This window comes from Dyadobacter sp. AC419 (assembly GCF_979253085.1).
This window is the reverse complement of record NZ_CEEDCD010000027.1, coordinates 114,777-171,449: the sequence shown is the minus strand read 5'-3', so window position 1 is coordinate 171,449 and position 56,673 is coordinate 114,777. Positions and strand designations below refer to the sequence as shown.

The window sequence follows — 56,673 nt, the reverse complement described above, 5'->3', positions numbered from 1 at the left end:
CACCAGAATTTTCTTCATAATTTGGGGTAGTTAATGGTTAGCAGCATCCGGATCCAGGTTTGCAAACTGAGCTGTCAGTCGCAACCATTTCAAGTTCTTTTTCAGGCACTGGGCCGCAGCAAGATCCGTCTGTCGCACTCGTTGTTCCGCAGGATTGATTTCGGGATAATGCCTTGCATTGCGTGAAGTCAGGCACCAAATTCACGGTCAAATTATCTAGGTCAGCAATCAATTCGCCGGGATACATTTGGCGCGTGTCAAATCTTGAATTGCCAAACTCAATTTTTACAACAGCATTGGGATTAAGCGGCAGTGATTTCTCAACAAGGCTAACAATTTTCAGCGCCTTATTAACCTGCATCGATCGTTCATTCTCGGCAAATGGCGGCTCCCAAAGCTGCACAATCACCTCCGTCCAGGCATTCATGACGCCGCCACAGTCAACCGAAACGATCGGCGCCTGCTTGATTTCCGTAATGTGAAATGATCGATCCACCAACTTGCCAGCCTCGTATTCAAATTGCAAATGCAAATCAGGGTTTTGTTCAAGCGTATTTTTGAACATTTGCCACGTCATCGGGTTCATTTGGCTCATTATATAGATAGTTAAATGTAATATTACGATTGATTTACTCAAAAAAATAGCTGCTTAATTGCAGCATGAAACGCTCGTGAAAGATTTCAGCATATCGCCAAATGCCTGCGACGCTTCTTCCCAAACCTCCGGATTAATGCAATAGCATACGCGTGGCGGATTAATTTCACCCTGAATAATGCCAATGCGTTTGAGCTCTTTCAAATGTTGGGATACGGTTGCCTGCGCAAGTTCCAGCTCATCCACAAGGTCGCCGCAAACGCATTCCTTACGCGCGATCAGCAATTGCAAAATGGCCACCCTCGCTGGATGCGCAAATGCTTTCGCCAGGTCCGCCATGCGATTCTGTTGCTCAGTGAATATTTCAGTTTTCGTCAATCCCATATTGCAAACATAGGGAAAAGATTTTGAATCGTAATATTGCGATAGGTAAAAGTGGCTTGATTTTTTTTCACAAACCGTCTGAAATTCCTTTATTATTGCATCTTCTTTATTCAAGACGCTTAAATTATGTCAAATAACGTATTCGATTTTGGAATGATCGGACTTGGGGTGATGGGTAGGAACCTGTTGCTCAACATGGCCGATCACGGCTTTTCTGTTATCGGTTTCGATAAAGATGGAGCCAAGAACACAGCTTTGGAATCTGCTGCGACGCCCGGAACCACTGTTAAGGGAGTTTCTGAACTTGCGGAAATGATCCAGCTTTTGCAGCGTCCTCGCAAAGTGATGATGCTCGTTCCCGCGGGACAGCCTGTGGACGATGTAATCGCTTCTTTGCTTCCTTTATTGGAAAAAGGGGATGTGATCATCGACGGTGGAAACTCACATTATACTGATACATTGAGACGCGTAAAATATCTGCGCGAAAAGGAAATTCACTTCATGGGCATCGGTGTTTCCGGAGGCGAGCAGGGCGCGCGCACGGGCCCGAGCATTATGCCAGGCGGAGATCAGGCTGCTTATGAAAACGTTAGGCCCATGCTGGAAGCGATCGCCGCCAAAGTGGGCGGAACTCCTTGCGTTGCCTATCTTGGAAAAGAAGGCGCTGGTCACTACGTGAAAATGGTGCATAACGGCATAGAATACGCAATTATGCAGTTGATCAGTGAGTCTTACGCGATTTTAAAACATGCCGGTCTGACTAATCAGCAGCTTCATGAAGTTTTTAAAACATGGAATGAAGGCAAGCTGCAATCATTTTTGGTTGAAATCACTGCTGATATTTTCTTGCAAAAGGATGATCAGAGCGAGGCACATTTGGTTGATGTGATTTCTGACAAAGCGGGTTCAAAAGGAACTGGTAAATGGACTTCACAGGATTCAATGGAACTGCCTGTTGCTGTGCCGGTTATCGATACAGCTGTGGCGATGCGCACATTGTCTGGTTACAAAGATGAGCGTGTGCAGGCTGCTGAAATTTATGCGGCGGAAGGTTACGGTTCGTCTGCCCCATCTGACGAGTTTATTCAGGAAGTGCACGATGCATTGTATTTTGCAACCATTATCAGTTATGCGCAAGGACTTGCTATGTTGTTCCAAGCGTCCAAAGATCTGGCTATGGACATTCCGCTTCCCAAAGTTGTGAGTGTGTGGAGAGGCGGTTGCATTATCCGCTCTTCATTATTGGAAATTTTCACGAATGCATATACGCAAACACCGGAATTATCCAACATTTTGCTGAACCAAGAGGTGGCTGCGGTCGTTAAGTCGGTAGAAGAGAATACACGTTCGCTTGTTGCGTTTGCGGCCAAAGCAGGAGTGCCTGCGGCTGGGTTAATGTCGTCGTTAGCATATTTTGACGCCTATAAATCCAAGCGCATGCCGACCAACCTGATCCAGGCACAGCGCGATTATTTTGGGGCGCATACTTATCAACGTATCGATATCCCCGGTACTTTTCATACAGAGTGGGGTCAACAATAAATTAGAAATTTTATGCAAACCACCAAACGTCCACCTGCCTCCATCGTATTCATTTTTGGAGGAAGCGGGGACTTAAATTACAGAAAACTTACTCCGGCGCTTTATAATCTGTTTTTGGATAACTGGATGCCCGAGAAGTTTGCCATAGCGGGCATTGGCCGCAGCCCTTATTCCAATGAAAAATACCACGAGCATTTGTTGGATGGTGTGACGAAATTCTCGCGCCGTAAAGGGAAGCAGAATGGTCACTGGACTGAGTTTGCTGAGCACGTTTCTTATCTGCAAATGGATGGTGATGATGCAGCTGCTTACCATTTGATCACCGATTTGGTAAAACAAAAAGAGGAAGAGTGGGGCATACACCCTAATGTTATATTTTACCTTGCCGTTGCACCCCAGCTTGTTCCTTCCATTGCGCAAAAGTTAGGCGCATTGAAAATCTGTTCGGAAAAAGGCACAACACGGATTGTTGTTGAAAAGCCATTCGGGCATGATTTAGAGAGCGCACATGAATTGAACGAGTTGTTATCCAGCATGTTCGCTGAGGAGCAGATTTTCCGTATTGACCATTATTTAGGAAAAGAAACGGTTCAAAACATTCTTGCATTGCGATTTGCCAATGCACTTTTTGAGCCACTTTGGAACCGCCATTACATCGACCACATTCAAATCACGGCTGCGGAAAGTGTTGGCTTAGAAGGCCGCGGAGGTTATTTTGAACATGCAGGCGCATTGCGCGATATGGTCCAAAACCACATTTTGCAGATCCTTTGTATGATCGCAATGGAGCCACCTGTTTCTTTTGATGCGAATGAAATCCGTAACAAGAAAGTGGATGTGCTTAATGCAATTCGCCGCATTACCAAGGACCAGGTTCATGATTTTGCCGTTCGCGGTCAATATTCAGGTGGTTGGAAAAAAGGTGAAAAAGTGGTTGGATATCGTCAGGAAGAAGGTGTTAATCCGCAATCGAACATTGACACATTCGCAGCTGCGAAATTCTATATCGATAACTGGCGCTGGCAGGGCGTTCCTTTCTATGTAAGAACAGGCAAGTTCCTGAACCAGAAAGCGACGCACATTACATTGCAGTTTAAGCCGGCTCCGCATTATGCGTTCCCGTCGGAAGCTGCCGAAACCTGGCGTTCTAACCGGTTAACCATCAGCATTCAGCCTAATATGGACATCAGCATTCGTTTCCAAGCGAAGCGTCCGGGCCAGACAATGACGCTTGATCCGGTTGATATGACCTTCGATTACGATGCAGTTGCTGGCGATCATGCACCGGAAGCATATGAAACATTGCTTTTGGATGTCATGGAAGGCGATGCAACATTGTTCATGCGCAATGATCAGGTGGATGCTGCCTGGAAAGTGATTATGCCGATCCTGGAAACGTGGGAAAGCAGAACACCACAGGATTTCCCGAACTATGCGCCGGATTCATGGGGGCCGGATGGTGCTGATGCGCTGCTCGCTCGTGACGGACATACGTGGATCAATCTTCCACCAACGCCTTAACACATGGAACTTCACATTGCAACCGACACCGGGCGGCTGAGCCACGATTTGGCCGCCTGGTTAAGTGATTATATCAAAGAAGTGCTGTCTAAGCAGGACCGTTTTACATTCGTCCTTTCCGGCGGCAGCACGCCTAAGCAGCTTTATTCATTACTCGCAGAATCACCTTATAAAGAGGCGATTGAATGGCAGAAAATCCATTTTTTCTGGGGCGATGAGCGCGCGGTTCCGTTTGAGGACTCGCGTAATAATGCGAAGGTGTGTTATGATGAATTATTGAATAAAGTGCCTGTTAACCCGGCAAACATTCACATCATGCGTACGGACATTGAGCCAGAAGCATCGACGGTTGAGTATGAAAAGATCTTGAAACAGTATTTTGCAGACTCAGCAACAACATTTGATTTTGTGTTGCTGGGCATGGGTGATGATGGTCATACGCTTTCGCTATTCCCTGGCACTGAGGTCATTCATGAGGAAAATGCCTGGGTTAAGGCATTCTATCTTCCGGCTCAGGAAATGTTCAGAATTACATTAACTGCTCCAATCGTAAATAATGCGGCTTGTGTTGCATTTTTGGCAGCAGGCGCTGGAAAAGCGGAAACGCTGAAATACGTTTTGAAAGGGGAGACTAATGTTGATCTTTACCCCTCGCAAATCATCAATCCTTCTAAAGGAGCATTGCATTGGTTTGTCGACGAGGCTGCGGCTGCGTCGCTTTAATGCGGTAACCAACTTATTTATACAGAAAAACGCATCCGAAAGGGTGCGTTTTTCTTTTGTAAGGCATTTCGATACGTTTAAACTTTTAAAGATGCCGTTGGATAAAATAATTATGTGAGCGGTTTTGATCCTATTTAAATTTACTTCAAACAAACCTCACAGACATGAAATACTTTCTGAAAATCGTGGCGGTCATCATCGTCATCACTTATTCGCTGAAATTGGTCAACGCACAATCTGACCTGCTCGTTTTCGGTGGTTTGGCCATTATTGCAAGTGCCGTCTATTTGCTAGCAATTGATCTTAATCAGTTTTTCAGTTCTTTTAAATCTAAAATATGATGACCCTCGGTAGAAAAATTATTATCGGTTCAGTGAGTTTTTCGTGGCTGTGATTCTGCTTTTCGTTCAGCCATTCACATTTGAAAACATCGACGCGGGCAACGTCGGCATCCGCATTAACCTTTACGGCACGGACAAGGGAGTTGACAACATTACATTGGTTACCGGTCGTGTTTGGTATAACACCTGGACTACGAAGATCATTGAGTTTCCAACTTTCACGCAAAGTGTCGATTATGATTCTTTTGTCATTACAACAAAAGATGCTGCGGAATTCAAGGTGGATCCCAAGTTGAATTACCATATTAATCCGGATAAAGTGCCTCAGATTTACCGCCAATACAGACGACCGTTAGGGGAAATTCAGCAAGGCTTTATGAAAAATACAATTTATGATGCTTACCGGATCGTTGCCAATTCATTCAGTTCGGATAGTGTTATGTCAAATCGCGAGGCATTTGAAGATCGTGTGCAGAATGTGCTGACGAAGACATTGGGTAAAGATGGATTTATTTACGACCAGCTTACTTCCGCCATTACGCCCCCACCATCATTGCGACAAATGATCGATGAGAAAAACACTTCTATCCAGGCCAGGCTGAAAGCTGAAAATATGGCAAAGCAGGCCGAGGCAGAAGCCAAAGTGATTATCGCCCGCGCCGAAGGTCAGGCAAAGGCAACATTGATCAAGGCCAGAGCCGAGGCCGAAGCCAATCAACTGCGCCAGAAAACCCTGACTCCATTATTAATTCAGCAAGAATGGGTTTCTAAATGGAATGGGGTTCTCCCAACCACCAATGCCGGCGGCAGCACTAGTTTGATGCTTGGGATAAAATAAAAATTTCTACTCTTTAAAACTTCTTTCTCTTAATTGAGAATCTTTCTTCTTCCCAGATTAAAATCTGGGGCGAGGGAGTCGTTCGTGCCTGACGGCACTTGTGGCGGCGAAATGCCGTCAGGCATGGTTGATTTTGTTGCCCTGGATTTTAATCCAGGGGTTTTGAATGATGCTGATTTTTGTTCTGGATTTTGATTTAGGGATTTTTGAATGATGCTGATTTTTGATCTGGCTCTTGATATAGGGATTTTGAATGATTCTAATATTTTGCTCTGGATTTTGATTTAGGGATTATAAAATAAAAATTTCACTCTTTAAAACTTCTTTCTCTTAATTGAAGATCTTTCTTCTATCCCCAGATTAAAATCTGGGGCCGAGGAATCGTTCGTGCCTGACGGCACTTGTGTCGGCGAAATGCCGTCAGGCATGACTGATTTGTTGCTCTGGATTTTAATCCAGAGATTTTAAAGATGTAAATATTGTTGCTCTAGTTTTTTAGATAGATCTCTAGATGATATCTTCCCCTCTTCATTCTACTCGAAACTAATCCAAAGATTCAGACAAAGCAGCCTTTTTCAACAAACTCCCTGGCATGCTGACTTGCGCTGAGTTATCTATTTGGGCGCTGATTGTCTTGATGTCGCTCTTTTCCATAATCAAGCTGCTGCTGTCGGCAACTTCTAATTTTATCTTGCCAAATACATTGCTTGCTTCGATTTTGGCGAGGTTTCCGGCATATAGTTTAAGATTGACATTGGTTATCTGATTATCTGACAACACGAATAGACTGCCTTTTTGGTCAATGGTAAGGACATCGCTCTTCCAGCCTTTGACTCTGCAAAAAGCGTTGTCGGAGTTGACATAAGATAATTGCGGCGTAAAAATGTAAATGTTTGCCACAGAGTTAAGCATTTCTTCCCGGCGCGACCAGCCTTCAATCCAATCCTTTTTATATGTGACAATCAATGTGTCCTGCTTCACTTCCCATGAAAGATATTTCGGATCAACATTTAGGTTAATCTCGGATTTTGTACCCTGACGTATTTCGGTAACTCCAAACGTCTTTCCTTGAAGCTTTACATATTTAAAAGGACTCAGAACTTCTTTTTTGTAGCCGGCAAGCGGATCTTCTTTCCGGAGTTTCTCGTATTCGGCTTTCAGGACAATGTTTGACCCGAGTATGCCGAGAAAAATCAGCGCCAAAACGCATATCACCAATACATTGCTTGCTTTCATAGCTGGTTATCAGTTTGTAACGGGAAAATTTTCAGTTATAAATTTGTCATAATACACTTTCAATTCTGCTATACTAATGTTCAGTAAATACATGGTGCGGAAAAAATCAGGTGATTCGACATCAAGAAATCGTTCTTTACGATAGGCCAGTATCCGATCATTTGCATGATCACTTGCAGAATATCCAATGCCCCTTTTATTAAAAATGATCTCTTTATTTTGTAAAAATTCATAGGTCCGCATGACCGTGTTAGGATTAACTTCCATCATGCTTGCGAGATCCCGCACTGATGGTATGCGCTCTCCGGGAGGCCATTTTCCCAGGATGATTTGCTCACAGATATAGTCTGCGATTTGAAGATATATGGATTGTTTGTCTTTAAATTCCATTTGTAGTGTGCAGTTAGATTTGTCTCTCTTTCAATTTTAAATACGCAGCGTACCAGAAAGCAAACGTTACAAATACTGCGAAAACCTGTACCAGAACATAGATATTAGATGGGAACATCACATGATAAGACTTCGTATTTTCACGTATGACAGTGTTGCCGCGTATGTCAAATGTTGCAATTTGCCAGCCGGCAAACGGCAAAGTGTTGTTTTTGGTAGGGTAGGAAGCAAATGTATTGGCCAGGTAAACGTGCAGTATAAATCCTACCAAACAAATTACGACGACAATGATGGCTGTTTTAATGTAAGACGATTTGGCAAAATGAATCGATCCCAGTATGAAGAAGCTGTGCATTGCAAAATAGAAATACACGAAATAACGGAGATAATCAAGATTGATATAACTGTATTTATAAGCTGTGTCAGGCGATTTTCCGTTGGCAATGTCAACCGTTAAATAATGCAGCTGCACGTAAAAGATCAGGAAAGGAACGATGAAAAGCAGGTTAGCCAAAAGTGAAGTCAGAAATTTTTCAGTTCTGGAAGCCGGGATCATTAATGCAGCCATTCCCGTTGAAGGCGCCGTATATTGGGTCAAAGCGCTGCCGGTGTAAAGGCTGCTTCCAAAAAGCATGATCATAAATAGTGCCATGTAATGCAAAGCCTCGCGAAATCCGTGCGGTTCATCGTAAAGTGCGATCGGCACCATCATCATGAGCAGCAATACAACCAGCAAAGATGCCATTAGCAAGTAATTTTTCCCTTTTTCAGCAAGTTCCAGTTTCATCGTCAGGACGAAACGGTGCAGGTTAAATGTTTGATTCATGATATCAGTTTTGAGCGAAAAAGATTGATGTGATGAATGGGAGGTCGTTTTTCAGGGCTAACACGATGAGTGCTAGCAGTGATAGGATGATCGTTTTCATGGCTTTTCGGAGAAGATTTTGCGTATACGTTCCGGATTTTCCATCACCGCATTGAACAACTGTTCGAGATCAACGCGCGTTTCTTCCTGTGCCGAATTTTCAAAAACAGCCTTATAACCTCGCATCGACGGTTCTGAATACAAAACGCGCTGATCATACTCTATACTTGGCAGCGTACCAAAGCAAAGGCGCTCGGACACGAGGTCCAAACTATGCCGGATCAAAATCTTGCTGTCCTCCAGAATAATGATGGAATCGATAAGATTGTCCAAATCGCGCACCTGGTGCGTGGAGATCAGAATGAGGCGGTCTTTATCTAATGCAGCAGACACAATTTTGCGAAACTGGCTTTTGGATGGAATGTCCAGACCATTCGTAGGCTCATCCATGATCAGGACTTTGGTATTTGTAGCCAGTGCAAATGCGATTAAAACCTTCTTTTTCTGTCCGTATGACATGCCGGTAAGCGTGTTACCCACGGGAATGTCGAATTCTGAAATGTATTTTTGAAACTGCACACCGTCGAATCTTGGATAGAATGGCGCGACAAGTTCCAGGTATTTCTCCACAGTTACGGAGGGGAGATATATTTCTTCGGCAATGAAAAAGACGTCCTGCAAGAAAGCAGGCTGCCGCATTTTCGGCTCAAACCCGGAAACATTTATTGTGCCATTGGTTGGATAAAGCAAGCCGACCATATTTCGCAGCAGACTTGATTTGCCGGCACCGTTCTTGCCCAGCAAACCATAAATATGCCCTGCTTCCAGGTCGAGCGACAAATCTTCAAACAGCTTTTTCTTCTTGCTGTATCCAAAGGTTACGCGGTCAAGGTGGATCATGTTTACCGATCGTTTAGTGTTCTAGTTAAGTAGTACACTGTAAAGGTAAATGTCTGAAACGAAATAGCAACTCTTTGCTAAAAATTATTTGAAAATTAATGAAGTTGGAATTACCGTTTGAGAAGCCTTTGGTAATCTTCGGGCGTATCAATGTCAATGTTTCCTTCTGGAAAGGAAACTGATGTCACATCGTCAGCAAATTTTTTGACAAGCTTTTTGGCGCCCTCGGCTCCGTAAAGTGCCAGGAGGTCGGGGAAATATTTTTTTTGAAATAAAACAGGGGTTCCCAATGTGTCACCGTAGGCAGACGCAATTATTCCAAAGTCAGTGTCAGTTGCTTTATCCGTTAGTTCATTGAACAGCTGTGATTTAACAAAAGGCTGATCACTTACTGCGAAAATGGCGCCCTCGATTTCTGGGTAAATGTTTAAAAGCTCATTAACACCCGCAACAATGGAAGATGCCATCCCGGATTCCCAGATTTGATTTTGAACTGAATGATAAGGCAAATCTGCGAGCTCTTCTTCAATTAATGCGGCATTGGAACCGGTTACAACAATCACAGCCGCACTTTTTGCTTCCAAAGCAGCCTCAGCAACGTGTCGGATCAGCGTCTTGCCGTTATGCTGCAGCAACTGCTTCGGCTCGCCGAGCCGTGAGGAGTTACCAGCCGCTAAAATGATGATTACGTAAGGATTTTGCAGCATTGTTCAGGGTTGTGCCGTTTGTATTTCGCACAAAAAATCTTCCCGGGTTGCCTTGTGATAATCCACTTTCTGGTCGGAGCGGCTGTGGATTGGTTCTGCTTTTTCACGCAACGAAATTCCTGTTCGGCCATTCAAAACCGCCTTTATTTCTGCTAACACGGACAATGCGATTTCTTCCGAAGTTTCGGCGCCCACATCCAATCCCACGGGTCCAAATATTTTGGCTTTTTGCGCTTCAGTAACGGCTATGCCATCATTAAGCAAATCGCCAAACATTCTTTCCAGCTTCTTTTTAGGCCCCAATGCGCCGATATAAATGCATTCGTCTAACAATATCAGCTCTTTAAGTAAAGCCAGATCGTAGTTGTAATTATGCGTCATCAGCACAAAAAATGTTCTTGCATCCGCATTAACGACATTCAAAACTTCCGAGGCTTTTACTACAAACACATGCTTGGCTTTCGGGAATCGGCGTTGGGTGGCGTGACCATTGCGGCCGTCAACGACTGTAACGTCCCAACCCAATATATGCGCCATTTCAGACAGCGGAATGGTGTCGTTGCCAGCGCCCGCAATCACCAAAGCCGGTGCAGGTTGGAAATATTCTACAAAGCCGGTCAATTTTTGGTTGTTCCAAACAAACTCTTTGAAGAATGAATCTGCTCTTTCTTTTGCCAATTCCGCTTCTGCCGATAAATCTGCTGTTAATGTTTGATCCGCGAGTGTGGCAATGGTCAAATCGTCCGTTTGAAGATTTAGAAAGCAGGTTCCCGGTTGCTCGCTCGTGCGTGAGCCGAGTGAAAACAATGTTACCAGAACTGCATTCTGCCGTTTTTCCAAAACCCGTTTCAGTAATGTGATGGGATTTTGGGGATCTGAGGCATGAATCGGCTCGAAAAGAATGTGCACGATGCCGTTGCAACCCAGCTGAACGCCCAATGTGGTGTCGTTATCGTCGGTGGTGTCGTAAGTAACGAGTTTGTTTTTCTGCTGTGATATGGCCAGAAGTGCCTTTCTCAATGCATCGCCTTCCAGACATCCGCCGCTGATCGCACCCGTAAGTTGCCCATCGTCTGTTACGAGCATGCGGGCGCCCGGCCGTCTGTAAGAAGAACCTTCCACATGCACAACGGTCGCCAAAGCGGTTCTTTTTCCTGCTTCAAGCGCTGATTCATACGACTTTATGATGTCCGTAATTTCTTTCACTCCTGTGTTCTTTTACTATTTTAGAAATTACCTTAACGGCGTGATCTACTTGCTCTTCCGTCGAAAACCTGCCCAGGCTAAACCTGAATGTGTTATGGATCAATTCATCCGAAAGGCCCATTGCTTTCAATACATAACTCGGCTCCAATGTGGCCGATGTACAAGCGGAACTTCTTGAAAAAGCAATGTCATTGGAGGCCTCGAAAATCATCTTTTCGCCATCAATATCTTGAAATGAAATGTTTGTCGCGTGCGGAAGTCGCGGCACATTGTTTCCATTGATGACCACATTCTGCAAGTCTAGCAATTGATTTTCAAAGCGATCGCGCAAAGCGGAAAGTCGCTCGCTTTCTCTCAACAGCTTTTCACTGCTGATCTCACAAGCCTTTCCAAAAGCCACAATACCAGGCACATTCAATGTTCCGCTGCGCATATTTCGTTCATGACCGCCGCCATCGATTTGTGCTGCAATGGTCACAGTAGGATTCTTTTTCCTGACATAAAGTGCTCCGACACCCTTAGGTCCGTAAAGCTTATGCGCGCTGCATGCCAGCAAGTCTATTTCGTCAGCCTGCACGTTAATCGCGATTTTGCCCAACGCCTGAGATGCGTCGGTTAAAAACAAAATTCCATGATCCTTGGCAATGTTTCCGATTTCCCTGACCGGCTGGATGACGCCCGTTTCATTATTGGCATACATCACCGAAATTAGCAGCGTATCAGCCCTTATGGCGTCTTTCAGGTCTTGCAAATTGATTACTCCGTCCGAACCAACGGGGAGATAGGTGACCGAGCCGCCCATTTTTTCAATGTGCTTGCAGGTGTCCAGCACAGCCTTGTGTTCGGTTGACACGGTAATGACGTGGCCTTTATTGCTGGTGTTGCTTTCCCAAACGCCTTTTATGGCCAGGTTAACGGCCTCCGTCGCTCCGGAAGTAAATACAATTTCCTGCGGGTGCGCACCGATCAATGCGGCAATGTTTTCTCTGGCGGCATCAACGGCTTCTTCGGCCTCCCAGCCAAACGAATGCGTGCGGCTTGCAGCATTGCCGAATTTCTCTGAAAAGTAAGGCAGCATTTCTTCCAGAACCATCGGGTCCATGGGCGTAGTGGCATTATTATCCAGATAAACAGGCAATTTCAAACTCATAGCAGCTTCCTTCACGGTTTATTCAAGAAAACAAAAACCGCTTTTATAGTTCAATTTAACAAAAAACCATCTCATTTTAAACATGAGATGGTTTAGATAACTTAAACGAACAGGCAATTAAAATTAAGATGATCGATCCGTCATTCGTCAGCTGCCTTGGTGTGCGGACCAGGAAACTTGCTCATAAAATATTGTTTTAAGGAAGAAGGAATAGATCGCCACAACTCAGTCTTAATTGTTACCAAAAGAGCATTAATGCAATTAAAACGCAATTAAATGCGACTTAAAATGCAGTTAAAATGAATTAAACCTAACATTAGCAAGGCGTTGAGAACACTTCGATCGACATTCTCCACATAATCATTTATTAGCTTCCGGGCGAGCGGTTTTTGAAACTATTTATTTAATTTTGCGTTAACTCTATAATATCAGTAGATTATTATTCTTCACTTAAATATTTAATCATTATGTCACTTCGACTAGGAGATATTGCCCCTGATTTTGAGGCAAATACCACACAAGGCCACATCAAATTTCACGAATGGTTAGGAGATAGCTGGGGAATGTTGTTTTCACACCCAGGTGACTTTACGCCAGTTTGCACCACTGAGCTGGGCAAAACGGCTCTTTTAAAAGGAGAATTCGAAAAACGGAACGTTAAAGTGCTGGCAGTGAGCGTGGATGATATTGATTCACACAACAACTGGATTCCAGATATTAATGAAGTAAGTTCGACGGAAGTTAACTTTCCGCTGATCGCAGACGAAGGCCGCAAGGTGGCTGAACTTTACGACATGATCCACCCGAATGCAAGCGAAAAGGCGACTGTGCGTTCCGTATTCATTATCGGACCTGACAAAAAGATCAAACTTACATTGACATATCCAGCTTCAACTGGCCGTAATTTTAACGAAATTCTACGTGTTGTTGATTCACTTCAACTGACTGCCAACTATTCCGTAGCGACGCCTGCTGACTGGGAAGATGGAGACGATGTGATTGTTGTTCCGGCTGTAAGCACGGCTGATGCTGAGAAGAAATTTACAAAAGGCCTTAACATTGTAAAGCCTTATTTGAGATACACGCCTCAACCTAACAAGTAATCCAGACATTTCTGGTTTAATGTTAAAAAAATAAGGGTGCCTGTTGAGGCATCCTTATTTTTTTATGTCGTTTTCTGAAACTCAACCTTCACTTTCGCTTTCAAGAACTTCCTCGGGTTTGATCATTTCTTCGCCATAATAAATCATATGTCGTGCGCCTTGATAGTAGAACCAAATAGATAGGCCCATGCTAATGTGGCTGATATCATTATAATTAAACCACGGGCCAAAGCTGAATTTTAATGCGTGTAAGCCAGCAGAAACCGCTCCTAATCCCGTCGCAATGAATATATTAACGCTCCCCGGGTCTTTTCTTTTCTTATAAACATAAATCTCAATCAGGAAAAGCATCAGGAATAATCCGTAAAACGCGTGTATTTCGACGACTACGAAATTTAATGTTACAAATGTCAGCACGAAGAATATGGCGAGCTCGACGTAATTAAGCCAGCCTAAAAATAAGCCGCCTTTCCGCGGGAGCAACGGCTTGATATGCCATATAGCGGCGCGTTCGAATAATGCGACTGCAATCATGCTGGCAAACCAGCCTGGAATTTTTCCGCGCATGCCTGTCAAATACAAAAATCCGTGTCCTAAAACACCTCCGATTGCGGTGGCAATGGCCATGAACAGGAAAAAATATTGGATTTGCATGTACATCCGGTGCGCCCGGCCTAACTTATTGAGATGAATAAATGCATAAATGCAAACAACGGTCATCATCAGACTGGTGATAACAGTGGAAGGTTCCAAAATCGTGACGCCAAAAATCTGAATCTGATGGACCTTACTGAAATCAATTGCAACGTCATTCATGGAAAGAAGAGTATTTTGATACATTACTAGTGGTTAACAAAATTATACCACAATTTTGACTATCAATTGAAATCCGGTAAAGTCTTGCAAATTTGCCTATCTTGAGAACATTTTAAAGCGAATAAAACGTTATTATCCGGAGTTATCTTTGTATTTTTTTAACAGCTATTTCATGAAATGGTCTTTTGTAATCCAGCAAAAACTGAAAGCTGCACTGCTTCTCGGAGGCATCATGGGATTTATTATATTGGCTACATTGCTGTCCAGGCATAATATGGAGGGGATTGACAAATCTTTTTCTTCTATTTATAAGGATAGGCTCGTGCCAGCAACAACGATTATTTATCTGACTGAAAATTTATACGGGAAGCGATTGTCACTTGAAGAATATCTGATGTCCAACCAGGCGGCAGAAAGAAGTGAAATCAAATCCCAATTAGCATTGCATAACAAGAACATTGATTCACTGATCAGTGCATTTGAAAAGACATATCTTGTTCATGAAGAGGCTGTAAGTCTGGTCAATTTCAAGAATGAAGTGTCACAATATGCAGCTTTGGAGAAATCAGTGCTTAGTTTATCCAGCATTGGACAACAGGACGACGCAAAAAAGCTTTTTGCAGAAGCCGGCGCAAGCACATTCAAAAATACAATCGCCAATTTGAATGAGCTGACAAATATTCAATCGAGCATTGGAAAGGATTTGATGAAGGAATCGAAAAGTGATATTGCAAGTTTCTGGATTATTTCATTTCTGCAAATTGCGCTTGCAATGATTACAGGTTTGTTACTGCTTGTTTTGATACAAAGCTCGGCGATCGTTAATAAGCCGAAGATTACAGGCGAAAAATCTGGCTATTTCAATTTAAACTAGCCGCAACAAAAAAAGGTCAGCATTTGCTGACCTTTTTTTGTTTTATCGTTTCGGTTACTGACCTACTTTCCGTCCTTTCAGTGTTTCTCTTGAATTTTTAACTTGCTTCAAAAGATCCTTTTTAACGAAAAGTCGTGCGCCGTTTCCACCTTGTAAATCGAATGTTCTTTCCTTATACTCAAACTTGTTGTTAGGCAGCACGTCCAGAAAGTAATTCTGGCCGCTCAGGTTGAATTTCATCCCTTTTGTATCCTGCTGCGTATCGTCCCAAGACACAAAAATCACACCGTTGTCAGAGTTCAATGCAACACCTGGCGTAAATGGAAGCACATTAATTGTCTGAATGCTCTTTCCATTACTCATCGTGATCTGACCTTCCGGGTTCACCTTAATGTCGTTAGGATCAGAAACTTCGCGACGAATGTTGATAGCCTTGTCATTGAAAAACTGCACCTTGGCGATCTCAATGTTTGCGGATTCCAGATCCCGGCGCAGATCCTCAGTAAAAACTGTATAATTGGAGAGGGGCACAGAGTTCATCGTGGTGCAAGCTGATATTCCGCTCAATAAAACGACGCCTGCAAAAAGTTTCTTAATAAGATTCATGTTACTAATTGGTGTTCTGAATGAACTGTTTTGATGATTTTAGTTGAGTTGTTTACCGATCGCAATATTAAGAAAAAAGCCAGTCAGTTACCAACCAATTGATTTTTGTGATATCGGTTTGTAATCCTGACAATCTGTCAGCCAACCCGCTTTTTAGCTGTATTTGGAACGCATATTTGTATTGCGTATTGCAACGCAGAAAAAACAATTCTTTAATAATATAAACAAAACGGCATAATTATGGAATCAGTGATTCAGGAAAAAGGAAACCTAAGCATTCATACCGAGAACATATTTCCGATTATCAAAAAATTCCTTTATTCGGACCACGAAATCTTTTTACGTGAATTAGTATCCAATGCTGTCGATGCTTCCCAGAAGATCAAAAAGCTTGCTTCTTACGGCGACTTTAACGGCGAGCTGGGCGAGCTGAAAGTTGTCGTAAAGCTTGATAAAGAGGCCAAAACCATCACAATCAGTGATAATGGGATTGGTATGACGGCTGAGGAAATTAAGAAATATATCAACCAGATTGCCTTCTCAGGAGCGACTGAATTTGTTGAGAAATATAAAGACAAAGGCGAAGACGGAAAAGGTGATAAAGGCATTATCGGTCACTTCGGACTTGGTTTTTATTCGGCTTACATGGTGGCTGAGAATGTTGAGATCATTACGAAATCATACAAAGAGGGTTCTGAGGCCGTTCGCTGGGAATGTGATGGTTCTACTGAATTCGAACTGGGACCAATTGAGAAAGCAACGCGCGGTTCTGACATTATCCTGCACATTGCGGCTGATTCTGAAGAATTTTTGGATGAGCACCGTTTGCGCGGCATTCTTGAAAAATACGGCAAGTTCCTGCCGATTGAAATTGAATTCGAGGACAAGATCATTAATAATCCAAATCCAATCTGGACCAAAAACCCGGCGGATTTGACAGACCAGGATTACCTGGCCTTTTACAAAGAACTTCATCCATTTAGCGAAGATCCATTATTCTGGATTCATTTGAATGTGGATTACCCTTTCAATTTGACGGGCGTTTTGTATTTCCCGAAACTGAAAAACGATTTCCAGGGCCAACGCGAGAAAATTCAGCTTTATAGCCGCCAGGTGTTCATTACGGATGAAGTAAAGGACATTGTTCCTGATTTCCTTCAATTGCTTCACGGTGTGATTGACTCGCCGGATATTCCTTTGAACGTGTCGAGAAGTTATTTGCAGGCAGATGGAAATGTGAAGAAGATCAATGGATACATTACACGCAAAGTTGGAGACAAGCTTTCTGAAATTTTCAAAAATGACCGCGAAGGATTCGAGAAAAAATTCGATGACATTGGTCTTTTCGTTAAATACGGCATTATCAGTGATGATAAGTTTTATGAGAAAGCGAAGGATTTCTGTTTGCTAAAAAACACAGAAGGCAAATTTTTCACTTTCGAAGAATATCGCGAGCATGTGAAAGACAACCAGACGGACAAAAACGATACGCAGGTTTGGCTTTACACAACTGACGATAAAAAGCAGGATGCATTTATTCAGTCTGCCAAAAAACGGAGCTATGACGTGCTTTCATTGACGACTGTGATTGATTCACATTTTATCAATGCTTTGGAACAAAAGCTTGAAAAAATCAACATCAAGCGTGTGGATGCGGACACATTGGACAAGCTCGTTGAAAAGGATGTGCAATTAGAAAGTATTTTGTCTGACGACGATAAGGAAAAGGTTAAGAAGATTTTTGAAGAAGTGGCAGGAAGCAAAAGCGCCAATGTGCAAGTAGAAGCAATGCCTGTTGACGAACTTCCGGTTGTGATTACATTCCCTGAATTCATGCGCCGCATGACAGATATGCAAGCCACGTCGGGACAGCGCTCGATGTTTGGTGATATGCCGCTGATGTACACCGTTTCTCTTAATGCTAACCACCCTGTGATCAGCCGCTTGCTGCAAACAGAAAGTGAAGAGGGTCAAAAATCACTTGCTAAGCAGGTTTATGATCTGGCTTTACTTTCACAAGGATTACTTTCGGGAAGCGATCTGACGCAATTTATCCAGCGCACGGTTTCAGGCTTGTAACATTCGCTTTTAGAGCATTTTAATAGAGAAAGCCCGCTAATTTCGAGTTAGCGGGCTTTTCTTATGTGTAAGGACTAAATTTCTTTGCCTGAAATGATCAATGTTTTCAATGCATTCAGCTCATCCCACTTTTGCTCTCTTGCCAATGCTGCTTGCTTGGGCCAGGAGGTTGGGTTTTGGATTTGAAACCGGGGCCCTGCTTTTTTTAATATGGCAGAGATCCTGATGGTCGAAGTTTCTGCCAGCCGTTCAAAAGAATTGATTCCTTCGCGGTTAAGAAATTCTTCAATCTTCGGCCCGATTCCTTCAACGATTTTCAAATCGTCCGGCGCCTGTTGGCTGTTGTCCGGCTGACTTGTCATCGGTTCATAGAGATCAAGAATTCTTCATTGCTGCGGGTGCCTTTCATGTGTTCAAGCAGGAAGTCCATCGATTCCATCGCATTCATGTCAGACATGTGCTTTCTGAGTATCCATACTTTTTTCAAAGTCTCTTTGTCAAGCAGCAGATCTTCACGGCGCGTTCCGGAAGCCATAACGTCGATAGCCGGGAACACCCTTTTATTGGACAATTTACGGTCAAGCTGCAATTCCATGTTACCAGTTCCTTTGAATTCTTCAAAGATCACTTCGTCCATTTTAGAACCTGTATCAATCAGCGCAGTTGCGATAATGGTAAGCGATCCGCCATGTTCTACATTTCTTGCTGCTCCGAAGAATCTTTTTGGCTTATGCAATGCATTTGCATCCACACCACCGGAAAGGATTTTACCGGATGAAGGAACAACTGTGTTATATGCCCGTGCAAGACGCGTGATCGAATCGAGCAGAATCACGACATCGTGACCGCATTCAACCATTCTTTTTGCTTTTTCTAAAACAATGCTGGCAACTTTCACGTGGCGATCCGCCTGCTCATCAAATGTAGAAGCAATAACTTCTGCTCTTACACTGCGTTGCATATCAGTAACCTCCTCAGGACGTTCGTCAATCAGCAAAATCAGAAGGAAAACTTCCGGGTGGTTACGCGTAATAGCGTTGGCAATTTCTTTAAGCAAAACAGTTTTACCCGTTTTTGGCTGTGCCACGATCATTCCGCGTTGTCCTTTACCAATCGGTGCAAACAAATCCAGGATACGCGTCGAATATTGATCCGGACGAGAGCTTAGTTTCAGACATTCATCAGGAAACAATGGTGTCAGATATTCAAAAGGGATACGGTCCCTGATTTCTTCTGTGGTTTTACCATTAACCGTTTCAACACGAAGCAAAGCAAAATATTTTTCACCTTCTTTCGGCGGGCGAATCTGGCCTCTAACCGTGTCGCCGGTTTTCAAACCAAAAAGTTTGATTTGCGATGGAGAAACGTATATATCGTCCGGGCTAGCCAGATAATTGTAATCGGCTGAGCGAAGGAACCCATATCCGCCGTCCTGCATGATTTCCAGCACACCTTCGTTGACGATCAAGCCATCAAATTCTCTTACATAATTGTTGTAATTGCGCTTGATTTTCGAAGATGGATCTTCGCGGTGCGCAGGCTGCTGTGCTTGCTGTGGCTGACGATCGTTTACCTCATTAGGCTGGCGAAATGGCTTTTCTTCTTTTGTGCCGGTTGCAGTTTCTTCTGCTGGTGCCTCGTTTTTTTCTTCGGCAACCACCTCAGCCGCAGGCGCTGTATTTTCAGGAAGTGCAACAGCTTCTTCTTTTCCTAAATCATTCAATGTATCGCTGTCAGAATCAGATTCTTCGCGGATATCAAAGTTTTTAGGTTTTTCATTAATTGGTTCAGGGCGATTCCTGAACGATGTATCAAAAAGTGGAGCAGGAGAGGGCGTTTGTGAATTGTCCTTTTTAGGTCTGGACGATCTGTTGTTAGCAGGTTTCATGTTGTCTGCCGGAGCAGTTTCTGAGGGCCTGCGTGCTCTTTTTTTCTTCTGGCCGTCGGAATCCTGGCTAAAACCATCCGCGCCGTTTGCTGCTACCGTTTCGGGTGTATTTATGGTCGGAGCCGGAGCAGCAGGTGCTTCGGTTACCGTTGCAGAGTCCTGTTTTGTCAGGATCCGGTTTATAAGTTCTTTCTTGGGGAGTTTAGCATAATCTGCAACACCAAGGTTGCCAGCTATTTCTTTAAGCTCTGACAGGAGCTTAATGTTCAATTCATCAATTGTAGGCATACAGACAAGGGAAAGTAAAGTAACACTTTACCGAATGGATATTATGGTTGTGAATTTTTTTGGACTGAGCCGAGAAGCATATCTCGAAGTGACGTGATGTCATTAATATTGAAAAAAACAATGTATAAGCCCGGGTGTGACTTTACAAACTGAAAAACTTCGTTGGATTTACTCTGAAACTTTGCAATTAAGTAAATGAAGTAAAGACAATAAATCGGCAAGATTTTTAAAACCTCGATAACGTTGAGAGTTACCGCGAGATGGAATTTGGATTTAGAAGTCGATACTGGACTTATAACGACGAAGGTAAAAAATTACTTTCTCAGTTCAAAATAAAAATTAGCGAAAAATGGTTCCAGGAAGCTAATATTTCCTATTGATCACTAATTAAGGCAGTTACGGATGATCTTATACTATTCTACAACAAACTTAGCCTTATAAAAGTGCTAGTTTATATGCCTCAAATGTAGGACTTTTGCAAAATTATGAACGTCGTTATTGATTCGGGAAATACGTATTCTAAAATTGGATGGTTTAACGGACCGCAACTGATACGCTATACGACGCGGCTAACATTTGATGAATTAATCAAAAATGTGCGCGCTGACCTGCCTGAAAACATTCTTTTTTCTTCTGTAAGTTATTCCGTTGAAGACTTCAAAGCGGCTCTTGGCATTGAGTGCAATGTGTTTGATCTGTCTGCTGAGACGCTTTTACCTATTCAAAAGAATTATGATACGCCGCAAACGCTTGGTGCTGATCGCATAGCGGCTTCCGTAGGAGCCAATTTTCTTTATCCTAATGAAGATCTGGTTGTCATTGATATGGGAACTTGCATTACATACGATTTAATTGATAGAAATGCGACTTTTCAAGGTGGGTTGATTTCTCCCGGGGTGAAGATGCGATTCAATGCCATGCATTCGTTCACTAAAAGGCTTCCGCTCGTTGACCCCGAACCAGCTCCCGAATTGATTGGAAAAAGCACTCGTGCGGCCATGCAAAGCGGCGTTATGAATGGAGTTCTTGCAGAAATGCAGGGAATTATTGAAATGTATCGTCACAAATCGCCTGATTTGCGCGTACTATTATGTGGTGGAGATGCTGCTTTTTTTGAAAGTAGCCTGAAACCACCCATCTTTGCGGTGCCGGAACTGGTTTTAATAGGATTGAACAGAATTTTAACATATAATGTCTCGTTACAGTAGATTCAGAATACTCACTTTTGCAATTGCACTCATTTGGAATTGTACTTACCTCAACACGGCGCTAAAGGCACAGGGCTTGGGCAATTCTCCTTACTCATCATTGGGTATGGGCGAGTTTTATGGAGATGCTTATTCTGACAATATAGGAATGGGACAATCTGGTGTAAGCACAGGCACCGGCTTTCAAATCAACAATCTTAACCCTGCTTTGTGGAGCCGTAACCGCTTTACCACATTAGACATTGGTGTAATCGGACAATATAAAGACGTTGTTTCCGGTAATAAGAAGCAAACCAATGCCGGTGGAAATCTTGCCTATTTATCGCTTGCATTCCCCATAAGCCCGCGCTGGGTGGTGGGTATGAGCCTTAAACCTTACACATTTGTAGATTATACCAACGAGTCTATCCGCGATGTGCAAGGAACTCCTTTTGTCGGCATTTACGAGACAACAGGAAAAGGCGGCATTAACAAGGCCTCTATTACAGCTGCTTACCAAATTACAAGATATTTCAGCCTCGGTCTGGAAAGCTCATATTTCTTTGGAAACGTTCGTAAAGCTACGGAAGTGGCTTTGGTGGACAGAGTAAGCGCGCAAAATCCGGATCTGGACCTGAGCGGCGAATATTTGGTTAGCTTGAATGAGCGTACAACTTATTCAGACATCGCTTTTCGTGCAGGAGCAGCTTTGCGCGTTCCTATCAAAAAGGATAATAAGCTGAACTTAAATTTAGGAGCATCATACAGCTTCGGAACCACGATCAATGCTGATCAGACTACGACTTACGAAGTTGCCCGTGACACGTTCGTTATCAATTCGGATACGCTTACGAATGTTGTTGGCGGCGGTTTGAAAACGCCGAATCAGTTTCAGGCAGGTGCGAGTTTAGAGTGGCCATTCAAACTGATCCTATCTGCGGATTTCAGTTATCAGCAATGGTCGAAATACAGAAATTTTGCCAATTCAAATGACGGTTTAAATGATGTAGGGCGGATCAATGTCGGTGCTGAATATTTACCGCGTTTTACTTCGCTTAATTACTTTGATCTGGTTCGTTACCGCGTTGGTTTCAGTTATGGTAAAACGCCTTATTCGATCGGCAACAATGATGTAAATGATACGAATGTAAGCTTAGGCTTTACATTCCCGATGGGTCGTGGATATCAGAACTTTCTGTCCGTTGCTGTCGTTGCAGGGCAAAGAGGAAACACGGGCAATGGAATGATTAGAGAACGTTACGGACGTGTTGTGCTGGGAATTACGCTGCTGGAAAGGTGGTTTGTTAAACAAAAAATCGATTAAGAAATATATGCGTATCGCATTGACTTTCAAGAAAATACTAAAAGGAGATAATTTTTTATCTCCTTTTTATCTTATAATGCCAATCGTGTTGCTTTTCGCAGCTTGTGAGGAAAAGCAAAAGAAAGAAGGCGCGTTGTACACCGGTCCGTTGGAGCTGGTTAACAATGTCGAAGTGAAATACAGCGAGCAGGGAAAGCTGAAAGTGGTGATGAAAACGCCCAAAAGATTGCGTTTTCAGAATGAAACGGAAGTTTTTCCAGACACGATCAATATCAATTTCTACGATACAACCGGCACCATTGTCACGCGGTTGCGCTCAGATTCCGGCCGATATGATAAGGCAGCGGATGTTTACATTGTGAAAGGAAATGTTCGCGTTGTGAAATCGCAAACCGAGGAGCTTTTAAAAACAACCGAATTGAGCTGGAAGTCCGAGAACAAGAAAGGTGTTTACCGATAAGCCGCTTTCCGTCATTAATAAGCGCACGGCCGAAGTTACAAATGCGATTGGAATGGATGCGGAGCAAGACTTTACCCGCATTAAATTCAGAAAAGCGACCGGCATTTATAAATTCACAGGTCCTCAATAAGATTTGCAGCCCGCAAGCGCTTGTTGCACCGTCTCTATTGGTGTGTATAAGCTGTCTTTTCCCCATTTCATACTGACAAAGCTGACGATCTCAGCAATCTCAATTCCGGTCAACTTTGGATTGGCCGGCATCGGACGATTGAATTCTTTGCCGTTCACGAGGATTGTCCCCTTCATTCCATTTTTGATAATGCAGGCCACTGCTGACTTATCTTTTAAAATATCCGAACCGGCCAGCGGCGGATAGAGGTTGGACATTCCCTTGCCGTCGGCCTGATGGCAATTGGCGCAATATGTTGTGTAAAGCTGATAACCTTCGACAAAATATTGCTCGCTTTTAAGCTCTGAGGCACTTTGGCAAGAGACAATGCTGCAAGCTGAGAATAAGACAATGAATGATTTGAGCATAATGTCCACCCGGCTACTTACTTTTGTATTCGTCGAGCAGAACTTTCATATCAGCGATTAACTTCGCAGTTCCTTCTTCAGTTGTGCCGTCATACATGCCCCTGACGTGCTTTTCTTTGTCAACCAGGATAAATGCGCCGCTGTGAATGTAGCCGCCATCTGCTGTTTTATCTTCCTTTGCAGTTGATAAATAATTCTTCTGACCGATCTCGTAGATCTTCTCTTTCTTACCCGTCAAAAATTGCCATTGTGTGCCTTCAACACCCAAATCGCTTGCAAATTTTTTCAAAACCTGCGGTGTATCATGATCCGGATCGATGGAGTGAGAGAGGATCATCACTTCCGGATTGCCTTTGTATTCATTGAAAACCTTGATCATTTGCCGCTTCATAATCGGACAAATCGTTGGGCAGGTTGTAAAAAAGAAGTCCGCTACGTAGATTTTTCCTTCAACAATTTTCTCAGAAACCGTGTCACCTTCCTGATTTACAAAGGAAAATGCAGGAATTGCATTGTAAATCGTATCCACGACCTCTTTGCCATCAACTGTTTTCTTAACCCAATCGCGCTCACCCAAAATCGGCAGTTTTTTTTCCTCTTTACAGCCGATGAATGCAGCTGCAAAAAACACTATCATTAAAACATATTTATGCATGACTTTTTCACTTGTTTTCATGAGAGGCTATTCCAAAAATGTCTTTGCCTCCTGTATTGATTTTAATGTTGTATGCTTAACCTCCAGAATTTTCTCCTTCTCTTTTTCAAAGTAGGCAACCGCATTTTCAGGTTTTAATTTTTTAGCGGAATCGCCACGATAAGTGTGCATCCAGTTCATCATCAGCTTGTCCGATTCATTCAGCTTTTGATTCAGATCTACGGCCTTAATGCGTTCCTCTGCAATGGTGTTGCTGCTGATTCCTTCGTTTTGCAAACTGTCCATGCTCTGGATCTTCTTCGACAACTGCGATTTTAATGTCATAATCGCGTCCATTTGAGGCATTACTTCATCATGGATCGTCATCACTTCCGCTTCCAGTTCGGAAACCTTATCTTTTTTTGCTTCCTTATCGCAGCTGAATAATGCAAGCGAGAGCAGGAGAGCGGGCACTGAATATTTCATGATTGAGGAGTTAATGTATGGTAATTTATATTGGATTATGCCTGTTCCTTCAGAATCATTTCGCGGGCGTTCAAGAGCACAGATTCAGATGGATTATGTCCGCCGATCATTTGCGCAATTTCCTGCACACGCTCATCAACTGACAATTTTTTGATCTTGCTCACCGTCTTGTCCGAAGAATGATCTTTATAAACAAAGTAATGTGCGTTGCCGCTGCTTGCGATCTGATGTAAATGTGTGATGGCGATAATCTGGTGGTTATGAGCCATATTCAGCATCATTTTGCCCATTTTCCTTGCAATTTCACCGGAAACGCCCGTGTCAATCTCGTCAAAGATAATGGTGGGAAGCTTCCGTTTGTCTGCCAGGATGTATTTTATAACCATCATCAATCTGGAAAATTCTCCTCCCGAAGCAACTTGTTTCAACTCCTGCGGAACGATCCCCTTGTTGCCGCTAAATAAAAAAGCAACGGAATCAATTCCATTCAAGCTTGGCAAAGTCTCTGTAATCTGAATAGATAAACTTGCGTTTGGAATTCCCAGTTCCGAGAGCCTTTCCAAAATCAGCGATTCAATGGCTTTCGTAACTTTTTTGCGTTTCTCAGAAAGCACATTAGCGCTTTTTAACATGGTTTCCCGTGCTTGCGTCGCCAGTTTTTCAGCTTTGATAAGGTCTTCATCAAGGTTTAAAACAATGCTTAACTTACGCTGCAATTCCGCTTCAATGCTCAGTAATTGAGCCACATCAGTCGCCTGATGTTTTTTAAGCAACGTATAAATCAAGTCGAGTCTTTCCTGGACAATTTCAGTCCTGCCCTGATCAACTTCAACACCACCATTGGCCTGATCAATCTCGTCAGCCACATCGCGCAACTCGATCAATGCACTTTGCACACGGGCACGGATGGAGTCATAAACCGGCACAAGTCTGGCTGCCTGGCCAAGCGTATTGACCGTATTTTTTAAAAGTTCAAGAACCGAATTTTCAGGATTATCAAGCAACACATGCGCCAATTGCAGTTTTTCTCGGATCTCGACGGCGTTTTCCAGAATGTTAAGCTCTTGTTCCAACTTTTCCTGTTCACCCGCTTCGAGCTTCGCATTGTCCAGCTCCTGAAACATAAACTGATCATAATCGAACTCTTTGCGCAGCTTCACAGCCTGTTGCTGCAAGTTCTCAAATGCCTTCGCAGCCTCTCGATAAGCATTGAAATCGCGCTGATAAGATTTCAGCAAAGGACCATTATCAGCAAAAGAATCAACGACTTGCAGCTGAAACTCATTATTTCCCAACATTACAGAATCATGCTGGGAATGGATGTCCAACAGCTGACTGCCAATGCGCTTAAGGAATTCCAGATTAACGGGCGTATCATTCACAAATGCACGTGACTTCCCGGCGACCGAAATTTCCCGCCTTACAATGCATTCATCCGCATAGTCCAGATTTTCGTCTTCGAAATTGGGAGCAAGGTCATAACCAGAGAGGTTGAAACTCCCTTCTATGACACATTTTTCGCTGGAATCGTAAAGCGATTTTACGTCAGCACGGTTGCCGAGCAGCAATCCTATGGCGCCAAGCATGATCGACTTTCCAGCGCCTGTTTCACCGGTTATTATATTCAGCCCTGGATCTGGTGACATTTCCAGCTGCTTAATGAGCGCGTAATTCTTTATCAGTAAATTCGAAAGCATATCTATACGAATATAGTTATCAGATCAACAATTAGAAAATATAACCCGTTCGTATCCTGTTTTAGTTGCTTAAGGCTGCTGTGCATCGTAGACAATTTCATAAAGTCCGCTCAAAACGATGTTATGCATGTGATTGCGCGTATCACGAAGCAATAAATGCTCCTTAGTGAAGGACTCTAATTTTCCAAAATGCGTGTTTCCATTGTCCAAAACAACATTAATTTCCCTTCGCAATAAGCTTTCCAATGTGGCTAAAATGTCTTGGGAAGATATGCGGATCAATCTTTTACTCATATTAAGGAAATTTCGAACGAATTGGACTAAGGTTTATAGAGAGAGCCGTTGGTAGAGTTGCGTTTTTGTTGGGTCAAGATTTACAAGAAGACTGTATGCTTTCGCTCGGTCCTCCGGTTGTGCCTCGATCAGAATGCGATAAAGTTCGTCTGATTTGGAATCAAAAAATGAATTGATAACCACACTTGCCGGGCGCAGCTGATTCACTTCTTTGGCTGTATTGAGCACTTCCATCACTTTGGCGCGTGTTTCTGCAGGATTTTGTGTTGCTACATCCAGCCCAAGGCGGTAATATTTGTACATGCCTTCCCGGAACGGCGTAAACTGCTGGCTCATCAAATTTTCGATTAGCCAATAACGATTTCGAGAATCACCATTTGAATCCCAGCCCCGCTTATTTGGCGAAGCATTCCGCGCCTGGTTAATCAGGTTAAAAGCTTTTTGCACATAAGGCGAACCGCCCAGTTTGCTGAAAGAATCATAATCGAAGATCAGTGCAACATTAGCGTAAAACGCCAGAATGTAAGGCAGCTCTTCAGTGTAACTGTTCTCGTTGAAGTAAAGCGGTGTGTTGGGAAGATATGTAAATGTGAAGTTTTTATCGACGTAAGTGAATAAAACCGTTTCGTAATTAGAATTATAAACCGGCCTTGAAACCACCAGCTGGGCATTTCCTTCATAATTGCCCTGGTTAAGCGAGCGGGTAAGGTTCACATTTAACTTACATTTGATCTTCTCCTCTTTTCCAAATTCGTCGTTTGTCCAGCGCGTGTTATTGAGGAAATCATTCATATAAGTCTGCAACTGAGCCATGGACTGCGGATCAGTTTTCTGCTGCGCAATAAGCTGCTCATAATTCAGGTTAACCGAAAACTGAAATTCCTGCGCAAACGACTTTGCAGTGAAATTTCCGACAACCAGTAAGAGCACCAACGCAAATATTTTTTTCATGCTTCACTCCATTTGTTTAAGACAATTTCCAGAATGTCCTGAGCCACTTCATCTTTGCTTTTCAGCTCAAAATGCTTCACATTCTTTTCCTTGTCAATAACGGTTATTTTGTTCGTATCGTGTGCAAAGCCAGCGCCCGGATCATTCAGTGAATTGAGAATGATAATGTCGAAATTTTTGCGGAACAGCTTATCCATCGCATATTCAATCTCTTTTTCAGTTTCCAACGCGAAGCCAATAAGCAGCTGCTTATCTGATTTTTGCTTGCCCAAAGTTCCTGCAATATCCCGCGTCCGAACCAGATCCAATGCCATTTCCTGACCTTGCTTTTTGATTTTGTGCGGTGCAATTGTTCTGGCCGTATAATCTGCAACGGCCGCTGAAAATATGACCACGTCGTTGGATTCGAAATGGTTTTTTGTCTGCTCAAACATTTGTTCAGCACTCTCTACATTCAGGCGTCGAATGGTCGGTTCAGGCGTAGGCAAATTTGTAGGACCGCTAATGAGTGTGACCGAAGATCCCGCAGCAGCAAAAGCACCGGCAATTGCGTAACCCATTTTACCAGATGATCGGTTGCTAATGTATCGCACAGGATCAATGGCTTCCACAGTTGGCCCTGCTGTTATCAGGATTCTTTTCCCGATCGCAACGGATCTTTTTGCAAAAAAACTTGATAAGGAAGCTACAATGGATTCCGGCTCAGCCATACGGCCGTCGCCAATCAGTCCGCTTGCCAGCTCGCCGTGTCCGGGCTCTATAAAATGATTGCCAAAGCGTGTTAGCGAGGCAATGTTCTCTTTTGTGGAAGGATGCAAATACATATCCACGTCCATTGCAGGTGCAAAGAAAACCGGACAACGTGCGGATAAATAGACGGCTGTAAGTAAATCGTCACAATTGCCGGTCGCACATTTGGATAATGTTCTGGCAGTTGCCGGAGCGACAATCATGGCGTCAGCCCAAAGGCCTAGTTCAACGTGATTGTTCCAGCTGCCATTTTCATCAGCGATAAATGTGCTTAATGCAGGATTTTTGGATAAAACGGAAAGTGTGAGCGGCGTTATAAAATCCTTGGCAGATTCGGTCATTACAACCTGAACCTCAGCCTGTGCTTTGACTAATAACCGCACCAAAAATGCGGATTTGTACGCGGCAATGCTGCCTGAGACGGCAACCAGTATTTTTTTACCTTTTAAATTCAATCTTTATGGCTTTGGGTGGTCAAAACCGGAAGGGTTCCGGTCAGCCATAAAGTTACAGAGATAAGTCCAACATTGTGAAATCTTGAAGCTTATAAATGAAAAGCCAGCCGCAAAACGATTTTTGCGGCTGGCTTTCTGCTGATACAATATTATTCTTCTGTTGTATCGCGATATGCGTGATATGTTTTTCCTTCGATAAATTCATCGATTGAAATGCTTCCAGCCTTAGGCATACGCTCGTAAAACTTAGAAATTTCAATTTGTTCCCTGTTTTCAAACACTTCTTCAAGGTTGTCAACACCTGATGCAAATTCGGCAAGCTTGTTGTTAAGCTCTTCCTTCATTTTGCTGGAAATCTGGCGCGCTCTTTTAGAGATTACAGAAACCGACTCGTATAAGTTACCAGTTACGTCTGCGATCTTGTCCGTATCCCGGGTAATGATTGATGGATTGGTTGCCATGCTTATGGTGATATTAGTTGAAATTAAAATCTAACTTATAATCGGACTATTGTCCTTTTGGTTCCGACGCTGTCGGCGTTGTTACTTTCGTTGGCTGATTAGCAGGCGCTGGTTGTGACTCGATCTGCTTTTGTCTGTCCACCTCAGCTTTTGCAATGACTTCAATCTGCTTCTGGCTGTCGTCAAACATCTTTTCCGCGTCTCTGTTGTATTTTCCAGTTGGATATTTGTCGATCAGCTCCTGATAGAACTTCAAAACGTCCTGATATCTTTCCTTTTGCTTAATGCTGAAACTGTTGGCTGCAAGATTATATTGAGATTCCACTTTCAGGAAAGCCAGTTCCTCATTGTATTTTGAATCCGGAAAATCCTTTCGAAAATTTTCAATTGAGATAACCGCTGACTTCATCGACATCGGATTGAAATCGCTGATCTTATGATAAAGACGTGCTCTTTCGTAAGCCTTTCTTTCCAATTTCGATCGCAGTTCCAGAATGTATCGTGTACATTCCTCACGAAAAGCACTTTCAGGATATGTGTTGATGAAATCCTGCATGGCAGAAATTGCCGTGAATGTGCTGCTTTGATCGAGATTATAAGGAGAAGAATCTTTATACAATGAAAAAGCATGCATATAAAGTGCTTCCTGCGCATAATCACTGCGCGCATATGTATCGTAGAACTTCTTGAACAGGAACTGACTTGTATTGTATTGTCCCTGCTGATACTGGGTGTAAGCGTAATAGAACTGCGCAAGCTCAGATTCTGTGCTTCCTTTCAGCAAAGGGATGAGCTCTTCAAAAAGTAATCCCGACCGGTAAAAATCCCCTTTCTTGTAATAAGACATCGCGGCATCATACTTTTCCTGATCCGTGCCCGTCTTTTGTAACTTTAGAATTTGCTACAGGAAGTGATTACAAGGACTGTAATAAAAAGCAAGAAATAGCTTGCTGGACTGTTTTTTCGCATATTAGGTGCAAAGGTAATAAAAAAAGCTACACCATTCATAACGAATGCGTAGCTGATATAGTGTTAAAAATTAGCCTATTGCTGATGACGAACGAGCATTTTTTTTGTGGCTACTTTTTGGCCGTCAAGGGATAACTGATAGAAATAAAGTCCTGTTGGCATATCCTTTGTGTTCACACGCAGCTTTCTATCGTTTTTGCTTAGGGGCAGTTCGGCCATCTGAGAACCGAGTACATTGTAGATAATTAATTTGGCGTCGCGAATGCTGGCCGTAAAGTTGTAATCAAGCTCGGCATATTCGCTGGCCGGATTTTGGGTAAATATTTGAAACTGAAATTTTCTCGTTGCTATAAAGTTGCTCTTCTGCTTTCAGCTGCGCTTCCATGGCAGGCTGTCTTCTCTCGGTGTTTTTCTCAACGATTTCTGTTGTTGCTACACCGGTGCTCTCGGAAGCATTAGGCGTTGAAAAAAGGAATGAGCGGTAAAAACTATTAAGCGCTTTTGGATTTTGCAAAGACAATGGTTTATAACTAGAACCCGTTGCCAAACCAGCAAATTTTATGTTTTCTCCGGAAGCTGGTTTCTTCTTGCTGACCAGGTTCAAGCGGCTCCCATTCGAGACCGATTCGGGCGTTTAAACCTTGCAGGGCCAGTGTTAGTGATAACAATAAGTAAAGTATATTTCTTTTCATAGCGTCATTTTGAGATACTTTTTGACCAATAATTTTTAGGCTATTTTAGTTAAAAAGTACATTACAAAAATATAGAGAAATAATTGTATATTCAAAATATATTGTGTGAATGGGCTCTTTTATTTTAAGAAACTAAAAAACCATGCCTATCTCAAATATTTTCAGTCAGTTTTAAATAATTCGTTATAATTCCTTCCAGATCGTTTTATTCTTGGTTGGTTTCTCTGAAATTCTCACACTAAAACCATCAAGTTGCCGCTCCGCAGTTTTGATTTTTGTAGGCGGGATAAGCTTGCCGTCCGGTTTCCCCACAAATGAGATTTTTTGTACCCGGTTGTCTGTAAAAAGCAAGTTCATTCTTCCACACTCCACACGATTCAGCCCTATGTTTTTCTGCTTATCATCAATTGCATAATAAGCACTTTCGCCGTTTCCATCCACGAGAACCTGTTTTAGCTTGTTTCCAGTTTCGAAATAAGCATTGATAACGCGGCCCTTAACCTGGTTAAATTGTCTCACCAGCGTGTCTTCGGTAATCACAAAAGATTTGCCCTTTAAAAGCATTCGATTGATCTCATTATTTACCAGAAATGCGGTGATTGAATCGGCTTCCATTTGGTAATGCTGGTCACTCCACAAAATGGGCTTTCTGAAAAACCGGATCACCGAATCTGCCGTGTTATATGTGATCGAATCGCACTTGCCCTGGAAGTCAGATTTGTATATGAACACATTCTTGTTTCCTATAAGCTTTCGTGTGCTATCTCTCTGGTTTTCATAGGAATATAATGTGTCGAGCTCTTATATATAATGTATCGTCTGACACTACATTCCGCACATAAGCGTGGCCGAAAATCTTGGAGAAGCCTTCCTTTTCCAGTAGTAACCCTCATCTCCATTCAAGACCGTTTTATCTTTTTTAGCGACGATCACAACGTTGCCTTTTCCCCGGCCATTATTTGTTTTTCCGTCCACTTCCAATGAGTCTGCGGTAAGTGTATACGTTTCATTGTCAACCATAGTCCTTTTCTGAAAAGCCGACTGGGTTGTCTCTGTGTTGTACCGACCTCTCGTGCCTCTTACCGTGCCATCCTTATTCGTAATCTTGGTGTCCCCGTTAAAGTCGGACCACTTTGTAATTGAATTATAGAGAAGGGTATCCGTGGTCAAAACGTATTTCTTATTAACCAGCTTTACGTTTTTATAATAGGTAAACTCTTTGGTCCGCGTGTTATAAAAACCTTCCTTGCTGGTCAAAATATTTTCTTCATCAACTGTGCGGCCAGGCGTTTTGTAATTTGCAATTCCGTTGGCCATATCGTATTCAATTTTTCGGGTAGTCAGCGTTCGTTTGCTGTCTTTAAGAACCGTCTTTTTTCCGCTCACAATGGCCATGCGGGTGTTTCCATAATAGAAGAGCGTGTCGCCCGTAACGGTCACCGTATCACCCTGCACGATCTTGACATTTCCAAAGGCTTCAATCACATTGGTATTAATGTTTTGAATCGCCAGATTGCTATACAAAAGTGCCCCCTTATGCTTGAAAATGCCATTTGTAACACGTCGTGCGTCGACACCATTCTCATTTATAATTTCCAGCTCATCAGACTTAATAATCTCAACGCGATCTTCGCTTTCAGCGGGTTTTTGTTGAGGTAAAGCCTTCTGTGCCAGCAGATAGGGTGAAAAAATCATTAAAGCAAAGAACGTTAATCGGAATATATTGTCTTTGATAAGGATGACGCGTAAAAGTTTAAAAGGGTTGCAGTTTGCGATGTATTTATTTTTCTTCATGTTGCCGTTCTTTCTTTTACCTTTGAAATAAGCGCTGTTTGTCGGCCTGGATAAAAGACATTTATCTATATATACGCCAAAACTACATCAAATACGTTTCTTCGGTTCATGTTAGCTCCTTTTTTAACTTTTATTAACCAACAAAAACTGGATCTGAAATCGCAATCAAGCCTACTGACTGTCAGCGGTGGCGTAGACTCGGTTGTCATGATGCATTTGTTCTATAAAATGGGCTTTCCGGCAGCCGTAGCGCATTGTAATTTTGGATTAAGGGGGAGGAGTCGGATGGGGATGAGTTGTTTGTAAAAGCATTATGTGCACGATATGGCTTTGATTTTTACTCCAAAAAGTTTGATGTAAAAGCTTTTACCAAACAAAACACAGTTTCCACGCAGATGGCCGCGAGAACGCTTCGTTACGGATGGTTTGAAACTTTGAGGACCGAGCAGCATCGCGACTGGATAGTGACTGCTCATCATGCAAATGATTCCCTGGAAACAACCTTGCTTAATGTCGCGCGCGGAACCGGGCTGTCTGGTTTGCACGGCATTTCACCTATAAGAGAACATTTATTAAGGCCGCTTTTGCTGGCCACAAAGGAGCAAATCATTGCCTATGCACAAGAAAATGTATTGCATTGGCGAGAGGACCGGTCCAATAATTCCGACGATTACAAGCGAAACCGAATCCGGCATAGCGTAGTGCCTATTTTGAAAAAGCTAAATCCATCGCTTGAAGACACGCACACCCAGTCCGCAGCCAAGCTGCAAAGCGCAGATCGATTGTTAAAAGAAGCTTTGGATGCGTGGGCCGCTGACGTAGTTGAGATCAAGGGCGAGCAAACCTACATTCGCATTGACGCGCTCATTAGCGCGATAGAACCAGCATATCGGCTTTGGCATTTGCTTCAAGATTTTGGTTTTACATATAATCAGGCTGAAAAAATTGTTGGGAGCCTGTCAGGTATTTCCGGTAAAACATTTCACTCCGCTTCGCATACTTTGCTTGTAGACCGCACACATTTGCTTATTCGGAAAGCTGAGCATGAGGAAGTCGATGAAATATACATTCAGGAAGGACAGCAAGAGGCTAGGGTAGGAGCCCAGGCTCTGACGTTTGAGCATAAGCGGTACGTGTCGGAATTTGAGCATTCGGATAATAAAAATACAATCCACATCGATTTCGAAAAATTGATTTTCCCATTAAAATTGAGAAGATGGAAAATAGGAGACATATTTCAGCCCTTCGGGATGAAGGGTAAGAGCAAAAAGCTAAGCGATTTTTTTACTGATCAGAAACTGGATCGTTTTGCAAAACAAGAGACTTTAATTCTTTTGAATGGAAACGATGAAATAATATGGATCATCGGCCTCCGGATGGATAATCGTTACAGGATTGAGGATCAAAGCGAAGCGGTTCTTAAAGTATGGATTAGCTAAAAACAGCGACTTACTCCACAATTTTTTTAGCCAAATTAGTTGCCAATAAAGATTTTGTTTTTACATTTGCACCACGTTTCGCATACGGCGAAATGATTTAGAGAGATGGCAGAGTGGTCGATTGCGACGGTCTTGAAAACCGTTGACTGTAACAGGTCCGGGGGTTCGAATCCCTCTCTCTCTGCAGGACATGATGTCAAAAGATTCAAAAACCCCGTTTAAACGCTTTAAACGGGGTTTTTGATTTTTACGGACTACCAAAAAATTCAAAAATTACCAATGTTTTTTGACGTTAATCGTGGAACAACGCTTTGATCCAGAATGACGCACAAAAAGGCACTTAACTAGCTGGTTAGTAAGATGTTCACGGAGTGAACATGTTGCGTTTCAATGATAACAATTCGATTTTTGTTCATCTAAAACCAGTCGTATTATGTTAGAAAACAGTTTCGGGTTGAATTTCTTTTTAAAAACCCCAAGAACAGAAAATGAAGATGGCACGCGCGCAATCTACCTGCGTGTCACTGTGAATCACCAAGCTAGAGACATTACCACAAGGAGAACGTGGCATCCGTCCAAATGGAATGTGAGAGCCGGGAGAGCAACCGGGAATAAGGAAGATACCAAGGAGCTCAACGCCTATTTAGACTCGCTTACAACAAAAGTGTTTCAAGCAAAGAAAGCTCTACTAGACGCAGATAAAGAGTTGACGGCTGACGCAATTAAGAATTTGATGCTCGGGAAGGAAGAGAGCAAAATGACAATTCTCAAAATTTTCAAGGAGCACAATGAGCAGGTCGCAGAACTTGTCGGCACCGACTTTGCGCCAGGCACACTCGAGCGATACGAGACTTCGCTCAAACACACTCGTGAGTTCATCAAGTGGAAATATAAGGAAGACGATTTCGATATCAAGAAGTTGGATTTTGAATTTATCTCGCAGTTCGAATACGCCCAGGAAATCGATGACTGGTCCGCTTTGTTGCTAGCTGAGGTCGAGGAACATTTTGAACGCATTAAGGCCGAAGTCGATCAATCCGTAGACACAATCGACAAAGCAGCAGCTGCGATAAGAAGCAACCAACGACCGGTTCATTTTTCCGACAAAAAGCAAGCTTTCTATTATGGCCTGGCGGTGAGTCTTCCATGGTCTGTTGTTGCGATAATTTGCTCGATTTTATTTTCTTGGCTAGTCTCAACAGACGAGGAGTATCGAGAGCGTCTCAGGATTGTTGAAGCTTATGAAAATGCACCGGATTATCGTCTTCTAATGGAGAGTGGAGAGATTGTGCAGGATGAACGCGGTAGTTTTTTGAAGCTCCGACCTCAGGGTAAGAAAGGGGACGTGTTGATTGGGCGAGAATACATTTTTGACAAAAAAACTAAGGAAATGCTCATCCCACTTGGGCGGAAGTAACGCCCCAAAAGTCTGAAATCAGGTTTCGAACAATTTCAAACAAAGACAAGCAAACTCAAACATTTTCGGGAACCACGGTGGTTTTTCCACAGCCAGCTATCGCCGGTACGTCGCAAAAAGCGACTCCCCGGCGGCTGGCCATGGGAAAACCCCTGGACCCCTGCTATTCGCCTCCCGGCTCATAGCCTAATTCGAAGACATTATGGAAAGCAAAAGAAAGGGAAGACCACCGAAAGAGGAGAAGGTTGTGCGAAGGGATCACTTTTCTGTATGGGTTACCAAAGACGAAAAAATCAGGATCAACCAGCTGGTTGAAAAGAGCGGACTTTCAGCAAGCCAATTCTTTTTAACGCTGGCCTTGGACGTTCCCATCAAACGACCGCAAAAGAAAACATTGCCCGCCCGAACAGCCGAGATGATCCGGACGCTCGAACAGCTCAGCGGCATTCTGTCGCTTGCGGTCTTGAAAACAAAGGATCATCAGATGCAAAGTCGGCAATGGATGCAGAGTAGTCAGCATGTGCGGTTGCTTGCACAAATCATCACGCTCTGGATATTTGAAGATTTTGAGATCAGAACATTTCATAAGACGCTCAACAATGTGCAGGAGTGGATGCACCAGTTGACGCTATACATTCAGCGGATCCTGCCGGAATCTCAAAACAAGACCAGCATTCTTGAAACGACTGAAAACATTTTTCGTAATGCCCAAGAGCTATTGGCAAAGTATGAGAGCTACTATCGGCCAGTTGAGCTGGCCGGACAACTTGGGGTATGGAAATCGGATGTGTCGGATCATCCCGATCAAGTGCATAGAATTATTGAAGAGAAGGTCACGGCAATGCTTAAACGTTTCAACTTATGATTGGGAAAGTGGGTTTGGGAAACTTCGCGAAGGGAATATTGAGCTATTGTTATTACGAAAAGGAGTTGACAGCAAAACAATTCAAAGAAGTTACGATTGACGACGTTCGGGAGAGCTTATTTACATTCAGCATCTTGGCATAAATACAATGCAGGACGGAAGGCTGGACTTGGATTACCTTGCGAAGCAAATGCTGGATAACAGGGACAAAAACAGAAATCTCAATAAATATGTTTGGCATCAATCGTTCAGCTTTCCCCCAAGAGAAGATCCGTCCACAGAGAAGCTCACCAGCTTGGTCATAGAGTTTGCAAAGGAATTTGGTTTTGCGGAAAATCAAATGCTTGCCTTCAAGCACAACGACACGAAGCATAAGCACATTCATATTGTCGCGAACCGGATCAACTACAACGGCAAAAACACCGCCGATCATTTTAAGAACTACGCGAGGACGGGCGAATTTTCAAGACGGATGGAATTGGAACTTGGACTCACGATAACTTCTGACATGAGCTTAAATCAAAAAGGAAAGCAGCAAGCGCCAAGGCAGGATACAGCGATCATTAACCTCAGGAGTCTGGTAGACCAAGTTTTAGCAAAAGCATCTTCAATGGAGGAGTTCGCGAAGCAAATGCAAGCGTACGGATTTAAGACGTATATAGGAAGAGGTGTAGCCTTTTTCAATATGCAAAACCGGATGAAAGTGAAAGGTTCTGACCTGGGGAAAGACTATTCACTGCAAAATCTTGAAAAGAGAATGGGCATGGAGATGTCGCAAGCTTTTGTGCCTGTGAAACGGAAGAAAAAGTCTCGGCGGAAACAACAAGGATTAAGTATCTAACGAATGTCAGGATAGAGCAACAGCTGATAACATGTTTTCCAGAGTCGAAAACCACGCACACTTGTCATTCAGTGCAACGAAAGTTACGAAGTAAAAAGTGACGGCTGCAAAGTCTCCGGCTATTTACCGCCGCGTAGGCGCCCCTGGCTATCGCCGCTCCTTAAACCGCCTCCGACTATGCACCCAGGGGGCGATGCCCCGTCACTTTTTCTTCGAGTGGAGTGAGCGATTGCCCTGAGCACAAAGCTGGGCTCGTAACTTTAAAGACTTTCAATCATGAAATCATTAGAAAATGCTCCAAGGATTTATGTAGGCACTTACGGAATGTACAACAGCGGCTCACTCTTCGGGAAATGGTTTGACCTGACAGACTACGCTGATACAAAGGAGTTTTATCAGGATTGCTATGAATACCATAGGAATGAATTTGATCCGGAACTCATGTTTCAAGACTGGGAAAACATTCCGGATTTCTTGATTTCCGAGTGCAGTTTGGATGATAAGGCATTTGATTATTTTCAAGCACTGGACGAGATTGACGATGATACAGCCGAAGCCTTCAAGGTCTACTGCGAACAGATTAGTAGCTGGCCTGGGAATGGGAAGGCATTAAATGCGCAGGTCGAAAGTTTTCAGGAGAGCTACCGCGGATACTTTGGTGGATCGATGAAGGATGCGAAAATAGAGTACGCTTACCAGTACGTTGATGAAACTGGAATGTTGGCTAATGCGCCTTCGATAATTGAACGGTATTTTGATTATGACGCTTTTGCTCGGGACTTATTCTGGAGGGGTATACTGAGGTGGATGGGTACGTCTATGCTGACAACTAAGTTTTCAATAGCGATCTAACCGGTTATGACCGGTTAGATCGCTTTAAATTAATCTCTTTAAGCTTCATCAGGGTGGCAAAGACGAAGCTCGAGAGGTGAATCATGGATTACAACTTGTTTGGGACTTGAACTGGTTGACGAGCAGCTGTTTGATTTGCTCGTTCCAATCCCTCGCTGGAAGTGACTATCAACAAATACCAATATCATTGATCAGATATGTTCTTGAAATTGGTATTATAAGCCGAAGCACCTTCACCAGAAACCGCTTGCAATGCATTCTTCTTGCTTAGATTATATGAAATCCCGACGAATGGGCGTACAACAAATTTTTCAAAAGTCGGAACGGTGTAGGAAGCATATTTTACATCGGGGGAGACAATCATGTAAATCCGGTCACTCTCTTTTTCTTTGACGATATCTTCACGTGATATTTCTTCAACCTGTGTGGGTAGATCTGAGTTTGGTTTATAAAATTTAAAGTTCGAGCTTGACAAATCCAGGTGATTGGTTCTTCCAAAGGCAAGCCCAAAATGTGCAATGATCCGTTCTGTTTTGCCAAAATGCATGGAAGCACTGGCAAGGAATTGTAGTCGTTGGTTTGTTGAGTAGGCCACCCCTACACTTCCTCCCAAATTAAGCCATCGGGCTCCGTTTCTAGGCGCAAGATTGACCATGCCCCCAAATGCGAAATCGGCCCTTCCATCGTCCTGCCTCAAAATCCGAATGCTATCTACTTCATTTCTAGTGCCTAATAGAATTTTATTATAGGTATTGTCGGTTAATCTGGTCGCTACTAATGCGACACTGAAATCAACTTTCATTCCGCCTTTCAGCCAAAAATCGTAGTTGTATGTCTGTTTTCCTTTGGTCACCTTATCATCCCGCGACACCGTGTACCTTATAACGTCAATATTTTTAAGGTTACTGTGCGTAGGTAGCGTGTATTGAACAGTTGAATTCTTGATAATGAATTCCAGATTTTTGAGGTATGCAAGCAGGAACAAATAATTGCTATTGATTTTCTTGGCAATGTTTTGATATAATTCAGAATTGACGTCCAGATAACTTACCATGATCTGTAACTCGGCACTGGTTTGTTGAATAAAACTAAATGTGCTTGACAGATTTTTTTTCCGGTAGAATATAACCCGTTGCAGTGAGTCGGGGATACTATTGCTATTTTCCAGAATGTTGTTGAAACTCGAATAGTCCCTGAACTGATTTTGTACAAGTACGCCAATTTTTGTAATGATGTTAAGTACAAACTCTTCATATAGTTGGAACCTTTTGTCAAGGATCTGCTGCCTAATACTGGTAATATTCTCAGCATAACGGCTATCGCTGTTACCATAATTGGATTGATAAATTCCATAAGGTGTGTTTGGATTTTCAAACCAGGTAAAATTATATTCTTTTAGAAGATCCATGAATTTATCCCTGCCGTCCAGATCATTCATAAGGTAATATGGGTCATAGTCCAGCCGTGACAAGACCTTCTCAATTTGAATGAATTTTTCATGGTGATCTCCATAGTCAAAAGCGAATTTTTGTTGTAAATATTTAATTTCACTGATAGCTGAATCACTTCCAAGAGACATCTTTTTGTATTGTTCCAAAATGCTAAATCTTGGATTATTAAGAGGAAGTCCGCTGGTAAAAGTCTGGTATTCCTTTAAAATTTTGCTTCTGAGTGTTTCTAGTTTGGCCTGGCGGGAAAATAACTTTTTATTACGGTCGGGACCGAAAAAGTCTGCATACGATTTTTTCTGGCTTTCGCTAGCACTTGCACTGTCGCGAATACTTCCCTGATTTGAACTTTGAATATCAGACCAAATCTGACTGACTTCTGCATCTATTGAAGCCAAGGAATCATTCGTAGCATTGATTCGTTTTTGAAAATCCTGCATACGGAGTTTGACTTTGCTGGAAATACTATCCGTTTTAAAAATTTCTGGGATACGAATTTCGGGCGCAACATTCAGAAAATCGTTGTTGACAAACGTGTTGATGGAAAATGTTAAAGCTGAATTTTCCATGAACTGGGGTAACTGCTTCGTTATTTAAAAAGTATTTATATCGAAGCGGATTTATTCCAGTTATCTGAAATACACTGGGCCGGTTTGTTGCGACTTCAAGTTTAGTAACAACCTGCCTTGCGCCCCCGTTTGTAAGCTTTATAATACTCAATCCATTTGGATCACTCGTGGACAAGGTAAAAACATCGGTGTTGATGTGTTCCTGGCAAAACGAAATGGCAGGCAGGAGCAGCAGTAACAAAACAGCTGAGTAGATAACATTTGTTTTCATAACTGAGACAGAATAAGGTCGATTGACTTTAACTATTATGTCTCAAAACTATCATTTGGTCAATTCGGATAGAAGGGGATAATTACCCGATATGCCCGGGATAATTCCCGTTTCTGTCTCGAATAATGTATGTCATATCTCAAATATCCCCAACCGAATCGCCTCCAGCACCATCCCGACCCTGCTTTTTACATTCATTTTTTGAAAGACCGATTCCCGGTAACCATCGACAGTCCTCGGGCTGACACACATTTTGTCGGCGATCTCAACGTAGGTGTAGTCGCTGCACGATAGACGGATGAAGGATAGCTCACGATCGTTGACATTGAGAAGCTCTACGGGGTTCTGAATTTTTTCTGGGTTTAGGCTTTTAATGAGCTGGCTGGTAACATACTCGGTATAATAAAATCCTTTGGCAGTCATCGAGTCCAATGCCTGTTTCAGCTCATGGGGTTTACATCCTTTCAACAAATAACCTCCGGCGCCGTTTCGCAACATTTTCACAATAGCCTCCTCTTTGTTATTCATGGAAAGCGCCAGGATTTTAATTTCTTTGTGGTTGGTTTTGAGCCATTGTGCAATCTCATAGCCATCCATATCAGGCATATTGATATCGAGGAGGACAATCTCCGGGATCATTCCGAGCCGGATGTGATGCATGAGGTCCTCCCCACTGAATGCCTCGAAAAGGACTTCGTAATCTTCAAATTTCTGGATGAGGCCCGACAATGCCCTGGCCATTAATTCATGGTCGTCGACAATCGCGATTTTGGTTTTCATCATTTGCTAAAGGAGGATTTGAGAATTGCTTAACGGGAGTTGAATTTCGATGGTGGTACTTTCGCCCGGATTTGTTTCAATGTTAAATTTTCCGCCAATCATTTCGGACCTTCTCCGGATCGTATCCAGTCCTGGAAATGTTGCAGTTTGGTTATTCAGGTCCGGTATCTGCGCTGGGAAACCCTCGTTAGCATAAATGAATCGCAATGTAAATTGGATAGGTTCATAGAGAAGTATAAGGTGAATTTTTCCGGACTTCGCATTCTTCGGGAGCTGCTTAAGAACCTCCTGGCAAATGCGAAAAAGAACGATCTCAATTTCAGGACCCAGAGAAAACGGGTTGCCTTTCGTCGAAAGTTCAGTCATAAACTTACTGGTTTTTCGTAATCGCAGCAACTCCTGCGACAAATAGTCCCGCATTCTGAAATTGCCTACAAAATTACCGTCCAGACCTTTGGTGATGTTTCGAAGATCGGTAAGCGAGTGGCTGATCATTTCGTCGGTCTGCGTGATGTATTCCTGGTTTTCGGTGTTTTGATTGATTTCTTCCAGAATGTTCAGATTGATCTTGGCGACCGCCAAAAGCTGACCAATATTTTCGTGCAATTCCTGGCTGATCTGCTGTAAAGCGGAGCTTTGCACTTCAACCTGAGTCTGAAGTATTTCCCTGGTGTACCTGATTTGTTTTGCCGCCCTTTTTCTCACCGACTTTCTTTTTGCCAAAAAGAGCATTGAGACAATAATACCGGTTGTCGCCAGTACAAAGCTGATCATGTTAAAAATTGAAAGATCGGGGAGGTAATTCATTCGGATCTCTAAAAGCAAATACAGATATGTTTCCTGCAAACATAGCTTGATTATCAGTCTGAGAATAGGTGAAAATCCCCGCTTTAACCGTGGAACAAAGGGGAAAAATACGGTTGATCATAACCTGGTGTGAACACGAAATTTGTCTTGTTCAATGCTCATTACCTGAGCCTGTTACGTAACCTTCCTCTATTCTCAAAAGTTAAACCCCCGAAAAACCATGCAAAAAATCTTCTGTTTACTTTACCTCTGCCTCATTGCAGGACAAGCGACGACATTTGCGCAAGACGTGATCGTAAAAAATGACCGGACTGAGATAAAGAGCCATGTGATCGAAATCACCGAACGCAGGTGAAATATAAGAAATGGCAATTCCAGGATGGCCTGCTCTACAATTTATCCAGATCGGCAATTTTCATGATCATTTACGCCAATGGGCAGAGAGAACTGATGAAACAAAGTACCTCAGTTTCCTCGGCATCTATCCTTCCCGTTCAACGTCAGGAGTCCGTTGAACCTCAGCGGCAGCAATCCGCACCTGTTGCAACACCGCTGGCCGGACTTCCAAAACCATCTGCGGAAATTGAGCTGGACACCGCGATTGATTACAAGAACATCAAAGTGAAATATAAACCGACGCGGCTCCTGGTGAACTTCGAAACGCCCCTCAATTTCGGCTTTGACCAGGAAATACGTATAATTAAGAACGTTCTGAACCTTGGCGCTTCCTATCACGTGATTTTCCCAACCAATTTTGTGACGGAACAAAAAATGGGATTTCTGTATGGCAGCATTTTATTTTCCATTAAACCGATTTTCGGGAAACTACAAGGAGCAGGACAAAGGATTATTTCTTTTCGGTCACGCGGGATATCTGACAGGGTCTTACAAGCCGGCAGGAAGTTATCAATACTCGACCGAAACGACCTATTATGGCGGCTTTTCATACCGGGTTGGAGCCGATTATCTTTTTTCGAAGCGGTTCGGACTGTCCTTTGTGTCCTATGAATTCAAAACGTTTTACGCAGGCATTGTACTCTCAATACTCTGATGGACAGAATAATAGAAAAAAAGACATTCCTTTACCTGCTGCTGACTTTGTTGATACCCAGGTTGTCTGCGCAAGACATTCGCGTGATGAACGACAGCACAGAGCAGCATGTAAAAGTGACCGAAATTAACGGCAACGACATATTCTTTACGCAGAGTGGAAGAAAAGGCAGCCTGATTTCGAGAATCCATTCCTCAAAAATTTTTATGATTTTATATAAGGATGGATCGAGAGAAACTTTTAGACCCCAGGAGGAATATTTTACAAGTCCCGACCCCGGAAAAGCACCTTAAGCAAAAACGATGTCGCCTGCGGCCTATGACCTGAACGAGGGGTTATTTACTGTGAATCTCGTAAGCTACACTAGTGCCCATAGCTTTAAAGAAAAAGGGTTTGTCGAGTAAGGAAGTTGTATGTTACGGTGGGATTTTGCAAGTCAAATTAGGCCTCTCACATTGCACCTCGCCGAGCAAAAGCCGCTTTCTGTAGTGATGCTCTGGCTGGATGCCAATTTCAGCAAAACGCGCAAAATGTGATTCCAACTTAATAAACCTTTGAAATGAAATGAAATCTACCAAAAATTGATTCTGTCCTGACTGGACTTTGTGTGATCCTCACGCTCGAAACGCGGGCACAAAATGCGAAAATGGATATTATCATCAAGAGAAACAACTCTAAGATTGATGCACTTGTGATCGAAATGGACGACCAATTTATTAAGTATAAAAAAGCAGAGAACTTAAACGGGCCACTCTACAACATTTCGAAAAATGAGGTAGTGTCCATCCTTTGCCGAAACGGCGAAGTCGAAAATTTCAACACCATTTCTGCCAACCTCCAGCCAGCTACAGATCCGACGGTCCAGGTGGGTCCGCAGGGATCACGCATTGCGGCTGATCAACCACCATCCGTTACCGAGACCATTCCGGCACTGGCCAACTCGCCAAGAAATGCGTTCGAAAGAAGTGTACAGCAAACAAAATCCGATCGGTTGAGGATTGACTACAAGCGATACAAATCCAAAGGATCCCATGGATTGGTGATGGGAATTATTTTCACTGGACTGGGCATCGGAGCGATCGGAGCGGGGGCAATTCTGATTTCGGACACCTATGATTATGATGGTTATAACTACAATTTAGGATATAATGAAGAAAAATACTACGGCGGGATAGCAGCAATAGCAACCGGAGTGGCCCTGGCTGGAGGATTGGGCACAATCGGCTGGATTAAAGTGGCCAGCAACAAATCCAAAGCTCGGGTAATCGGCAACAAACTTACCAGGCGGAAAGAATCGGTTGTATCATTTAAGGTGATGCCCGGGTATCATGTTGGGAGTAAGGCTGGGTATATGAGTTTGAGTGTGTGGTTTTGAGGGGGTTGGAGTTAGGTTCCTTTTAAAACGGCCATTTTTGGCTGCCTTTTTGATTTCATTTTGAATATTAATAACTTATTAATATTCAGTGTAATACTTTCTAGACATCAAATTCATATGGTACGACTGCTAAGATCGGTGTCCGAATGGCAGATCATTTTATAAGTATGAGTTATATTCTTGTTCAAAGCCGTCTGTTTCGGGGATTTTAGATTCATTTTAGCGACCGACAAACGCTGAACAATATCTTCAGAGTCTTTTATAGTAGGTTCTACTAGGATTTTTCTTATATTAACGAAGTTGCCTTGCAAAAGCCACCTATGAAAAGACTATACGTACCCCTCCTTATGTCTCTATGCGTTTTGTGCAATGTTGACACGGTTCTGTCTCAGGCGGATAAGCCTGATCCGGTTTCGTCTGTCGTTGAACTGGACCTTGTGCGTGGAGCAGTAAAAGACGGTGCTACGATCCCATTTGATGTGCCTCTGAAATTCACCGGAGAAATCCCAGAAGACAAGTTAGCCTTGTCTCGCTTACATATGTTTTACCGGGAGGGCGGGTGTCCAACCACTCCTTACCTCAATCCCACTTTACATGATAAATACGTCGGCAGCTGGCATAAGAAAGACAAAACACTTTTTGGAGAATCCAAAAACCTTGATTTTCTTTTCACCGGGAAGGAACCCAGAGACATGCGGGACCCGACCATACGGCGGGAATTTCTTCGCGCAGATCAAAATTATTGCTTCATTATCCGGCAGAACAGGGATGTGAACATCGCCGAGCCGGATCAGCAGGTGATTCCGGTAAGGACGGCCTCGACCTTCGCTGATCATTTTAAACTGGATTTTGGCCTTGGCTATGCGTTCAAACCGCGAGCGATCGTCGGGTTTGTTTCATTGCATGGGTATCTGACCCCAATCAACGATAATTCAAATCTCGCTGCCAATATTTCAACAAAAAAACAGTTTTGGCGAAGGACAAGTGTTTTTGTAGCACTAGTTCCAGTGACGGTGAATTCTTGGGTTGAAAGTGATGTAAAACAAGCTGACGGTATTGGAAACGTAGGTTTTGGCATTGGGTATAGATCGCCATTCTATGGGAGGATAAAACTATCTGAAAAACTTAGAACAAAGACCTTACGTCGTTTCCTTCAGCCAATGCGGGTTAATGCTGGTTTTATGCATTATGTTCAGGCAGACGCAAATCCGGTTATTTCTAAAAACCGATCCAAATGGACGCCCTTTACCAATATCACTTTTGATTTCAATATCGCAGCCATCTTCGGACCAATTGCAAAAATTTTCGGATCACCATGAAACTCAGGATTGTTTGTTTGATTGCTGTTTTATTTTCGTGTACTGATCTGGAAGATCCGGATAAAGTATCGCTTGACGAAATGATTTCCGTCAAGTCAGGAAAGAAAATACTTATTGCGGATGGCAAAGACACCACCTATATCACGGCGTTGTTACCCGTTGATGCCGGAAATGTTAATGTGTCTTTCTCGGCTTCCTCAGGAAAATTTCCGGTTTCGGGTGGTCAAGAGATTAGTGAATTTGCCGTTTCAAAAAATGGAAAATACCGGTTTGCAAAAGTATTGTTTCAGTCCGACTCTGTTAAAACTGATTCGGTTTGGATTACTGCTTAAGTAGAGCAAGCTCGAAACCGCTGTACCATATCTTTTATTAAATAATATCAACCTATCGCATGAAAAAAAAGGCTAGAAGACCTGCCCCATCGAAAAAACTCTTGAACAGAGTTGCGATAAGGAGCTTGTTAGCAGATGACGACGAGCTGGGGTGCTGCGAAATCATAACGCCTGACAGCGGTCCGAGATATTATCAGGTGACGGAGCAGGACTGCCAAATACTTGGGACTGAATATGAAGTTACGCCTGAGTTCAGCCTTGGGAAAGAATGCGAAGGCGAGTTAGAAGAGTAGGCATGAATAAATCGTTAGACAATGCGTGTTACTTCTTTTGGAGCTTTTTTGATGTTTTTGTTCTTTTTGCAGCACATGAAGGGACAAGCTCAATTCGAACCACAAAAAACATCGATAACGGGAAAGACTATTAACGATTCTATGCGCTTTGATGCGATTGTCAAGCTGATTGGACGTACAAAAAATTGGGAGAAATCCAGGAATCTCTGGCAGCAAGCGATCGATTTAAGCGAAAAACGGAACTGGAGCTGGGGAAAGTTCCAAGCATACCGTGGAATGGGATCTCACTATGTAGACAAGGGATCTTTTCTCGAAGCTGCCTACTACTTCCAACGCGGTCTTCATATGTCAGAGAGGGCCAAAGATACACTGTACCAGATACAGGCATACGAATCATTAGGAATAGCGTATAGCGATGCCGGCGACATCCTAAAAAGTCTTGAAGCACACCGCGCAGCCGCTCGATTAGCCCGTCATTTCGACCACCGTCTATATTTGATGGCATTAAACGACATAGGTAATACGTACTACCACGCGAAAAAATATGCGCTTGCCTTGCAGTTTTATAAAAGATGCCTGGAGGGAAACATTCCCGTTGACTCGCTCCGACAATGTTGGTTTCTGATAAACACCTCGACGGCACAGTTCGGGATGCAAGATTTAGCTGGGTCTCTCCGCACTTACCATGAATTATTTAAGTACGGCAAATTCCTCACTAAAATTGACAGCGTTGAAGTTTATGCGAGGCTTGGCCGATTATACATTGCCAAAAACGAGACAGAACGAGGTTTGGAATACGGACATATTGCAAACAAAATTGCAAACGGTGTAACTAATTATTATGCCCTCTCATTAGTGAGCGAAACGCTTTCTGAAGGCTTTAAAAAAAAGGGGGATTGGGAAAATGCATATTTCTATGGTAATAAACTAAGCTCTTTGAGAGACAGTGTTTTATCTCAGGAGCAGAGACAACGATTAGAAGGAGTAACAGTAGGTTATCAGAGTGAAAGCAGGAGAGAGAAACTGGAGTTGTTAAGTGGCAAAATGCAAGCCCAAGAGCAGGTTAATAGACTCCTTTGGATTGGGATAGCGATTTTTGGGCTTCTGGGAGCGCTAATCGTTTTATTTAATTATCAGCTTAGAAAAAAAAGAGGAGAAATAGAAAGACAAAGAAATGAAATTGCAGACATAAACAACTCTCTGGAGCAACGCGTCGAGAGTCGCACAGCCGAACTGATTAAAGCGAACCAAGAGTTGGTTCGTAAAAACCGGGAGATAGAAGAAGCTTTGCTGAAAGGCCAGACAATTGAACGAAAGAGAGTTGCAGCTGAACTCCATGATAACCTTGGTGGAACCCTTACAGCGATTCAATGGTATATGGATTCCTTGCTGATTGACGCCGAAGCTCCGGCTGAACAGAATGCAAGCTACGCAGACCTGTATGGAATGATTACTCGTGCGTATGGTGAGGTGCGTTTACTGGCCCATCACATGATGCCGGAGGTACTTGAAAGAGAAGGGCTTGAAGTGGCCCTTCATGAGTTGATCGTGCCGATAAACAAGTCGAAGCGGCTGAACGTAACCGTGGAAACAGAACCGGTCAGCCACCTTCTAAACACCCAACAAAAATTTGAGCTGTACAGCATTGCCCTGGAACTCTGTACGAATATTCTAAAACATGCGAAGGCATCATTAGTTGTCATACAGCTACGGAAGGCGGATGGCAACATCGAACTTTCCATCCAGGATAATGGGGTGGGCGTTCACAAGGGAAGAGCCGAATCCGGGATGGGGCTGCGCAACATCCATGATAGGCTAAGGGCACTTGACGGGAACTATGAAATTGTAACCGGACCGGGCAAGGGTACCCGCATTCAGATCAGGGTGCCGATTTCAACCCTTCCACAGGAATTAGCGGAAGTGCCGGATCAAAAGCGGTCAGGTAACTGAAGCCGAGGAGTGATAACCCATTTACACCGGGCGTGAAGTGCGCAAAGCCATATTCGTTAACAAAGAAAAATCTGTTTAGCTCCCGTATTTCCAACAGAATGTCGAAAAAGTCATCTCCAACCGGTGTGTTTTCAGATGTATGCACTTTGATCAGCTTGACTAATTTTCGAAAATTTCTCCTGTCCCGAGTTGAAAAAATGTCCGGGATGCTCATGGCAAAAGCAAATTTGTCTTCGCTGTCCTCGGTCATGTCATTACTGTTCGAGCCGACTGTATCAATGGCAGAGTGAAACTGGGATAGAAAAGCCGCCGGGTTTATCGGATCGTACTCATAAATGCGTAATAAAGCATCTCTGATCGAATCGTCGGATCTTCTGATATCCTGTTTTAAATCGGATAGAACCCTGCTTGCTACATAGCGATACAGCGGGTCTGGCAGATATTTGAAAAGCACGTTTAAGAACAATACAGGGCCCATTTCGCCACGAAGCCAGTCGGTGTGCTCCAGAGGTACAAAAGCCGCATTTCCATCCACAGCAATTGCTCCTATCCAGGTAGCTTTTTCAGGTTTCGTCCAAACAGTTTCCCGGCACAAGAGATTAGCCACCTCCACCGCACTTTTAAGCCAGGGAGCCAGTTTTCCCGAGCTTGCAAAGTTTGAGACCGCATTGAAAATAGAAAAGTCATAGGGATAAAAGGAGCCGGCATTCTTATAGAAGTCTTTGAAGTCTTTTATTTTTTGTTGCCTCAGGATTTCTTCCATCAATTGCTCCACGGGTAATTCCGATGGGCTGCTTTCCCTATGGGCTTCAAACCATCTGGTGATCACATCGGCAATCCATCCGCATCGGCTTTCACCAAAACTTTCGTTGGCAAAAGGCTCCTCTGCCATTCCGACGCCTTCCAATGCACCAAGTCCTTTAACAAATAACGGAAGCGTGCAGCGCATGGAAGATCGGAAGCGCTGATAACAATTTACCACTGCCCATGAAGCTGCGGCGAAATTTTTTTGAGGTATGTATACAACAACGCGGTCACATCTTTCAGGGAACTTCTCGTCTGCAATGAACTTGAGACTGAACGGGATTTTGTAATAATCGAGCGCTCTTGTAATTTGAGCCGCCACTGCCTTGGTTTCCCCAGGGTGAGTGTTAAAGTAAAAGCGAAAATATTGTTCCTCATCTGTAAAGCCGGGTTGATTAACTGAAAGGTCCAGAATACGTCATCGACAGGGCCATTGGTTTGCTCCGTCAGGTCCACAGCCGTAAATATGCTGGTTTCACCGCGCATTCCTCTTACATAACTTCCTGGCCTTAAATAAAACCGGACAGTCCCCTGTTCTGCAATCACATTCCCATTGGCCAATGCTACGCCGAAGTCCGCGTCTTGAACCTCTTTATTGATGGCCGGCCGGTTTCTTAGACTGTCCACCGGAAGTGGCGGATCGGGCAAAGGGGTTGTGGACGGGAGGTCGTCGAAGCTGGCCCTACCGCGGACATAAAATGTGATATAAAAATAATTCTGAAGCCTCAGCAGTGATTTTATGCTGCTAGTAGCGCCCATTCTGAAAGCAGAAAAATTTTGTCCAGGAATAATCCATTCAGAAAGGTTGACCCAGCCCTTCTCTTCCGTATTTATTTCCAGTTCCGTGTCTTCGACCCGAACAGAACTCAACAGTTTTCGAATAATCCTCTCGTTTGACATTTTAGAAGAAAAAAAACGGTTCATGATTCGTTAAGATGGAGTTTATCAGGAACTCAATAACATCTGAATTGGGAATTTCCCGTATTTCGTCATCGCCGTTCAAGCGGCGCGAGAAGGTTGACACCGAATCCTCCAGTATCCGCTCTATTAAACCGGCTGCTGCAAGTTTTAGCGTTTTTTCAAACCAATTTTCAAAACTCCCTAATCCGCTTTCTGTCCTTACTTCGACATAAGATTTGTAAAACCGTTTTGCCTGCTGTCTGATAACCGTTTTATTGATTTCCATTTTCATGTAGCGCAACAGAAAACCCTGAAAAATACAGGCAGCATCCCAGTGAGCATCTCCCCAACCCGAAAACTCCCAGTCGCACAATTGTAATTTGTAGGACTCGCGAGCATCTTTTTGAAAAAGAACATTTGCAAATGTAGCGTCTCCATGGATGACGACATTCGTTTGCCAGGAATCTCTCAGGGAAGAAAGAACATTTCGCAGGTCGTCCCGAAAGAACAGATCAATGAACCATTTCCGGAATAACTCCGGAATATCTTCGTCCTGGATTATCCTGTTTGTGAAGGAAATGTTGTCGGTCAGCAACGATGGCTTGAACGTATACAGCTCGAATTTGTTGCTGGATTCACTACCCGCCTCCGTCACCTTAACATGCAGATAAGCGATCATCTTGCCCGCTTCAGACATCAGATTGCCTTTCTCCAGAACACTGGGCATTAGTATGGTCTCATCACACGAAACAGTCGAAAAATCAGGTTGGAATTCCGTAATCAGTATTTTGTGCAAAAGGTTGTAGTCTATAAACCTAGGAACGTAGTCATTCAATCTTTCCTGTTTTCCTATCATTAGTCCGACCTTCGCCTCATTCGAAATGCCGAAGCGCTCGAATTCGTTGACCGAGAAGGGCTGCTTTACAAACCAGCGTCTATCCTGGGCCCATTTAGCAACAAAGAAAATATGCTGTTGGTTGTTGGGCAATCGCTCGACCAGAAGCGGCATGCTTTCTCTGACGTTTCTTCCCACAAGATAACGTGCCGCTGTATAGGTATTAAGAAGATAGGTCACCGGGGAGGATAGAGAAATAATTTCTTTCTTCGATGACCTGAGCGGGTCGTTCCCGATTTAAGGAATACAGTGGGTGTCGTAATTACCTTCGTAAGTTCGGAGAAAGGCGTACTATTAAAATGCGTGCTACCGGTAGCAGCAAAGTAATAGACTGCAGTTCTTTTAATCACCAATTCATCTCGCTCTAAGAATTTCTTCGTGCTCACGTTCATTAAGTTTGAAGAAAACACAATAACCAATAACCGTGTTTGTAGAGCCATCGCCATTATCCTCCATCTCCACACCCTCCAGGTAAAGGGCCATGATGGGAGTCTCCGGGTGTAGTTGAAACTGATTTATAATATGCTGCCCATGGGGTGTCCCCTCTGGATGGGTAACTGTCATACGACAGTCCCGGATGATGACGTATTCATCACGGTGTTCCTTATATGCTTCGAACTGTTTTGCTCCGGCCTTTCTTTTCAATGAAACGCGCGCGTTAAATTTGTCACCTGGAGTTAGCCCATCCGGGTTGTCTTCACTCTGAAAAGCATTCTTGTCTTGTTCTGACATGTTGATAGAGGATTAGATTTATTTTAACGATTGTTTTATCGGGTAAGCAGGTTGGGTACAGGTTGTAACCTGTTTGCAGTATAAAATTATCCAATAAATACACCCATTCCCCGTTTCTACTTCCATTTCATAATAAAAATATTCAACCCACCATTCCCCCGCGATTTACTCGTCAACGTAACCCCATTAAATGTCGCAGTTCCCGAAAAGGATCCAATTGAGTCAATGCCCGTCCGGTGATGCATATATGCCTTTTGCCCGGTCTGTTCCAGAGCCTCCGCCTCCGCCGGATACCGACGGATAGCCAGTTGAATGGCCAGCATTGGATTCTATTTCGGAGACGAATACGTCCATTCCGCCTGCTTCGTTGAGTACATTGTTTTCGTTGAAAGGAAATTGTCCGGATCATGAAGATGTCCCGTGAACAAAGATGTTTCCGGCATTGGTCATGGCCAGCCCACCTGCGTAATCAATACATCCGTCGTTCACACCGTTTCTTGCCCACTCGATCGAGCCGTCTTCGTTCTACCTCGCAACAAATATGTTTCCGTCGCGCGCACTGCCTATTCCAAGCCAAGGAACCGTGCCGCTGTGTGTCCAGTAATATAAGCTTCTTTACTATTATCGAGGATAATCTCATCGCCTGTGTCGTGACTAGAGGATGCTGCCGGGCCCGCTCACAACCATTTCCCGGGATTGACTACCCATTTCGCCACAAAACCATCCAGGTCACCCAAGTTAACTAAGGAAGGTACGCCGTGACTGGCTGGGAATGTTAGCAGGCGAAAGAACATCCTAAAAAATATGATCACGAAGGTAATCGGGGCATCACGAAGCGACGGGCCCGAATTCAGGTGAATCAGAGACATTCTGCCGGGTGACTAGTTTTTTCTCTACCCTCCTCATCTACATCTTTTCTGTCTAGAAGACCTTCGATTTCTGCCTCATTAGCTCTTACATTTTCGTTTTGTTTTTTTGCCATGATTTTGAAGTTGTTTACGTGAGAATTGAAGTTGGAACTTATTTATTTAGTAAATAAAAAATTGCTTATTCTATACTCTGTTGTCATGTTACATCCGTGTTAATATTACTTCCATTTCGAAATAAAAATATTAAAGTTATTCCCAGCTAAGCTGGTCAATTTCGTTCCGTTGAAAACTGATGTGCCGAAAAACGCGCCAACGCTATAAATGTGACCATCGGGCGATACACATATGGCCTTCCCATGATCTGAGCCCGCACCACCGCCGCTTTTGATATTAATATGTCCGCCATTACTGTTAACTTCTGAAACAAAAACATCGAAACCACCTGCTGAGTTTATCATAGGGCCTTCGTAGTAAGGGAATTGGCCGGAGCCGGAGTAGGTGCCGTTCACAAGAACAGTGTTGGAACTTGTAAATGCCATTCCACCTGCAAAATCAACCCCAGCATTACTTAACCCATTGCGTCCCCAAAGAGCTACTTTACCATCCGCTCGCCATTTACCCAGAAAAACATTTGCGTTTCCAGGGGCGCCAACACCAAGCGGCGACAGATTGTAATTATGATGTGTCCCCAGTACATATACGTTGCTCTCATGGTCGACAAGAACTTCTTCCGAACTTTCTTCTGCGGCCGACCATATGGGGTTTGCCCAGATCCACTTTCCTGGGTTCAGCACCCACTTTGCGACAAATGCATCCGTGCCACCCGAGGCAGTTAGTCCCGGAACACCATGACTGGGAGGCAGATCCAGGCTTTCAGTGAAGTAGCCAGCGATGAAAGCGTTTCCTTCCTGGTCGACCGTGAGATCATTGACATATTGCTGCCCATTTCCTCCAAGCAGCGTAGGCTGCCTGATTTCACCACTTGAAGGATCAACAAAAACAAGGAATGCATCTTCCCCGTTAGCATGATAAATCGTTTCATTGAAATTTACATCTGCCCCGGTTATCCTGCCCGCAATGTAAACCCGATCATTCACTGGTGAGTAAGCAAGTCCGGATACGTTATCGTCAGCAGGACCGCCCAGCGCCCTAAACCATCTGGTGCCACCATCTTCTGCGCTGAATTTGGCTACAAAGCCGTCGCGAAGGCCGTAGTGCTCTACGGTAGGTGCGAATGAACCCTCTATGGACGAACCCACTTCTCCAGCTACATATACATTTCCTCTATAATCGAGGGCAATCTTTCGGGCTTCGTCATATTCGCTACTTCCAGCTACTTTCGCCCACAAACATTGCCCACCTTTATTATATTTTGCTACAAAAAAGTCAAAGGAGTTATTAAGACTCGTGAACCTAACATTATTCCCAAAGTCTGTATCTCCCTTGACCATTCCGCACGCATATATGTTCCCGTCAGCATCCGCAATAATATCATTTCCCCAGCCGCCGCCTGTGCTGGTGATGGCCAATGCTGTAAAGTCTCCCGGAAGAATCGTGATCGTTTTTGTGACCGTTTTCGGTCCGCCTTCACCCTCGGCAGTAAGCGTAACGGTATATGTGCCTGCGGTGGCGAATTTTACCTCACCGGGATTTTCCAAGGTCGAACTGTTACCATTGCTGAAACTCCATTTAAAGCCGGTCGCGTTTTTCGACTTATTGGTGAATGAAACTTCGCAAGGTGCGGTGCATTTATCGTCAACAATTTCGAAATCCGCAATGACTTCCTTGTTTTTCACTGTGATGACAGCAACCGTGTCATCTGGCGTATTTTTGCTGTTGAAGACGGTAAGACGAACGCTATAAGATCCCGCAACGGTAAAAGTATGGGCTGGTCTATCGTCAGTGCTGGATTTAGGGTTCGCTTCGGTAGCATGTTCGTCATCAAAATCCCATTGATAGCGAACACTATTATCGGATCTGTTTAAAAAAGTTACTTTGGTTCCTACTGTAATGTTGCTGGCGGGCTCATAAGTAAACCGGGCAACAGGTTTGGACTCAGGAATTTCATCAATCGTGACAATTTTGGTAAAACCTGCACTTCCCGCTTCTCCGCTCTTTACCAGCAGTTTAATGTAATACGTCCTGCCGGTTTCGAAAAGGTGTGTTACCTGCTCGCCGCTGGTTTTTGGACTGTCATCGTCGAAATCCCATTCGAAGTAATCGGCGTTCTTCGAATCGCTGGTAAATGTGATCGTGCAAGGTGCCTGACAGCGCTCTTCCGATGCCCTAAAACTGGCAACGGGTGCTGGCGGCAATTCCATATGGCATGAAACTGCAAGCAATAGCAGCAGGAAAGGTATCAATGTCTTTTTCATCAGATTCAGGTTATAGCTTTTTAGCAATTTTGATCGTATGCGTAGTACTGTCTTTGGATCCTGCTCCATTAAAAGCGGTTAGCATAACAGTGTAAGTAGAGTCCTTTTTCAAACGCGGGTAATCATGCTTGGGCGATTCCTCTTCCGATATTTGCTTGTCCCCGAAATCCCATTTGTATTTCGATGCATTGGCTGATAAATTCTTGAATTCGGCAACGATGACATCTTTTTTGACCTTATCCTTTAATTCGAAAGAAAAATCTGGTGTAAGTTCAGCTATCGGCGCTGCTATTCTGATGGTTTGCACCGCTGTGTCCGACCCATATGCCGGATTGCTGATTGTAAGTGACACTTGATATGTTCCTGCATCATGAAATTCAAATGCCGCGTTCTTGTCTAATGAGAAAGCATCAGAGCTGTCCTGGATTTGCCAACTGTATTTCCAATCATACACACTGGTATTTGTCGACTGGTTTGTAAAAGTCACTTTGCACGGCGCCGTACATTCGTTTACGTCCGTGGTAAAATCAGCTGATGGTGCCTCAGGGGCATCCAGTTTACAGCCAATTATAAATAGAATCAAAAGACATGAGAGAATAGTAAGTCTGAGAAGCATATGCTAAAAGTTTTAAATTAAAATTGATAACTGATCTGCAAGCCAGCATATCGGGCCGACTTATTCCATTGTGGATTGATGCTTATATGCTTAGTTTTCTGTTCGATCAGCTTTTTGTACCGGCGCACCTCCTTCTTGCTTTTCGAACTGAGCAACCAAAGCGTTCCACCAACTGCAATCGCTGCTGCGGAGACGTAAATTCCAGGCTTCGCAAATGAAGCGAAGCTGACCGATCTCGTGTAATAATCACCCAGTTGCCCGAAATTACCTCCATTGCTATTTCCAGCCGCATTCTGATCGTTCCACCAGCGTGAAAGCGCAGCGTTACGGCTGGAAATCTCGTTTTTGTATTCCGTGAATGAGTTCGATATAATTAAATAATTGGCCGCTGCCGCGCCAACGGATGCCAGCGCACCCACCCTTAACAAGCTCGTCTGTCGTTTGTTTTTTGCTAAACTCTTTTGAAGGCCAACCAATTCCTGATTAACAGGCGCCGGCTTCTTGATGGGTGCGGAGGCAACAGTTTCCTTCGGTTTTTGAACCTGGTGAATCACCGGCTTTTCCACTTTTGTTTCTGGCATTGCCTGCGCGGCAGCTTTATCTTGTGGGATTTTGTCAATAAGCACGGATACCGGTTCTTGCGTCTTTTTGACTGCTGGCGCCAGGGGCTGTGTGTTTACGGATATTGGTGGGTTCTGTGTGGAGTTTGTTGGCACAGGGATCGAATCTTTCTTTACCGCTTGTGCAGGTTCAGCCGTCTTAGGCGCTGCGGCGACTGGTGAAGCCGGCTGTGGATTTGCTGCAATGATAGATGTGCTTTGTTCTGCGGGTGCGGTCGGCGTGTAATAGCGAATGCCGCTAATCAATACCAACCATTGCTTGTCCGGCCTGTCAGCCCTAAGTTCCGCTACCCTATATACGCTCTGGTACTTTGTAGTCTTTTGCCGGTGCGCGTTGCCGAATTGTATCCGGAACCTGACCTGGACATATGGATACTCTTTCTGAAGAACTTCGCCCACGGAAACCTCGCTTACTTTAATGCTGTACGCGTTGCTCTTGTTGTAATAGAGTTTCAAATTTTCCAGATAGGGCCTCACCATCAGGTCCGGGCCACTTTTATTGATGGTGTT

The 56,673-nt window shown here is 43.5% G+C and carries 63 protein-coding genes, 1 tRNA gene and 1 pseudogene (2 of these 65 running past the window's edge); 27 read left to right on the top strand and 38 right to left on the bottom strand.

The window, feature by feature from the left end:
- The 3 genes in view from AC0IYG_RS25660 to AC0IYG_RS25650 are tightly spaced (at most 54 nt apart) and all read right to left on the bottom strand, a layout consistent with a single transcriptional unit that may run on beyond the window.
- Window positions 1-18, bottom strand: the start of a protein-coding gene (locus tag AC0IYG_RS25660; protein ID WP_471713936.1) for an arsenate reductase ArsC. Its footprint begins 396 nt before the window's first position; only the first 18 of its 414 coding nucleotides appear in the window; it begins with the start codon at window positions 16-18; its stop codon lies off the left edge, out of view.
- 19 nt (window positions 19-37) lie between these two features.
- Complete coding sequence (locus tag AC0IYG_RS25655) at window positions 38-595, bottom strand: DUF6428 family protein (protein ID WP_471713935.1); 558 nt, start codon at window positions 593-595, stop codon at window positions 38-40.
- A gap of 54 nt (window positions 596-649) precedes the next feature.
- On the bottom strand, window positions 650-979 hold the full coding sequence (locus AC0IYG_RS25650; protein ID WP_471713934.1) for an ArsR/SmtB family transcription factor: 330 nt from the start codon (window positions 977-979) through the stop codon (window positions 650-652).
- A gap of 126 nt (window positions 980-1,105) precedes the next feature.
- Between AC0IYG_RS25650 and gndA the strand changes: the two genes are divergently transcribed.
- The 5 genes from gndA to AC0IYG_RS25625 all read left to right on the top strand — a co-directional run bounded on the left by gndA (window position 1,106) and on the right by AC0IYG_RS25625 (window position 5,944).
- Window positions 1,106-2,521, top strand: a complete 1,416-nt coding sequence (gene gndA / locus AC0IYG_RS25645) for an NADP-dependent phosphogluconate dehydrogenase (RefSeq protein ID WP_471713933.1) — start codon at window positions 1,106-1,108, stop codon at window positions 2,519-2,521.
- 12 nt (window positions 2,522-2,533) lie between these two features.
- Window positions 2,534-4,042 (top strand): glucose-6-phosphate dehydrogenase, encoded by a 1,509-nt coding sequence (gene zwf / locus AC0IYG_RS25640; protein ID WP_471713932.1) that lies wholly within the window; start codon window positions 2,534-2,536, stop codon window positions 4,040-4,042.
- 3 nt (window positions 4,043-4,045) lie between these two features.
- Window positions 4,046-4,765, top strand: a complete 720-nt coding sequence (pgl, locus tag AC0IYG_RS25635; RefSeq protein WP_471713930.1) for a 6-phosphogluconolactonase — start codon at window positions 4,046-4,048, stop codon at window positions 4,763-4,765.
- A gap of 164 nt (window positions 4,766-4,929) precedes the next feature.
- Entirely contained in the window at window positions 4,930-5,106 is a 177-nt protein-coding gene (locus AC0IYG_RS25630; protein WP_471713929.1) for a hypothetical protein, read from the top strand.
- A 43-nt stretch (window positions 5,107-5,149) separates the two neighbouring features.
- Window positions 5,150-5,944: an SPFH domain-containing protein gene (locus AC0IYG_RS25625; RefSeq protein ID WP_471713928.1), complete on the top strand. Its 795-nt coding sequence runs from the start codon at window positions 5,150-5,152 to the stop codon at window positions 5,942-5,944.
- Between the two features lie 543 nt (window positions 5,945-6,487).
- Here AC0IYG_RS25625 and AC0IYG_RS25620 read toward each other — a convergent pair.
- The 7 genes from AC0IYG_RS25620 to AC0IYG_RS25590 form a co-directional block, all read right to left on the bottom strand.
- Window positions 6,488-7,180 (bottom strand): hypothetical protein, encoded by a 693-nt coding sequence (locus AC0IYG_RS25620; protein ID WP_471713927.1) that lies wholly within the window; start codon window positions 7,178-7,180, stop codon window positions 6,488-6,490.
- A 9-nt stretch (window positions 7,181-7,189) separates the two neighbouring features.
- Window positions 7,190-7,570 carry a GntR family transcriptional regulator gene (locus tag AC0IYG_RS25615; protein ID WP_471713926.1) on the bottom strand — a complete coding sequence of 127 codons (381 nt, stop codon included), beginning with the start codon at window positions 7,568-7,570 and terminating at the stop codon, window positions 7,190-7,192.
- Between the two features lie 13 nt (window positions 7,571-7,583).
- On the bottom strand, window positions 7,584-8,396 hold the full coding sequence (locus tag AC0IYG_RS25610; RefSeq protein WP_471713925.1) for a hypothetical protein: 813 nt from the start codon (window positions 8,394-8,396) through the stop codon (window positions 7,584-7,586).
- 96 nt (window positions 8,397-8,492) lie between these two features.
- The gene (locus AC0IYG_RS25605; RefSeq protein ID WP_471713924.1) at window positions 8,493-9,335 is read right to left on the bottom strand and encodes an ABC transporter ATP-binding protein; all 843 of its coding nucleotides are present in this window, start codon (window positions 9,333-9,335) and stop codon (window positions 8,493-8,495) included.
- Between the two features lie 110 nt (window positions 9,336-9,445).
- A complete protein-coding gene (locus AC0IYG_RS25600) occupies window positions 9,446-10,042 on the bottom strand; it encodes a nucleotidyltransferase family protein (protein ID WP_471713923.1) in 597 nt (198 codons plus the stop codon).
- Window positions 10,043-10,045: 3 nt separating this feature from the next.
- Window positions 10,046-11,248 (bottom strand): XdhC family protein, encoded by a 1,203-nt coding sequence (locus AC0IYG_RS25595; protein WP_471713922.1) that lies wholly within the window; start codon window positions 11,246-11,248, stop codon window positions 10,046-10,048.
- Window positions 11,214-12,392, bottom strand: coding sequence for a cysteine desulfurase family protein (locus AC0IYG_RS25590; RefSeq protein ID WP_471714341.1), 1,179 nt, complete (start codon window positions 12,390-12,392; stop codon window positions 11,214-11,216). The genes AC0IYG_RS25595 and AC0IYG_RS25590 overlap by 35 nt, the downstream gene beginning before the upstream one ends.
- A gap of 473 nt (window positions 12,393-12,865) precedes the next feature.
- Here AC0IYG_RS25590 and AC0IYG_RS25585 point away from each other — a divergent pair, with 473 nt between their 5' ends.
- A complete protein-coding gene (locus tag AC0IYG_RS25585; protein WP_471713920.1) occupies window positions 12,866-13,501 on the top strand; it encodes a peroxiredoxin in 636 nt (211 codons plus the stop codon).
- An 81-nt stretch (window positions 13,502-13,582) separates the two neighbouring features.
- On the opposite strand, the gene AC0IYG_RS25580 is transcribed toward AC0IYG_RS25585, so the two are convergent.
- Window positions 13,583-14,341, bottom strand: coding sequence for a DUF6962 family protein (locus AC0IYG_RS25580; protein ID WP_471713919.1), 759 nt, complete (start codon window positions 14,339-14,341; stop codon window positions 13,583-13,585).
- A gap of 148 nt (window positions 14,342-14,489) precedes the next feature.
- Here AC0IYG_RS25580 and AC0IYG_RS25575 point away from each other — a divergent pair, with 148 nt between their 5' ends.
- Window positions 14,490-15,191, top strand: a complete 702-nt coding sequence (locus tag AC0IYG_RS25575; protein ID WP_471713917.1) for an MCP four helix bundle domain-containing protein — start codon at window positions 14,490-14,492, stop codon at window positions 15,189-15,191.
- Window positions 15,192-15,245: 54 nt separating this feature from the next.
- Here AC0IYG_RS25575 and AC0IYG_RS25570 read toward each other — a convergent pair whose 3' ends face one another.
- On the bottom strand, window positions 15,246-15,797 hold the full coding sequence (locus AC0IYG_RS25570; RefSeq protein ID WP_471713916.1) for a hypothetical protein: 552 nt from the start codon (window positions 15,795-15,797) through the stop codon (window positions 15,246-15,248).
- Between the two features lie 240 nt (window positions 15,798-16,037).
- Here AC0IYG_RS25570 and htpG point away from each other — a divergent pair, with 240 nt between their 5' ends.
- Window positions 16,038-17,876, top strand: coding sequence for a molecular chaperone HtpG (htpG, locus tag AC0IYG_RS25565; RefSeq protein WP_471713915.1), 1,839 nt, complete (start codon window positions 16,038-16,040; stop codon window positions 17,874-17,876).
- A gap of 74 nt (window positions 17,877-17,950) precedes the next feature.
- On the opposite strand, the gene AC0IYG_RS25560 is transcribed toward htpG, so the two are convergent.
- Window positions 17,951-18,238, bottom strand: coding sequence for a hypothetical protein (locus AC0IYG_RS25560; protein WP_471713914.1), 288 nt, complete (start codon window positions 18,236-18,238; stop codon window positions 17,951-17,953).
- The gene (rho, locus tag AC0IYG_RS25555; RefSeq protein ID WP_471713913.1) at window positions 18,235-20,052 is read right to left on the bottom strand and encodes a transcription termination factor Rho; all 1,818 of its coding nucleotides are present in this window, start codon (window positions 20,050-20,052) and stop codon (window positions 18,235-18,237) included. The genes AC0IYG_RS25560 and rho overlap by 4 nt, the downstream gene beginning before the upstream one ends.
- 485 nt (window positions 20,053-20,537) lie before the next feature.
- Here rho and AC0IYG_RS25550 point away from each other — a divergent pair, with 485 nt between their 5' ends.
- The 4 genes from AC0IYG_RS25550 (at window position 20,538) to AC0IYG_RS25535 (ending at window position 23,153) form a co-directional block, all read left to right on the top strand.
- Window positions 20,538-21,260, top strand: coding sequence for a type III pantothenate kinase (locus AC0IYG_RS25550; RefSeq protein ID WP_471713912.1), 723 nt, complete (start codon window positions 20,538-20,540; stop codon window positions 21,258-21,260).
- A gap of 106 nt (window positions 21,261-21,366) precedes the next feature.
- Window positions 21,367-22,563, top strand: a complete 1,197-nt coding sequence (locus AC0IYG_RS25545) for a hypothetical protein (protein ID WP_471713911.1) — start codon at window positions 21,367-21,369, stop codon at window positions 22,561-22,563.
- Window positions 22,564-22,639: 76 nt separating this feature from the next.
- Window positions 22,640-23,023: an LPS export ABC transporter periplasmic protein LptC gene (gene lptC, locus AC0IYG_RS25540; RefSeq protein WP_471713910.1), complete on the top strand. Its 384-nt coding sequence runs from the start codon at window positions 22,640-22,642 to the stop codon at window positions 23,021-23,023.
- Window positions 23,010-23,153, top strand: a complete 144-nt coding sequence (locus AC0IYG_RS25535) for a hypothetical protein (RefSeq protein ID WP_471713909.1) — start codon at window positions 23,010-23,012, stop codon at window positions 23,151-23,153. Before lptC ends, AC0IYG_RS25535 begins: the two co-directional genes overlap by 14 nt.
- Here the strand turns inward: AC0IYG_RS25535 and AC0IYG_RS25530 are convergent.
- From AC0IYG_RS25530 to AC0IYG_RS25470, 13 genes and pseudogenes are all read right to left on the bottom strand, one after another.
- Window positions 23,147-23,560, bottom strand: coding sequence for a c-type cytochrome (locus AC0IYG_RS25530; protein ID WP_471713908.1), 414 nt, complete (start codon window positions 23,558-23,560; stop codon window positions 23,147-23,149). The two genes, AC0IYG_RS25535 and AC0IYG_RS25530, sit on opposite strands and share 7 nt — an antisense overlap.
- Window positions 23,561-23,573: 13 nt before the next feature.
- Window positions 23,574-24,197 carry an SCO family protein gene (locus AC0IYG_RS25525; RefSeq protein ID WP_471713907.1) on the bottom strand — a complete coding sequence of 208 codons (624 nt, stop codon included), beginning with the start codon at window positions 24,195-24,197 and terminating at the stop codon, window positions 23,574-23,576.
- Window positions 24,198-24,242: 45 nt separating this feature from the next.
- Window positions 24,243-24,680 carry a viral A-type inclusion protein gene (locus tag AC0IYG_RS25520; protein ID WP_471713906.1) on the bottom strand — a complete coding sequence of 146 codons (438 nt, stop codon included), beginning with the start codon at window positions 24,678-24,680 and terminating at the stop codon, window positions 24,243-24,245.
- 35 nt (window positions 24,681-24,715) lie between these two features.
- A complete protein-coding gene (gene recN / locus AC0IYG_RS25515) occupies window positions 24,716-26,377 on the bottom strand; it encodes a DNA repair protein RecN (RefSeq protein WP_471713904.1) in 1,662 nt (553 codons plus the stop codon).
- A 69-nt stretch (window positions 26,378-26,446) separates the two neighbouring features.
- Window positions 26,447-26,671, bottom strand: coding sequence for a hypothetical protein (locus tag AC0IYG_RS25510; RefSeq protein ID WP_471713903.1), 225 nt, complete (start codon window positions 26,669-26,671; stop codon window positions 26,447-26,449).
- 33 nt (window positions 26,672-26,704) lie between these two features.
- Window positions 26,705-27,622, bottom strand: coding sequence for a type IX secretion system protein PorD (porD, locus tag AC0IYG_RS25505; protein ID WP_471713902.1), 918 nt, complete (start codon window positions 27,620-27,622; stop codon window positions 26,705-26,707).
- The gene (coaBC, locus tag AC0IYG_RS25500) at window positions 27,619-28,827 is read right to left on the bottom strand and encodes a bifunctional phosphopantothenoylcysteine decarboxylase/phosphopantothenate--cysteine ligase CoaBC (RefSeq protein WP_471713901.1); all 1,209 of its coding nucleotides are present in this window, start codon (window positions 28,825-28,827) and stop codon (window positions 27,619-27,621) included. The genes porD and coaBC overlap by 4 nt, the downstream gene beginning before the upstream one ends.
- Before the next feature lie 149 nt (window positions 28,828-28,976).
- Window positions 28,977-29,288 carry a DNA-directed RNA polymerase subunit omega gene (locus tag AC0IYG_RS25495; protein WP_026632203.1) on the bottom strand — a complete coding sequence of 104 codons (312 nt, stop codon included), beginning with the start codon at window positions 29,286-29,288 and terminating at the stop codon, window positions 28,977-28,979.
- A 46-nt stretch (window positions 29,289-29,334) separates the two neighbouring features.
- Window positions 29,335-30,257: pseudogene (locus AC0IYG_RS25490) on the bottom strand (outer membrane protein assembly factor BamD).
- A gap of 75 nt (window positions 30,258-30,332) precedes the next feature.
- Complete coding sequence (locus AC0IYG_RS25485; protein ID WP_471714340.1) at window positions 30,333-30,521, bottom strand: T9SS type A sorting domain-containing protein; 189 nt, start codon at window positions 30,519-30,521, stop codon at window positions 30,333-30,335.
- A 19-nt stretch (window positions 30,522-30,540) separates the two neighbouring features.
- Window positions 30,541-30,861: a hypothetical protein gene (locus AC0IYG_RS25480; RefSeq protein ID WP_471713900.1), complete on the bottom strand. Its 321-nt coding sequence runs from the start codon at window positions 30,859-30,861 to the stop codon at window positions 30,541-30,543.
- Between the two features lie 271 nt (window positions 30,862-31,132).
- On the bottom strand, window positions 31,133-31,681 hold the full coding sequence (locus AC0IYG_RS25475) for a hypothetical protein (protein WP_471713898.1): 549 nt from the start codon (window positions 31,679-31,681) through the stop codon (window positions 31,133-31,135).
- Between the two features lie 93 nt (window positions 31,682-31,774).
- Entirely contained in the window at window positions 31,775-32,644 is an 870-nt protein-coding gene (locus tag AC0IYG_RS25470; RefSeq protein ID WP_471713897.1) for an OstA-like protein, read from the bottom strand.
- A gap of 395 nt (window positions 32,645-33,039) precedes the next feature.
- Between AC0IYG_RS25470 and tilS the strand changes: the two genes are divergently transcribed.
- From tilS to AC0IYG_RS25435, 7 genes are all read left to right on the top strand, one after another.
- Window positions 33,040-34,182 carry a tRNA lysidine(34) synthetase TilS gene (tilS, locus tag AC0IYG_RS25465; protein ID WP_471713896.1) on the top strand — a complete coding sequence of 381 codons (1,143 nt, stop codon included), beginning with the start codon at window positions 33,040-33,042 and terminating at the stop codon, window positions 34,180-34,182.
- A gap of 99 nt (window positions 34,183-34,281) precedes the next feature.
- Window positions 34,282-34,366 (top strand) — tRNA-Ser (locus AC0IYG_RS25460).
- A 249-nt stretch (window positions 34,367-34,615) separates the two neighbouring features.
- Complete coding sequence (locus AC0IYG_RS25455) at window positions 34,616-35,599, top strand: phage integrase SAM-like domain-containing protein (RefSeq protein WP_471713895.1); 984 nt, start codon at window positions 34,616-34,618, stop codon at window positions 35,597-35,599.
- Window positions 35,600-35,801: 202 nt separating this feature from the next.
- The gene (locus tag AC0IYG_RS25450) at window positions 35,802-36,464 is read left to right on the top strand and encodes a plasmid mobilization protein (RefSeq protein WP_471713893.1); all 663 of its coding nucleotides are present in this window, start codon (window positions 35,802-35,804) and stop codon (window positions 36,462-36,464) included.
- Entirely contained in the window at window positions 36,461-36,607 is a 147-nt protein-coding gene (locus tag AC0IYG_RS25445; protein WP_471713892.1) for a hypothetical protein, read from the top strand. The genes AC0IYG_RS25450 and AC0IYG_RS25445 overlap by 4 nt, the downstream gene beginning before the upstream one ends.
- A 5-nt stretch (window positions 36,608-36,612) precedes the next feature.
- On the top strand, window positions 36,613-37,305 hold the full coding sequence (locus tag AC0IYG_RS25440) for a relaxase/mobilization nuclease domain-containing protein (protein WP_471713891.1): 693 nt from the start codon (window positions 36,613-36,615) through the stop codon (window positions 37,303-37,305).
- 276 nt (window positions 37,306-37,581) lie between these two features.
- Complete coding sequence (locus tag AC0IYG_RS25435) at window positions 37,582-38,157, top strand: antirestriction protein ArdA (RefSeq protein WP_471713890.1); 576 nt, start codon at window positions 37,582-37,584, stop codon at window positions 38,155-38,157.
- A 184-nt stretch (window positions 38,158-38,341) separates the two neighbouring features.
- On the opposite strand, the gene AC0IYG_RS25430 is transcribed toward AC0IYG_RS25435, so the two are convergent.
- From AC0IYG_RS25430 to AC0IYG_RS25420, 3 genes are all read right to left on the bottom strand, one after another.
- Window positions 38,342-40,045 (bottom strand): hypothetical protein, encoded by a 1,704-nt coding sequence (locus AC0IYG_RS25430; protein ID WP_471713889.1) that lies wholly within the window; start codon window positions 40,043-40,045, stop codon window positions 38,342-38,344.
- 532 nt (window positions 40,046-40,577) lie between these two features.
- Window positions 40,578-41,228 (bottom strand): response regulator, encoded by a 651-nt coding sequence (locus AC0IYG_RS25425; protein WP_471713888.1) that lies wholly within the window; start codon window positions 41,226-41,228, stop codon window positions 40,578-40,580.
- Window positions 41,229-41,231: 3 nt separating this feature from the next.
- A complete protein-coding gene (locus AC0IYG_RS25420) occupies window positions 41,232-41,999 on the bottom strand; it encodes a sensor histidine kinase (protein WP_471713887.1) in 768 nt (255 codons plus the stop codon).
- A 253-nt stretch (window positions 42,000-42,252) separates the two neighbouring features.
- On the opposite strand from AC0IYG_RS25420, the gene AC0IYG_RS25415 reads away from it, so the two are divergent.
- From AC0IYG_RS25415 to AC0IYG_RS25380, 8 genes are all read left to right on the top strand, one after another.
- On the top strand, window positions 42,253-42,387 hold the full coding sequence (locus tag AC0IYG_RS25415) for a hypothetical protein (protein WP_471713886.1): 135 nt from the start codon (window positions 42,253-42,255) through the stop codon (window positions 42,385-42,387).
- Entirely contained in the window at window positions 42,384-43,040 is a 657-nt protein-coding gene (locus tag AC0IYG_RS25410; protein ID WP_471713885.1) for a hypothetical protein, read from the top strand. Before AC0IYG_RS25415 ends, AC0IYG_RS25410 begins: the two co-directional genes overlap by 4 nt.
- 42 nt (window positions 43,041-43,082) lie before the next feature.
- Window positions 43,083-43,376, top strand: a complete 294-nt coding sequence (locus AC0IYG_RS25405) for a hypothetical protein (protein WP_471713884.1) — start codon at window positions 43,083-43,085, stop codon at window positions 43,374-43,376.
- 353 nt (window positions 43,377-43,729) lie between these two features.
- Entirely contained in the window at window positions 43,730-44,458 is a 729-nt protein-coding gene (locus tag AC0IYG_RS25400; RefSeq protein WP_471713883.1) for a hypothetical protein, read from the top strand.
- Between the two features lie 320 nt (window positions 44,459-44,778).
- The gene (locus AC0IYG_RS25395) at window positions 44,779-45,777 is read left to right on the top strand and encodes a hypothetical protein (protein WP_471713882.1); all 999 of its coding nucleotides are present in this window, start codon (window positions 44,779-44,781) and stop codon (window positions 45,775-45,777) included.
- The gene (locus AC0IYG_RS25390; RefSeq protein ID WP_471713880.1) at window positions 45,774-46,109 is read left to right on the top strand and encodes a hypothetical protein; all 336 of its coding nucleotides are present in this window, start codon (window positions 45,774-45,776) and stop codon (window positions 46,107-46,109) included. The genes AC0IYG_RS25395 and AC0IYG_RS25390 overlap by 4 nt, the downstream gene beginning before the upstream one ends.
- A gap of 101 nt (window positions 46,110-46,210) precedes the next feature.
- Window positions 46,211-46,402: a hypothetical protein gene (locus tag AC0IYG_RS25385; protein ID WP_471713879.1), complete on the top strand. Its 192-nt coding sequence runs from the start codon at window positions 46,211-46,213 to the stop codon at window positions 46,400-46,402.
- Window positions 46,403-46,423: 21 nt separating this feature from the next.
- Complete coding sequence (locus tag AC0IYG_RS25380) at window positions 46,424-48,352, top strand: tetratricopeptide repeat-containing sensor histidine kinase (RefSeq protein WP_471713878.1); 1,929 nt, start codon at window positions 46,424-46,426, stop codon at window positions 48,350-48,352.
- On the opposite strand, the gene AC0IYG_RS25375 is transcribed toward AC0IYG_RS25380, so the two are convergent.
- The 8 genes from AC0IYG_RS25375 to AC0IYG_RS25340 form a co-directional block, all read right to left on the bottom strand.
- On the bottom strand, window positions 48,282-49,568 hold the full coding sequence (locus AC0IYG_RS25375; RefSeq protein ID WP_471714339.1) for a T3SS effector HopA1 family protein: 1,287 nt from the start codon (window positions 49,566-49,568) through the stop codon (window positions 48,282-48,284). The genes AC0IYG_RS25380 and AC0IYG_RS25375 overlap by 71 nt on opposite strands.
- 489 nt (window positions 49,569-50,057) lie before the next feature.
- Entirely contained in the window at window positions 50,058-51,131 is a 1,074-nt protein-coding gene (locus tag AC0IYG_RS25370; RefSeq protein ID WP_471713877.1) for a phosphotransferase family protein, read from the bottom strand.
- A 174-nt stretch (window positions 51,132-51,305) separates the two neighbouring features.
- Window positions 51,306-51,683, bottom strand: a complete 378-nt coding sequence (locus AC0IYG_RS25365) for a hypothetical protein (protein WP_471713876.1) — start codon at window positions 51,681-51,683, stop codon at window positions 51,306-51,308.
- 222 nt (window positions 51,684-51,905) lie between these two features.
- Window positions 51,906-52,037: a hypothetical protein gene (locus AC0IYG_RS25360; RefSeq protein WP_471713875.1), complete on the bottom strand. Its 132-nt coding sequence runs from the start codon at window positions 52,035-52,037 to the stop codon at window positions 51,906-51,908.
- A gap of 505 nt (window positions 52,038-52,542) precedes the next feature.
- Window positions 52,543-52,665: a hypothetical protein gene (locus tag AC0IYG_RS25355; RefSeq protein ID WP_471713874.1), complete on the bottom strand. Its 123-nt coding sequence runs from the start codon at window positions 52,663-52,665 to the stop codon at window positions 52,543-52,545.
- Between the two features lie 105 nt (window positions 52,666-52,770).
- Window positions 52,771-54,927: a PKD domain-containing protein gene (locus AC0IYG_RS25350; RefSeq protein ID WP_471713873.1), complete on the bottom strand. Its 2,157-nt coding sequence runs from the start codon at window positions 54,925-54,927 to the stop codon at window positions 52,771-52,773.
- 10 nt (window positions 54,928-54,937) lie between these two features.
- Window positions 54,938-55,510, bottom strand: a complete 573-nt coding sequence (locus AC0IYG_RS25345) for a PKD domain-containing protein (protein ID WP_471713872.1) — start codon at window positions 55,508-55,510, stop codon at window positions 54,938-54,940.
- 50 nt (window positions 55,511-55,560) lie between these two features.
- On the bottom strand, window positions 55,561-56,673 hold the 3' portion of the coding sequence (locus tag AC0IYG_RS25340; protein ID WP_471713870.1) for a hypothetical protein. The gene runs 273 nt beyond the window's last position; the window shows 1,113 of its 1,386 coding nt (coding positions 274-1,386); the start codon falls outside the window, past its right edge — the gene reads right to left on this strand; the stop codon is at window positions 55,561-55,563.

Bases quoted from the DNA above. Each gene is read 5' to 3' on its own strand.
- AC0IYG_RS25655 (WP_471713935.1), bottom strand. From the start codon at position 595: ATGAGCCAAATGAACCCGATGACGTGGCAAATGTTCAAAAATACGCTT.
- AC0IYG_RS25650 (WP_471713934.1), bottom strand. From the start codon at position 979: ATGGGATTGACGAAAACTGAAATATTCACTGAGCAACAGAATCGCATG.
- gndA (WP_471713933.1), top strand. From the start codon at position 1,106: ATGTCAAATAACGTATTCGATTTTGGAATGATCGGACTTGGGGTGATG.
- zwf (WP_471713932.1), top strand. From the start codon at position 2,534: ATGCAAACCACCAAACGTCCACCTGCCTCCATCGTATTCATTTTTGGA.
- pgl (WP_471713930.1), top strand. From the start codon at position 4,046: ATGGAACTTCACATTGCAACCGACACCGGGCGGCTGAGCCACGATTTG.
- AC0IYG_RS25630 (WP_471713929.1), top strand. From the start codon at position 4,930: ATGAAATACTTTCTGAAAATCGTGGCGGTCATCATCGTCATCACTTAT.
- AC0IYG_RS25620 (WP_471713927.1), bottom strand. From the start codon at position 7,180: ATGAAAGCAAGCAATGTATTGGTGATATGCGTTTTGGCGCTGATTTTT.
- AC0IYG_RS25615 (WP_471713926.1), bottom strand. From the start codon at position 7,570: ATGGAATTTAAAGACAAACAATCCATATATCTTCAAATCGCAGACTAT.
- AC0IYG_RS25610 (WP_471713925.1), bottom strand. From the start codon at position 8,396: ATGAATCAAACATTTAACCTGCACCGTTTCGTCCTGACGATGAAACTG.
- AC0IYG_RS25605 (WP_471713924.1), bottom strand. From the start codon at position 9,335: ATGATCCACCTTGACCGCGTAACCTTTGGATACAGCAAGAAGAAAAAG.
- AC0IYG_RS25600 (WP_471713923.1), bottom strand. From the start codon at position 10,042: ATGCTGCAAAATCCTTACGTAATCATCATTTTAGCGGCTGGTAACTCC.
- AC0IYG_RS25585 (WP_471713920.1), top strand. From the start codon at position 12,866: ATGTCACTTCGACTAGGAGATATTGCCCCTGATTTTGAGGCAAATACC.
- AC0IYG_RS25580 (WP_471713919.1), bottom strand. From the start codon at position 14,341: ATGTATCAAAATACTCTTCTTTCCATGAATGACGTTGCAATTGATTTC.
- AC0IYG_RS25575 (WP_471713917.1), top strand. From the start codon at position 14,490: ATGAAATGGTCTTTTGTAATCCAGCAAAAACTGAAAGCTGCACTGCTT.
- AC0IYG_RS25570 (WP_471713916.1), bottom strand. From the start codon at position 15,797: ATGAATCTTATTAAGAAACTTTTTGCAGGCGTCGTTTTATTGAGCGGA.
- htpG (WP_471713915.1), top strand. From the start codon at position 16,038: ATGGAATCAGTGATTCAGGAAAAAGGAAACCTAAGCATTCATACCGAG.
- AC0IYG_RS25560 (WP_471713914.1), bottom strand. From the start codon at position 18,238: ATGACAAGTCAGCCGGACAACAGCCAACAGGCGCCGGACGATTTGAAA.
- rho (WP_471713913.1), bottom strand. From the start codon at position 20,052: ATGCCTACAATTGATGAATTGAACATTAAGCTCCTGTCAGAGCTTAAA.
- AC0IYG_RS25550 (WP_471713912.1), top strand. From the start codon at position 20,538: ATGAACGTCGTTATTGATTCGGGAAATACGTATTCTAAAATTGGATGG.
- AC0IYG_RS25545 (WP_471713911.1), top strand. From the start codon at position 21,367: ATGGGCGAGTTTTATGGAGATGCTTATTCTGACAATATAGGAATGGGA.
- lptC (WP_471713910.1), top strand. From the start codon at position 22,640: ATGCCAATCGTGTTGCTTTTCGCAGCTTGTGAGGAAAAGCAAAAGAAA.
- AC0IYG_RS25530 (WP_471713908.1), bottom strand. From the start codon at position 23,560: ATGCTCAAATCATTCATTGTCTTATTCTCAGCTTGCAGCATTGTCTCT.
- AC0IYG_RS25525 (WP_471713907.1), bottom strand. From the start codon at position 24,197: ATGATAGTGTTTTTTGCAGCTGCATTCATCGGCTGTAAAGAGGAAAAA.
- AC0IYG_RS25520 (WP_471713906.1), bottom strand. From the start codon at position 24,680: ATGAAATATTCAGTGCCCGCTCTCCTGCTCTCGCTTGCATTATTCAGC.
- recN (WP_471713904.1), bottom strand. From the start codon at position 26,377: ATGCTTTCGAATTTACTGATAAAGAATTACGCGCTCATTAAGCAGCTG.
- AC0IYG_RS25510 (WP_471713903.1), bottom strand. From the start codon at position 26,671: ATGAGTAAAAGATTGATCCGCATATCTTCCCAAGACATTTTAGCCACA.
- porD (WP_471713902.1), bottom strand. From the start codon at position 27,622: ATGAAAAAAATATTTGCGTTGGTGCTCTTACTGGTTGTCGGAAATTTC.
- AC0IYG_RS25495 (WP_026632203.1), bottom strand. From the start codon at position 29,288: ATGGCAACCAATCCATCAATCATTACCCGGGATACGGACAAGATCGCA.
- AC0IYG_RS25470 (WP_471713897.1), bottom strand. From the start codon at position 32,644: ATGATTTTTTCACCCTATCTGCTGGCACAGAAGGCTTTACCTCAACAA.
- AC0IYG_RS25455 (WP_471713895.1), top strand. From the start codon at position 34,616: ATGTTAGAAAACAGTTTCGGGTTGAATTTCTTTTTAAAAACCCCAAGA.
- AC0IYG_RS25450 (WP_471713893.1), top strand. From the start codon at position 35,802: ATGGAAAGCAAAAGAAAGGGAAGACCACCGAAAGAGGAGAAGGTTGTG.
- AC0IYG_RS25445 (WP_471713892.1), top strand. From the start codon at position 36,461: ATGATTGGGAAAGTGGGTTTGGGAAACTTCGCGAAGGGAATATTGAGC.
- AC0IYG_RS25440 (WP_471713891.1), top strand. From the start codon at position 36,613: ATGCAGGACGGAAGGCTGGACTTGGATTACCTTGCGAAGCAAATGCTG.
- AC0IYG_RS25435 (WP_471713890.1), top strand. From the start codon at position 37,582: ATGAAATCATTAGAAAATGCTCCAAGGATTTATGTAGGCACTTACGGA.
- AC0IYG_RS25430 (WP_471713889.1), bottom strand. From the start codon at position 40,045: ATGCAGGATTTTCAAAAACGAATCAATGCTACGAATGATTCCTTGGCT.
- AC0IYG_RS25425 (WP_471713888.1), bottom strand. From the start codon at position 41,228: ATGATGAAAACCAAAATCGCGATTGTCGACGACCATGAATTAATGGCC.
- AC0IYG_RS25420 (WP_471713887.1), bottom strand. From the start codon at position 41,999: ATGATCAGCTTTGTACTGGCGACAACCGGTATTATTGTCTCAATGCTC.
- AC0IYG_RS25415 (WP_471713886.1), top strand. From the start codon at position 42,253: ATGCAAAAAATCTTCTGTTTACTTTACCTCTGCCTCATTGCAGGACAA.
- AC0IYG_RS25405 (WP_471713884.1), top strand. From the start codon at position 43,083: ATGGACAGAATAATAGAAAAAAAGACATTCCTTTACCTGCTGCTGACT.
- AC0IYG_RS25400 (WP_471713883.1), top strand. From the start codon at position 43,730: ATGGATATTATCATCAAGAGAAACAACTCTAAGATTGATGCACTTGTG.
- AC0IYG_RS25395 (WP_471713882.1), top strand. From the start codon at position 44,779: ATGAAAAGACTATACGTACCCCTCCTTATGTCTCTATGCGTTTTGTGC.
- AC0IYG_RS25390 (WP_471713880.1), top strand. From the start codon at position 45,774: ATGAAACTCAGGATTGTTTGTTTGATTGCTGTTTTATTTTCGTGTACT.
- AC0IYG_RS25380 (WP_471713878.1), top strand. From the start codon at position 46,424: ATGCGTGTTACTTCTTTTGGAGCTTTTTTGATGTTTTTGTTCTTTTTG.
- AC0IYG_RS25365 (WP_471713876.1), bottom strand. From the start codon at position 51,683: ATGTCAGAACAAGACAAGAATGCTTTTCAGAGTGAAGACAACCCGGAT.
- AC0IYG_RS25360 (WP_471713875.1), bottom strand. From the start codon at position 52,037: ATGGACGTATTCGTCTCCGAAATAGAATCCAATGCTGGCCATTCAACT.
- AC0IYG_RS25355 (WP_471713874.1), bottom strand. From the start codon at position 52,665: ATGGCAAAAAAACAAAACGAAAATGTAAGAGCTAATGAGGCAGAAATC.
- AC0IYG_RS25350 (WP_471713873.1), bottom strand. From the start codon at position 54,927: ATGAAAAAGACATTGATACCTTTCCTGCTGCTATTGCTTGCAGTTTCA.